At 61.8% G+C, this 56,096-nt stretch carries 54 protein-coding genes (1 of these 54 running past the window's edge); 32 read left to right on the top strand and 22 right to left on the bottom strand.

Annotated features, from left to right (window positions below; all coding sequences use genetic code 11):
• The 6 genes from ACFZPT_RS18635 to bioB form a co-directional block, all read right to left on the bottom strand.
• A protein-coding gene (locus ACFZPT_RS18635; RefSeq protein WP_034101107.1) for a hypothetical protein crosses the window boundary here: on the bottom strand, positions 1–173 show its 5' portion. It extends 109 nt beyond the left edge of the window; only the first 173 of its 282 coding nucleotides appear in the window; the start codon lies at positions 171–173; its stop codon lies beyond the left edge, outside the window.
• A 106-nt stretch (positions 174–279) separates the two neighbouring features.
• Positions 280–960: a dethiobiotin synthase gene (gene bioD, locus ACFZPT_RS18630; RefSeq protein ID WP_034101108.1), complete on the bottom strand. Its 681-nt coding sequence runs from the start codon at positions 958–960 to the stop codon at positions 280–282.
• Entirely contained in the window at positions 957–1,769 is an 813-nt protein-coding gene (bioC, locus tag ACFZPT_RS18625) for a malonyl-ACP O-methyltransferase BioC (RefSeq protein WP_034115295.1), read from the bottom strand. The genes bioD and bioC overlap by 4 nt, the downstream gene beginning before the upstream one ends.
• Positions 1,762–2,493, bottom strand: coding sequence for an alpha/beta fold hydrolase (locus tag ACFZPT_RS18620; protein ID WP_034101110.1), 732 nt, complete (start codon positions 2,491–2,493; stop codon positions 1,762–1,764). Before ACFZPT_RS18620 ends, bioC begins: the two co-directional genes overlap by 8 nt.
• Complete coding sequence (bioF, locus tag ACFZPT_RS18615; RefSeq protein ID WP_034101111.1) at positions 2,486–3,652, bottom strand: 8-amino-7-oxononanoate synthase; 1,167 nt, start codon at positions 3,650–3,652, stop codon at positions 2,486–2,488. Before bioF ends, ACFZPT_RS18620 begins: the two co-directional genes overlap by 8 nt.
• A gap of 143 nt (positions 3,653–3,795) precedes the next feature.
• Positions 3,796–4,851, bottom strand: a complete 1,056-nt coding sequence (gene bioB, locus ACFZPT_RS18610) for a biotin synthase BioB (RefSeq protein WP_034101112.1) — start codon at positions 4,849–4,851, stop codon at positions 3,796–3,798.
• Positions 4,852–4,942: 91 nt separating this feature from the next.
• Between bioB and ACFZPT_RS18605 the strand changes: the two genes are divergently transcribed.
• From ACFZPT_RS18605 to rarD, 5 genes are all read left to right on the top strand, one after another.
• Entirely contained in the window at positions 4,943–5,680 is a 738-nt protein-coding gene (locus ACFZPT_RS18605; protein ID WP_034115296.1) for a ComF family protein, read from the top strand.
• A 58-nt stretch (positions 5,681–5,738) separates the two neighbouring features.
• Positions 5,739–6,503: a TOBE domain-containing protein gene (locus ACFZPT_RS18600; RefSeq protein ID WP_034101114.1), complete on the top strand. Its 765-nt coding sequence runs from the start codon at positions 5,739–5,741 to the stop codon at positions 6,501–6,503.
• 81 nt (positions 6,504–6,584) lie between these two features.
• A complete protein-coding gene (locus ACFZPT_RS18595; protein WP_034101115.1) occupies positions 6,585–8,483 on the top strand; it encodes a PhoX family phosphatase in 1,899 nt (632 codons plus the stop codon).
• Between the two features lie 167 nt (positions 8,484–8,650).
• On the top strand, positions 8,651–9,625 hold the full coding sequence (locus ACFZPT_RS18590) for a serine/threonine protein kinase (RefSeq protein ID WP_034101116.1): 975 nt from the start codon (positions 8,651–8,653) through the stop codon (positions 9,623–9,625).
• 127 nt (positions 9,626–9,752) lie between these two features.
• Positions 9,753–10,637, top strand: coding sequence for an EamA family transporter RarD (rarD, locus tag ACFZPT_RS18585; protein WP_034101117.1), 885 nt, complete (start codon positions 9,753–9,755; stop codon positions 10,635–10,637).
• Between the two features lie 221 nt (positions 10,638–10,858).
• Here rarD and ACFZPT_RS18580 read toward each other — a convergent pair whose 3' ends face one another.
• Positions 10,859–11,371 (bottom strand): glycine cleavage system protein R, encoded by a 513-nt coding sequence (locus tag ACFZPT_RS18580; protein WP_034101118.1) that lies wholly within the window; start codon positions 11,369–11,371, stop codon positions 10,859–10,861.
• A gap of 267 nt (positions 11,372–11,638) precedes the next feature.
• On the opposite strand from ACFZPT_RS18580, the gene ACFZPT_RS18575 reads away from it, so the two are divergent.
• Positions 11,639–13,816: a malate synthase G gene (locus ACFZPT_RS18575; RefSeq protein WP_034115297.1), complete on the top strand. Its 2,178-nt coding sequence runs from the start codon at positions 11,639–11,641 to the stop codon at positions 13,814–13,816.
• A 111-nt stretch (positions 13,817–13,927) separates the two neighbouring features.
• Here ACFZPT_RS18575 and ACFZPT_RS18570 read toward each other — a convergent pair whose 3' ends face one another.
• Positions 13,928–14,374 carry a response regulator gene (locus ACFZPT_RS18570; protein WP_034115298.1) on the bottom strand — a complete coding sequence of 149 codons (447 nt, stop codon included), beginning with the start codon at positions 14,372–14,374 and terminating at the stop codon, positions 13,928–13,930.
• A gap of 244 nt (positions 14,375–14,618) precedes the next feature.
• Here ACFZPT_RS18570 and ACFZPT_RS18565 point away from each other — a divergent pair, with 244 nt between their 5' ends.
• The 8 genes from ACFZPT_RS18565 to ACFZPT_RS18530 all read left to right on the top strand — a co-directional run bounded on the left by ACFZPT_RS18565 (position 14,619) and on the right by ACFZPT_RS18530 (position 23,571).
• Positions 14,619–16,541, top strand: a complete 1,923-nt coding sequence (locus ACFZPT_RS18565; protein ID WP_034115388.1) for a putative nucleotidyltransferase substrate binding domain-containing protein — start codon at positions 14,619–14,621, stop codon at positions 16,539–16,541.
• A complete protein-coding gene (locus tag ACFZPT_RS18560; RefSeq protein ID WP_034115299.1) occupies positions 16,538–17,245 on the top strand; it encodes a PolC-type DNA polymerase III in 708 nt (235 codons plus the stop codon). The genes ACFZPT_RS18565 and ACFZPT_RS18560 overlap by 4 nt, the downstream gene beginning before the upstream one ends.
• Before the next feature lie 100 nt (positions 17,246–17,345).
• Complete coding sequence (locus ACFZPT_RS18555) at positions 17,346–17,864, top strand: RNA polymerase sigma factor (RefSeq protein ID WP_034101123.1); 519 nt, start codon at positions 17,346–17,348, stop codon at positions 17,862–17,864.
• Positions 17,861–18,829, top strand: a complete 969-nt coding sequence (locus tag ACFZPT_RS18550) for a FecR domain-containing protein (protein ID WP_034101125.1) — start codon at positions 17,861–17,863, stop codon at positions 18,827–18,829. Before ACFZPT_RS18555 ends, ACFZPT_RS18550 begins: the two co-directional genes overlap by 4 nt.
• A gap of 218 nt (positions 18,830–19,047) precedes the next feature.
• Positions 19,048–21,477 (top strand): TonB-dependent siderophore receptor, encoded by a 2,430-nt coding sequence (locus ACFZPT_RS18545; RefSeq protein ID WP_379555504.1) that lies wholly within the window; start codon positions 19,048–19,050, stop codon positions 21,475–21,477.
• 26 nt (positions 21,478–21,503) lie between these two features.
• Positions 21,504–22,607 carry a PepSY domain-containing protein gene (locus ACFZPT_RS18540; RefSeq protein ID WP_034115301.1) on the top strand — a complete coding sequence of 368 codons (1,104 nt, stop codon included), beginning with the start codon at positions 21,504–21,506 and terminating at the stop codon, positions 22,605–22,607.
• Positions 22,604–22,786, top strand: a complete 183-nt coding sequence (locus ACFZPT_RS18535) for a hypothetical protein (protein WP_034115302.1) — start codon at positions 22,604–22,606, stop codon at positions 22,784–22,786. The genes ACFZPT_RS18540 and ACFZPT_RS18535 overlap by 4 nt, the downstream gene beginning before the upstream one ends.
• 155 nt (positions 22,787–22,941) lie before the next feature.
• Positions 22,942–23,571: a glutathione S-transferase N-terminal domain-containing protein gene (locus ACFZPT_RS18530; protein ID WP_034101130.1), complete on the top strand. Its 630-nt coding sequence runs from the start codon at positions 22,942–22,944 to the stop codon at positions 23,569–23,571.
• Positions 23,572–23,757: 186 nt separating this feature from the next.
• Here the strand turns inward: ACFZPT_RS18530 and creD are convergent, their stop codons facing one another.
• Genes creD through ACFZPT_RS18510 form a run of 4 tightly spaced genes read right to left on the bottom strand, consistent with a single transcriptional unit; the run spans position 23,758 to position 27,800 of the window.
• Positions 23,758–25,131, bottom strand: a complete 1,374-nt coding sequence (gene creD, locus ACFZPT_RS18525) for a cell envelope integrity protein CreD (protein WP_034101132.1) — start codon at positions 25,129–25,131, stop codon at positions 23,758–23,760.
• 51 nt (positions 25,132–25,182) lie between these two features.
• Positions 25,183–26,622 carry a two-component system sensor histidine kinase CreC gene (gene creC, locus ACFZPT_RS18520; protein WP_034101134.1) on the bottom strand — a complete coding sequence of 480 codons (1,440 nt, stop codon included), beginning with the start codon at positions 26,620–26,622 and terminating at the stop codon, positions 25,183–25,185.
• Positions 26,622–27,290, bottom strand: coding sequence for a two-component system response regulator CreB (gene creB, locus ACFZPT_RS18515; protein WP_034101136.1), 669 nt, complete (start codon positions 27,288–27,290; stop codon positions 26,622–26,624). The genes creC and creB overlap by 1 nt, the downstream gene beginning before the upstream one ends.
• A 9-nt stretch (positions 27,291–27,299) precedes the next feature.
• A complete protein-coding gene (locus ACFZPT_RS18510; protein ID WP_034101138.1) occupies positions 27,300–27,800 on the bottom strand; it encodes an ATP-dependent zinc protease in 501 nt (166 codons plus the stop codon).
• A gap of 140 nt (positions 27,801–27,940) precedes the next feature.
• Between ACFZPT_RS18510 and ACFZPT_RS18505 the strand changes: the two genes are divergently transcribed.
• Complete coding sequence (locus ACFZPT_RS18505; protein ID WP_034115303.1) at positions 27,941–28,825, top strand: acyltransferase; 885 nt, start codon at positions 27,941–27,943, stop codon at positions 28,823–28,825.
• Here ACFZPT_RS18505 and ACFZPT_RS18500 read toward each other — a convergent pair whose 3' ends face one another.
• On the bottom strand, positions 28,826–29,398 hold the full coding sequence (locus ACFZPT_RS18500) for a DUF2780 domain-containing protein (RefSeq protein WP_379555500.1): 573 nt from the start codon (positions 29,396–29,398) through the stop codon (positions 28,826–28,828).
• Positions 29,399–29,533: 135 nt separating this feature from the next.
• Here ACFZPT_RS18500 and ACFZPT_RS18495 point away from each other — a divergent pair, with 135 nt between their 5' ends.
• On the top strand, positions 29,534–29,992 hold the full coding sequence (locus ACFZPT_RS18495) for an anti-sigma factor domain-containing protein (RefSeq protein ID WP_034115305.1): 459 nt from the start codon (positions 29,534–29,536) through the stop codon (positions 29,990–29,992).
• A gap of 133 nt (positions 29,993–30,125) precedes the next feature.
• Here ACFZPT_RS18495 and fdhA read toward each other — a convergent pair whose 3' ends face one another.
• The 8 genes from fdhA to ACFZPT_RS18455 all read right to left on the bottom strand — a co-directional run bounded on the left by fdhA (position 30,126) and on the right by ACFZPT_RS18455 (position 39,876).
• Positions 30,126–31,325 carry a formaldehyde dehydrogenase, glutathione-independent gene (gene fdhA / locus ACFZPT_RS18490; protein WP_379555498.1) on the bottom strand — a complete coding sequence of 400 codons (1,200 nt, stop codon included), beginning with the start codon at positions 31,323–31,325 and terminating at the stop codon, positions 30,126–30,128.
• A 186-nt stretch (positions 31,326–31,511) separates the two neighbouring features.
• Complete coding sequence (gene purU / locus ACFZPT_RS18485) at positions 31,512–32,369, bottom strand: formyltetrahydrofolate deformylase (RefSeq protein ID WP_034101145.1); 858 nt, start codon at positions 32,367–32,369, stop codon at positions 31,512–31,514.
• 10 nt (positions 32,370–32,379) lie between these two features.
• Positions 32,380–33,012: a sarcosine oxidase subunit gamma gene (locus ACFZPT_RS18480; RefSeq protein ID WP_024077781.1), complete on the bottom strand. Its 633-nt coding sequence runs from the start codon at positions 33,010–33,012 to the stop codon at positions 32,380–32,382.
• Between the two features lie 123 nt (positions 33,013–33,135).
• The gene (locus ACFZPT_RS18475; RefSeq protein WP_034115306.1) at positions 33,136–36,153 is read right to left on the bottom strand and encodes a sarcosine oxidase subunit alpha; all 3,018 of its coding nucleotides are present in this window, start codon (positions 36,151–36,153) and stop codon (positions 33,136–33,138) included.
• Positions 36,150–36,452: a sarcosine oxidase subunit delta gene (locus ACFZPT_RS18470; protein WP_003194855.1), complete on the bottom strand. Its 303-nt coding sequence runs from the start codon at positions 36,450–36,452 to the stop codon at positions 36,150–36,152. Before ACFZPT_RS18470 ends, ACFZPT_RS18475 begins: the two co-directional genes overlap by 4 nt.
• A 15-nt stretch (positions 36,453–36,467) precedes the next feature.
• Positions 36,468–37,718: a sarcosine oxidase subunit beta gene (locus ACFZPT_RS18465; protein WP_034115307.1), complete on the bottom strand. Its 1,251-nt coding sequence runs from the start codon at positions 37,716–37,718 to the stop codon at positions 36,468–36,470.
• Positions 37,719–37,740: 22 nt separating this feature from the next.
• The gene (glyA, locus tag ACFZPT_RS18460) at positions 37,741–38,994 is read right to left on the bottom strand and encodes a serine hydroxymethyltransferase (protein WP_034101149.1); all 1,254 of its coding nucleotides are present in this window, start codon (positions 38,992–38,994) and stop codon (positions 37,741–37,743) included.
• Between the two features lie 153 nt (positions 38,995–39,147).
• Complete coding sequence (locus ACFZPT_RS18455) at positions 39,148–39,876, bottom strand: TraX family protein (protein ID WP_034115308.1); 729 nt, start codon at positions 39,874–39,876, stop codon at positions 39,148–39,150.
• 90 nt (positions 39,877–39,966) lie between these two features.
• Here ACFZPT_RS18455 and ACFZPT_RS18450 point away from each other — a divergent pair, with 90 nt between their 5' ends.
• Together ACFZPT_RS18450 and ACFZPT_RS18445 are read left to right on the top strand one after the other, a co-directional pair.
• Complete coding sequence (locus ACFZPT_RS18450; RefSeq protein WP_034115309.1) at positions 39,967–41,007, top strand: low specificity L-threonine aldolase; 1,041 nt, start codon at positions 39,967–39,969, stop codon at positions 41,005–41,007.
• Between the two features lie 185 nt (positions 41,008–41,192).
• Positions 41,193–41,393, top strand: coding sequence for a hypothetical protein (locus tag ACFZPT_RS18445; RefSeq protein ID WP_034101153.1), 201 nt, complete (start codon positions 41,193–41,195; stop codon positions 41,391–41,393).
• A gap of 83 nt (positions 41,394–41,476) precedes the next feature.
• Here the strand turns inward: ACFZPT_RS18445 and gbcB are convergent, their stop codons facing one another.
• A complete protein-coding gene (gene gbcB, locus ACFZPT_RS18440) occupies positions 41,477–42,577 on the bottom strand; it encodes a glycine-betaine demethylase subunit GbcB (protein ID WP_379555496.1) in 1,101 nt (366 codons plus the stop codon).
• A gap of 281 nt (positions 42,578–42,858) precedes the next feature.
• Here gbcB and gbcA point away from each other — a divergent pair, with 281 nt between their 5' ends.
• From gbcA to ACFZPT_RS18370, 14 genes are all read left to right on the top strand, one after another.
• Entirely contained in the window at positions 42,859–44,154 is a 1,296-nt protein-coding gene (gene gbcA / locus ACFZPT_RS18435; protein ID WP_034101156.1) for a glycine-betaine demethylase subunit GbcA, read from the top strand.
• 620 nt (positions 44,155–44,774) lie between these two features.
• Entirely contained in the window at positions 44,775–45,269 is a 495-nt protein-coding gene (locus ACFZPT_RS18430) for a type II secretion system protein (RefSeq protein ID WP_034101157.1), read from the top strand.
• Positions 45,244–45,624 (top strand): type II secretion system protein, encoded by a 381-nt coding sequence (locus tag ACFZPT_RS18425; protein WP_034101158.1) that lies wholly within the window; start codon positions 45,244–45,246, stop codon positions 45,622–45,624. Before ACFZPT_RS18430 ends, ACFZPT_RS18425 begins: the two co-directional genes overlap by 26 nt.
• Positions 45,611–46,117 carry a type II secretion system protein gene (locus ACFZPT_RS18420; RefSeq protein ID WP_169868664.1) on the top strand — a complete coding sequence of 169 codons (507 nt, stop codon included), beginning with the start codon at positions 45,611–45,613 and terminating at the stop codon, positions 46,115–46,117. Before ACFZPT_RS18425 ends, ACFZPT_RS18420 begins: the two co-directional genes overlap by 14 nt.
• 74 nt (positions 46,118–46,191) lie before the next feature.
• Positions 46,192–47,718 (top strand): lytic polysaccharide monooxygenase, encoded by a 1,527-nt coding sequence (locus ACFZPT_RS18415; protein WP_080758798.1) that lies wholly within the window; start codon positions 46,192–46,194, stop codon positions 47,716–47,718.
• Between the two features lie 179 nt (positions 47,719–47,897).
• Positions 47,898–48,329: a type II secretion system major pseudopilin GspG gene (gene gspG, locus ACFZPT_RS18410; RefSeq protein WP_052229609.1), complete on the top strand. Its 432-nt coding sequence runs from the start codon at positions 47,898–47,900 to the stop codon at positions 48,327–48,329.
• A gap of 6 nt (positions 48,330–48,335) precedes the next feature.
• Positions 48,336–48,800 carry a transglycosylase SLT domain-containing protein gene (locus tag ACFZPT_RS18405; RefSeq protein ID WP_034115311.1) on the top strand — a complete coding sequence of 155 codons (465 nt, stop codon included), beginning with the start codon at positions 48,336–48,338 and terminating at the stop codon, positions 48,798–48,800.
• Entirely contained in the window at positions 48,797–49,981 is a 1,185-nt protein-coding gene (locus ACFZPT_RS18400) for a type II secretion system F family protein (protein WP_034101163.1), read from the top strand. Before ACFZPT_RS18405 ends, ACFZPT_RS18400 begins: the two co-directional genes overlap by 4 nt.
• Positions 49,982–49,985: 4 nt before the next feature.
• On the top strand, positions 49,986–51,623 hold the full coding sequence (locus ACFZPT_RS18395) for a GspE/PulE family protein (RefSeq protein WP_034115312.1): 1,638 nt from the start codon (positions 49,986–49,988) through the stop codon (positions 51,621–51,623).
• Positions 51,604–52,329 carry a hypothetical protein gene (locus ACFZPT_RS18390; RefSeq protein WP_236238679.1) on the top strand — a complete coding sequence of 242 codons (726 nt, stop codon included), beginning with the start codon at positions 51,604–51,606 and terminating at the stop codon, positions 52,327–52,329. Before ACFZPT_RS18395 ends, ACFZPT_RS18390 begins: the two co-directional genes overlap by 20 nt.
• On the top strand, positions 52,326–52,880 hold the full coding sequence (locus tag ACFZPT_RS18385; RefSeq protein ID WP_034115314.1) for a hypothetical protein: 555 nt from the start codon (positions 52,326–52,328) through the stop codon (positions 52,878–52,880). Before ACFZPT_RS18390 ends, ACFZPT_RS18385 begins: the two co-directional genes overlap by 4 nt.
• 6 nt (positions 52,881–52,886) lie before the next feature.
• Positions 52,887–53,423: a hypothetical protein gene (locus ACFZPT_RS18380; RefSeq protein ID WP_034115315.1), complete on the top strand. Its 537-nt coding sequence runs from the start codon at positions 52,887–52,889 to the stop codon at positions 53,421–53,423.
• Entirely contained in the window at positions 53,420–53,911 is a 492-nt protein-coding gene (locus ACFZPT_RS18375) for a hypothetical protein (RefSeq protein WP_034115316.1), read from the top strand. Before ACFZPT_RS18380 ends, ACFZPT_RS18375 begins: the two co-directional genes overlap by 4 nt.
• An 18-nt stretch (positions 53,912–53,929) precedes the next feature.
• The gene (locus tag ACFZPT_RS18370; protein WP_034115317.1) at positions 53,930–55,846 is read left to right on the top strand and encodes a secretin N-terminal domain-containing protein; all 1,917 of its coding nucleotides are present in this window, start codon (positions 53,930–53,932) and stop codon (positions 55,844–55,846) included.
• Positions 55,847–56,096 lie beyond the last annotated feature (250 nt).

The raw sequence follows: 56,096 nt of genomic DNA, 5'->3' as shown, positions 1-56,096 counted from the left end.
GCCGAGTTGGACGGCTGGGCCCGGTCGTTGGCGCGCAGCCGGTCAACCTGTGCATCCGAAGGCTGAGTCGTTGCGGCGCTGGCGATTTTACCGGCGGCCTGGTCGACGCGGTTCTGCCCCGTCTGAATGGTGCTCAGGCCCGAATAAAACGCACTGCTTCCTGAGATTTCCATGGCGTTAACCTGCCTTTAGAGAATCGTGAGCCCCGATTGAACCAGAGATCGTGGCAAAACACCCGTCAATAACACTAATGGCACAATGCCTTGCTGATAGCCAAAATCAGTCAAGCAGGTCCAATTGCAGGTAGTCGGCTACTGCCTCAGCCGTGGGCTGCTTGAGCTTGGGCACGCGCCCCAGGCATGGCGCGGGCAAGCGTTCGGCGAGGGTGGCAAGGTTTTCTTCCAGACGGGAGGTCTTGGGGTCGATGATATTGGCCACCCATCCCGCCAGCGGCAAACCGTCCCGCGCAATGGCTTCGGCGGTTAGCAAGGCATGGCTGATACAGCCCAGGCGCACGCCGACCACCAGGATCACCGGCAGCTTGAGCGCAATGGCCAGATCAGAAAGGTTGGCCTGGTCGGTCAATGGCACGCGCCAGCCGCCAGCCCCTTCGATCAAGGTGAAATCGGCCTGCCGCGCCAAAACCTGTTGCATGGGTTTGAGCAGCGATTGCACCGTCAGCGCAACGCCCGCCTCCCGCGCGGCCAGGTGCGGAGCGATGGCCGGTTCGAACGCCAGTGGGTTGACCTCGGCATAATTGAGCGGCACCGAGCACTCGGCCAATAGCGCCAACGCATCGGCATTGCGCAGGCCCTTGCTGGTCACGCTACACCCGGACGCCACCGGCTTGCCCGCCGCCGTGCTCTTGCCGGCCTGCCGGGCCGCGTGTAGCAGGCCGGCGGCGACGGTGGTCTTGCCGACATCGGTATCGGTGCCGGTAATGAAATAAGCGGCGCTCATAGAGGCTTCTCCAGTACGGCATACACCACTTGGTAAGTCGCCGGCAGGCCCTGGGCCTGACGGAACTGCTCATACGCCTGGATCAGTGCAGCAACGCGCGCGCGGCCCGTCAAGCCGCCAGGCCGACCGGGGTTCAGATTGTGCGCACCGAGCGCCTTGAGTTCATGGGTCAGGCTGCGCACGTCCGGGTAGTGCAGCACGTGAGGCTGGCGTTCCAGGCACCGCACACGCAAACCGCTGGCGTCGCACAGTTGCCGATACGCGTCGAAGGTGCGGAATCGATTGACGTGCACCAGACCATCGGCGGCGCGCCAGCTTTCGCGCAGTTCCTCCAAGGTCCCCACGCACAGACTGGCGAACGCCAGCACCCCGCCCGGCTGCAACACGCGGTGGGCCTCGCTGAGCACCGCATCGAAATGAGCACACCATTGCACCGCCAGGCTGGAAAAAATCAGCCCGCAGCTTTCATTCTTCAGCGGCAGCCGTTCAGCATCTCCGGCGATGAAATGCGCCGCGCCGCCCAATGGCCGCGCGTGATTGAGCATACCTTCGGCGATATCCAACGCCACGCCGTGGCTGTCGGGCAACCGCTCACCCAACGCTCGACTGAAATAACCGGTGCCGCAGCCCATATCCAGCCAGCGCGCTGGTGCGATACCGGCCGGCAAACGCGCCAGTAATTCGCCGCCCACCGCCCGTTGCAACTCGGCAACGCTGTCGTAGCTGGCCGCCGCGCGAGAGAAAGACGCCGCTACCTGGCGTTTGTCCGGCAAAGCGCCGGGCAGCGGGGGAAGGGATAAATCAGTCATCTACGCACTCATGCAAAAAAGCCTGGATGGCCGCCGCAACACCGTGGGGGTCTTCCAGAAGAAAAGCGTGGCCGGCCTGTTCAATCAGGCCGATTTCAACATCGGGCAGCAGGGCCAGCAGTTCGCTGGCGGCTTCGGCGGGCACCAACTCGTCCAGGCCGCCAAACAGGTGCAATTGCGGCCCGCGATAGGCCAGCAACGCATCGCGGGTGTCCAATTGCGCGAGCACTTCAAGGCCGGTCATCAATACGGTGGAAGGCGTAATCGGCGCACCACTGACCAACAAGCGCGCCAGACCGCGCGGGTCGTCGGCGCCCTTGGCACACAACAGGCCGAAGCGTTTGAGGGTGACCTGGGAGTCGGCGTGGCAACCGGCGAGGAAGGCATCGAACGTTTCGGCGGGCATCGCGCTGGGCCAGTGGTCATGGGCGACAAAACAAGGGTTGCTCGCCAGCGTCAGGAGCCCGCAGCAACGCGTGCCGCGCCGGGCGGCCAGCTCAGCGGCGAGCATTCCACCGAGGGACCAACCGCCCAGCCAGGCGTTGTCCGGCAGCGTGGCGTCGAGTTCGTCGAGCCACTCATTCAGGTCGCTGGAGTCCAGCGCAGGCAGCGGTTCGATATGCACCTGCAAGTGCTCATCCAAGCCACGCAAGGCAGCGGCCAACGGCTCCAGCGGTGAAACGCCTAGGCCCCAGCCCGGCAGCAAGATCAATCGATCACGCATGCTCGGGCTCCCGCAAACACGCTTCCAACGCCTCTAGCAATTGCTGCACCTGCGCCGCAGTGTGGGCGGCGGTTAGCGTCACACGCAAACGCGCGCTGCCGGCGGGCACGGTGGGCGGGCGGATCGCGGTGACCATCAGGCCGCGCTCGCGCAGCATCCGGGACAAGCGCATCGCCTTGGCGCTGTCGCCGATCAGGATCGGCTGGATCGGCGTAAAGCTGGGCATCAAGTCCAAACCTAGCTGCTCGGCCCCCGCACGGAATTGACGGATCAGCGCGTCAAGGTACTCGCGGCGCCAGTGTTCGGTGCGCAGCAGCTCCAGGCTTTTCAACGTGGCGCAGGCCAGCGCGGGCGGTTGGCTGGTGGTGTAGATGTACGGCCGGGCGAACTGGATCAGGCTCTCGATCAGGTCATCACTGCCCGCCACAAACGCACCGGCGGTGCCGAACGCTTTGCCCAGGGTGCCGACCAGTACCGGCACATCGTCCTGGCTCAGGCCGAAATGCTCGACAATCCCGCCGCCGTTGGCGCCCAGTGGGCCGAAGCCGTGGGCGTCATCCACCATCAGCCAGGCGCCTTTGGCTTTGGCGGCGCGGGCCAGTGCGGGCAGGTCCGCGAGATCGCCGTCCATGCTGAACACGCCGTCGGTCACCACCAGGGTGTTGCCGGTGGCTTTTTCCAGGCGCGTGGCCAGGCTGGAGGCGTCGTTATGCAGGTAACGATTGAACCGCGCCCCGGACAACAGCCCCGCATCCAGCAACGACGCATGGTTGAGGCGGTCTTCAAGCACGGTATCGCCCTGCCCCACCAGCGCCGTAACCGCGCCGAGGTTGGCCATGTAGCCGGTGGTAAACAGCAGCGCCCGTGGGCGACCGGTCAGGTCGGCCAGGGCCTCTTCCAGTTCATGGTGCGGCGTGGCATGGCCGACCACCAAGTGCGAAGCGCCACCGCCTACGCCCCAGCGTGCTGCACCAGCGCGCCAGGCTTCGATCACCTGCGGGTGATTGGCCAGGCCCAGGTAATCGTTGTTACAGAACGCAAGCAAGGGTTGGCCGTCGACCACCACCTGCGGGCCCTGAGGGCTGTCGAGCAGAGGCCGGTGGCGATAAAGGTGTTGGGCACGGCGGGCAGCGAGGCGCGCGGCGAGATCGAAAGACATGCTGGCCTCGGTTTGGCAGGTTTAACTCGGTCAAAATGTGGGAGGGCGCTTGCTCCCGATGAGGGTGTGTCAGCCAGTGCATGTAATGACTGATCCACCGCTATCGGGGGCAAGCCCCCTTCCACATTTGGATCGCACTTCAATTAAACAACGGCGTTGTAGAACTGCTCGCTGCTTTTCTGCTCCACCAATGCCTGTTCGATCGCCGCCTGATGCACCTCATCGGCATGCTCTTCGCGGGCTTCCGGCTGGATGCCCAGGCGCGCGAACAGTTGCATGTCCTTGTCGGCCTGCGGGTTGGCGGTGGTCAGCAGTTTGTCGCCGTAGAAGATCGAGTTGGCGCCGGCGAAAAACGCCAGGGCCTGCATCTGCTCGTTCATGGCTTCGCGGCCGGCCGACAAGCGCACATGGGATGTAGGCATCAGGATGCGCGCCACTGCCAGCATGCGAATAAAGTCGAACGGGTCGATGTCATCGGCGTTTTCCAGCGGCGTACCGGCCACCTTCACCAGCATGTTGATCGGCACCGACTCGGGATGCTCCGGCAGGTTGGCCAGTTGGATCAGCAGGTTGGCGCGGTCGTCGAGGGACTCGCCCATGCCGAGGATGCCGCCGGAACAGATCTTCATCCCCGACTCGCGCACGTAGGCCAGGGTCTGCAGACGCTCGCTGTAGGTGCGGGTGGTGATGATCGAGCCGTAGAACTCTGGCGAGGTGTCGAGGTTGTGGTTGTAATAGTCGAGGCCCGCCTCGGCCAACGCGGCGGTCTGGTCCTGATCGAGACGACCGAGGGTCATGCAGGTCTCCAGGCCCATGGCCTTGACGCCTTTGACCATCTGCAGCACGTAGGGCATGTCTTTGGCCGACGGGTGCTTCCACGCGGCGCCCATGCAGAACCGGGTCGAGCCGATGGCCTTGGCGCGCGCGGCCTCTTCGAGGACCTTCTGCACTTCCATCAGCTTTTCTTTTTCCAGGCCGGTGTTGTAGTGGCCCGACTGCGGACAATATTTGCAATCTTCCGGGCAGGCGCCGGTTTTGATCGACAGCAGGGTCGACACTTGCACGCGGTTGGCGTCGAAATGCGCGCGGTGCACGGTCTGCGCCTGGAACAACAGGTCATTGAAGGGCTGCACGAATAGCGCTTTGACTTCGGCTAACGACCAGTCGTGACGCAAGTGGGCAGTGGTGCTGGCGCTCATGGGCGGTTCCTTGATTATGCTTTGGCAAACGCTGTGGGCAGGCAATACCCACAGGCACGACACGGATGCTCGGCATATTTAAGGAAGATTCATGCACTGTCAACTTGGATACAAACACCAGGTTTACAACTGGTTAAAAAACGAACACAGCTGTTTAATCTGCGATGAAACCACCGAATCAGCGCTTTGTGTGTGCAACGTCTGCGAAACCGAATTGCCGTGGCTGCTGGACCAGTGCGATGTCTGCGCCCTGCCCTTGCCGATGGAAGGGCTGACCTGCGGTCAATGCCAGAAAAAGCCGCCTGCGTTTAAACAGGTGATCGCGCCCTGGTCCTACAGCTTTCCGGTCGACAGCCTGATCAGCCGCTTCAAGCACCAGGCACGCTGGCCGTTGGGGCACATGCTCGCACGACTGCTCGCGCAGCATGTGCAGCACCGCTTCGACAACACTGACCTGGCGCGCCCCGACTGCCTGCTGCCGGTGCCCCTGGCCCGCAAGCGCCTGCGCGAACGGGGCTACAACCAGGCATTGATGCTTGCGCGCTGGCTCAGCCAAGACCTGGGCATCGCCCACGATGAACAGCTGTTGCTACGCCCCTATGAAACCCTTGCGCAACAGGCCCTCGACGCCAAAACCCGCCAGCGCAATCTGCGCGGCGCCTTCGCCCTTTGCGCCAATGCCCAGGTGCAGGGCCGCCATTTTGCCCTGGTGGACGACGTGCTCACCACCGGCGCGACGGCCCATAGCCTGAGCCGCCTATTGATCAGTGCCGGCGCCCGCCAGGTCGATGTGTATTGCCTGGCCCGCACGCCCAAGCCCGGCGGCTGACTTGACGGCGCTCGGTCTTGCCCGCAACGTTCGGTCGATCCCACTCAAGCGTATTGCCATGCCTTTGCCGACGCCCCTCAGCCAGCACATCATCCGCCGCCCCCAACGCATCGCGTTGCTGGCCCATATTGCCGAACAAGGCTCGATCACCCGCGCCGCCAAAAGCGCCGGCCTGAGCTACAAGGCCGCGTGGGACGCCATCGATGAACTGAACAACCTCGCGCAAAAGCCCTTGGTTGAACGCAATGTCGGCGGCAAAGGCGGTGGCGGCGCCAAGCTGACCATGGAGGGCGAGCGGGTGTTGCGCCTATATCAGCGCCTGCAAGCGCTACAGGCCCAAGTGCTGGCCTCGGACGAAGCCGCCAGTGACTTCAACCTGCTCGGCCGCCTGATGCTGCGCACCAGCGCGCGCAACCAGTTGCATGGCCGCGTGGACGCCATTGAGGCCCAGGGGCGCAATGACCTGATCCACCTGCGTCTGGCCGGCGGTGTGACAGTGAAAGCGCAAATCACCCACGACAGCACGCAACGGCTGGAACTGGAACCGGGCGTGGAAACCGTCGCCTTGATCAAGGCCGGCTGGCTGGAACTGCTTGCGGTCGATCAACCCGCAACACCTGGAAACAATTGCCTGAGTGGCTTGATCGACACCGTTCTCGACGCCGACGACGGCCCCAGCGAAGTGCGCATCAGCCTGCCCAATGGCCTGGTGCTCTGCGCTTTAGCGCAGACCAACGCACTTGCCGCATTGGGCGCGACGGTCGGCCAACCGATCCAGGTGCAATTCGCGCCGAGCCAGGTGTTGCTGGGGACGCCGGTGTAAGCGGCAGCTTTCTTCAAACTGCAACAATTTCGTCACGGCGGCTGCTTAAGGTGTTGGCAAAAAGCACTCAAGGAGCCCGAGATGAGCCTGTTAGAAGAGAACCAAGCCACCGACCTCGAACAGATGGTCGGCCTGACCCGCCGCCGCTTTATCGGGGCCGGCGCCCTGTGCGGCGCCGCGATGTTCCTGGGCGGCAACCTGCTCAGCCGTAGCGCCCTGGCGGTCAATGCCGCCAACGCCAGCCCACTGCTGGGGTTCGACAGCATCGCCGCCGCCACCAGCGACACCATCAGCCTGCCGCCAGGCTACAGCGCCTCGGTGCTGATCAGTTGGGGCCAGCCGCTGCACAAGAATGCGCCGGCCTTCGACCCGTCCGGCAACGGCACAGCGGTGGCGCAGGAGCAGCAGTTCGGCGACCACAACGACGGCATGAGCCTGTTCCCGTTCCCCGGCGACAACAACCGCGCGCTGATGGCGATCAATAACGAATACACCAACTATCGCTACCTCTACGCCCACGGCGGCGCGCCGCAATCGGCCGAAGAGGTGCGCAAGGCCCAGGCCAGCGAAGGCGTGTCGGTGATCGAAATTCGGCGCAAGGGCGACACCTGGCAGTTCGTTCAGGACTCACGCTACAACCGCCGCATCCACGGCAACACGCCGATCCGCCTGAGCGGCCCCGCCGCCGGCCATGAGTGGTTGAAGACCAGCGCCGACAAGTCCGGCAAGAAAGCCCTCGGCACCTTCCAAAACTGCGCCAACGGCATGACCCCCTGGGGTACCTACCTGACCTGTGAAGAAAACTTCACCGATTGCTTCGGTAGCAGCAACCCGCAGCAAGCCTTCGACGCCGGGCAGAAGCGCTACGGCGTGGTGGCGGCCAGCAAGGACATCAACTGGCACCTGCACGACCCGCGCTTCGACATGGCCAAGAACCCCAACGAACTCAATCGCCATGGGTGGGTGGTGGAAATCGACCCCTTCGACCCGCAATCCACCCCGGCCAAACGCACCGCCCTCGGCCGCTTCAAGCACGAGAACGCGGCGCTGGCGCAGACCCGCGACGGTCGTGCTGTGGTGTACATGGGCGACGACGAGCGCGGTGAATTCATCTACAAGTTCATCAGCCGCGACAAGATCAATCACAAGAACCCCAAGGCCAACAAGGACTTGCTCGACCACGGCACGCTGTACGTGGCGATCTTCGACGCGGGCGACGGCAACGCCGATCATCCTCGCGGCAAGGGCCAGTGGGTCGAGTTGACCCACGGCAAAAACGGCATCGACGCCAGCAGCGGTTTTGCCAGCCAGGCCGAAGTGCTGATCCACGCGCGCCTGGCCGCCAGCGTGGTCAAAGCTACGCGTATGGACCGTCCGGAATGGATCGTGGTCAGCCCCACCGACGGCCAGGTCTATTGCACCCTGACCAACAACGCCAAACGCGGTGAGGACGGCCAGCCGGTGGGCGGGCCTAACCCGCGCGAGAAAAACGTCTACGGCCAGATCCTGCGCTGGAAGGCCAATGCCGACGACCACGGCGCCGACGACTTCAGTTGGGACCTGTTCGTGGTGGCCGGTAACCCAGCGGTACACGCCGGCGCACCCAAGGGCGGCTCGTCGAATATCAACCCGCAGAACATGTTCAACAGCCCCGACGGCCTGGGCTTCGATAAAGCTGGACGTCTGTGGATTCTCACCGACGGCGACTACAGCAACAGCGGCGACTTCGCCGGCATGGGCAACAACCAGATGCTCTGTGCCGATCCAAACACTGGGGAAATTCGTCGTTTCATGGTGGGGCCGGTGGCGTGTGAAGTGACCGGCATCAGCTTCGCGCCGGACCAGAAAACCCTGTTCGTGGGCATTCAGCATCCGGGCGAAACCGGTGGCTCGACCTGGCCGGAGCACTTGCCCAACGGTAAGCCGCGTTCGTCGGTGCTGGCCATTCGGCGCGATGACGGCGGGATCGTCGGCGCCTGACACGGCCTTATCGGGGGCAAGCCCCCTCCCACATTTTGACAGGTGACTGCCTTCAAAGATGGGAGGGGCGTGCGCCCGATGACAATGGCACAGTCGCCCCCTATCTCCAGCCGCGTGCGTTACCATACCCGGCCGGACGCGGCGCCCTGCTGCGCGCAGGAGTTCGCATGGCCCACCCGTTTGAAACACTCACCCCCGATCTGGTGCTCGACGCCGTCGAAAGCATCGGTTTCCTCAGCGACGCCCGCGTGCTGGCACTCAACAGCTACGAAAACCGCGTCTATCAAGTGGGCATCGAAGACTCCGAGCCACTGATCGCCAAGTTCTACCGGCCCCAGCGCTGGACCAACGAAGCGATTCTTGAAGAACACCGTTTCACCTTTGAATTGGCCGAGTGCGACGTGCCGGTGGTGGCGCCGCTGATCCATAACGGCGAGAGCCTGTTCGAACACGCGGGGTTCCGCTTTACCTTGTTCCCCCGTCGTGGCGGCCGTGCGCCGGAGCCGGGCAATCTGGATCAACTCTATCGGCTGGGGCAGTTGCTGGGGCGTTTGCATGCCGTGGGCTCCACGCGACCGTTCGAACACCGCGAAGCGCTGGGAGTGAAGAACTTCGGGCACGATTCGCTGACCACACTGCTTGAGGGCAACTTCATTCCCAAGAGCCTGTTGCCGGCCTACGAGTCAGTAGCGCGCGACCTGCTCAAACGGGTGGAGGAGGTATACAAGGCCACCCCGCACAAGAACATCCGCATGCACGGCGATTGCCACCCCGGCAACATGATGTGCCGCGACGAGATGTTCCACATCGTCGACCTGGACGATTGCCGCATGGGCCCAGCGGTGCAGGACCTATGGATGATGCTCGCTGGCGATCGTCAGGAATGCCTGGGGCAACTGTCGGAATTGATGGACGGCTATCAGGAATTCCACGACTTCGACCCGCGCGAACTGGCTCTGATCGAACCCCTGCGCGCCTTGCGCCTGATGCACTACAGCGCCTGGCTGGCACGGCGCTGGGACGACCCGGCGTTCCCCCACAGTTTCCCGTGGTTCGGCACCGAGCGGTATTGGGGCGATCAGGTCCTGGCCCTGCGTGAGCAACTCTCGGCCCTCAACGAAGAGCCGCTGAAACTCTTCTGAGTGCTTTTAATGTGGGAGAGGGCCTGCCCCCTCCCACACAAAGCAAACCTCATGACCAAGCCAGTCCCATTGGTTGACAAATATCCTTACAATCGCGCTTTGTTAGCTGCCTAAGCAAGGATTTCGCATGCACGCCGCCAACCCCCGCAAAGGGTACATTCTGGGCCTGAGCGCCTATGTCATCTGGGGCCTGTTCCCGCTCTACTTCAAAGCCATCGCCAGCGTGCCCGCCGCCGAGATCATCGTGCACCGGGTGCTGTGGTCGGCGCTGTTCGGGGGCTTGCTGCTGATGGTATGGAAGCACCCTGGCTGGTTCCGCGAGCTGCGCGACAACCCCAAGCGCCTGGCGATTCTGGCACTGAGCGGTTCGCTGATTGCGGCCAATTGGCTGACCTATGTGTGGTCGGTCAACAGCGGGCGCATGCTCGAAGCGAGCTTGGGTTACTACATCAACCCGCTGGTGAACGTGCTGCTGGGTATGCTGTTGCTGGGCGAACGTCTGCGCCGCTTACAGTGGGTCGCCGTGATATTGGCCGCCGTGGGCGTGGCGCAACAGGTGTGGCAGGTGGGCAGCTTGCCGTGGGTGTCGTTGGCGCTGGCGTTGACCTTCGGTTTCTACGGGCTGATCCGCAAACAGGCGCCGGTCAAAGCATTGCCGGGGCTGGTGGTGGAAACCTGGATGCTGGTACCGATTGCAGTGGCGTGGCTGCTGTTCAACCCCAGCGCACATAGCGCGCAACTGGCATTCTGGAGCACGTCCGAAGCCTGGTGGCTGGTGGCCGCAGGCCCGGTGACGCTGATCCCGCTGGTGTGTTTCAACGCCGCCGCGCGGCATTTGCCTTACACCGCATTGGGCTTTTTGCAGTACGTCGCGCCCACATTAGTGTTGCTGGAAGCGGTGCTGCTGTTCGGCGAACACTTGGCGCCGAGCACGCTGCTGGCATTCGCTTTTATCTGGGCCGGCCTGGTGGTGTACAGCGTGGATGCCTGGCTGAGCGTGCGCAAACGCTGATCAAATAACGTACAAAACTCTGCAAGCCACAGCCTGTGTGGCTTGCAGCCATTCACCCCAAGGTTATCCACAACCTGGTCCCCGCCATTTGTGCACAAGCCATTGAAACTGCTCGTTTTTTGCTCAGCTGAGCAAGAGCCACGGCGGGCGTGGCCTGGCGAGGGGTCTCTACAGGTTATCCACAGGCCCATGCAAGATTTCCATGGATAACCCTGTGGCGATTACTCCTCGTGATGCAGCTCGACCATCAGGTCGTCGGCCAAGGTTTCCAGGGAGGCTTGCAACGTCTCAAGGGGCAAGCTCGAAGGCACCTGCAACAACGCTTCGGCGTTGAATAACAGGTCTCCGCTCATCGGTGCTGGAGTTACGCCGGTACTCAGGCTTTCCAGGTTGACCCCCTGGCGGCTCAACAACGCCGTGATCTCACGCACGATCCCTGCGCGATCATTGCCCACCAACGTCATCACGATGGGTTTGGACGCCGGCGCTGGCGCGGTGCTGCCCTCGCCCACCAGCACGCGGATGCCGTGTGTGGATAAGTCCTCCAACGCCCCCACCAACGCCTGACGATTGTCTGCCGGCACACTTACCCGCAGGATCCCGGCGAACTGCCCGGCCATATGGGCCATGCGGCTGTCCAGCCAGTTGCCGCCCTGGGCGGCGATGGTCTGCGCGATACGTTCAACCAGGCCGGGTTTGTCGGCGGCGATAATTGTGAGTACAAGATGGTCCATGGCGAAGCCCTCTGGAAGTCAGCCTACAAGGTGGACCCAGGGTGCCGCGAAAACAAATCGTGTACCATTTTTATATTTATCTGGAACAATCCTGTAACTTTTTGAGAACATACCGTTCTCCGCTGTGACCGTACGACCAAAGTGGGTCGCTAAACGACGTATTTAGTCTAATTTTCACAACCGCAAGTCATCATGTAGTATGCCCAACCGAGCACTACATAATGAAAATCCGAAACAGCGCATAAGCTCCGCAGAGTGAGGCAAGCAATGACTGAACACGTTCAAGTCGGTGGCCTGCAGGTCGCCAAAGTCCTGTTCGACTTCGTGAACAACGAAGCCATTCCCGGCACCGGCATCACTGCCGATCAGTTCTGGGCCGGTGCCGATAAGGTCATCCACGACCTGGCGCCGAAGAACAAAGCCCTACTCGCCAAACGCGATGATTTCCAAGCACGGATCGATACCTGGCACCAGACCCATGCCGGCCAGGCCCACGACCCGGTGGCCTACAAAGCCTTCCTGCAAGACATCGGATACCTGCTGCCAGAAGCCGCAGACTTCCAAGCCTCGACCCAAAACGTCGATGACGAAATCGCGCGCATGGCCGGCCCACAGTTGGTGGTGCCGGTAATGAATGCCCGCTTCGCCCTCAACGCATCCAACGCCCGTTGGGGTTCGCTGTACGACGCGCTGTACGGCACCGACGCCATCAGCGAAGCCGACGGCGCCGAGAAGGGCAAAGGCTACAACAAGGTGCGCGGCGACAAGGTCATCGCCTTCGCCCGCGCCTTCCTCGACGAAGCCGCGCCGCTCAGCGCCGGCAGCCATGTCGAGTCCACCGGCTACAAGATTGTCGACGGCAAGCTGATCGTCAGCCTTAAAGGTGGCAGCAACAGCGGCCTGCGCGACGACAGCCAATTGATCGGCTTCCAGGGCGACAGCGCCCAACCGATTGCGATCCTGCTCAAGCACAACGGCCTGCACTTCGAAATCCAAATCGACGCCAGCACCCCGGTCGGCCAGACCGATGCCGCCGGTGTCAAAGACGTGCTGATGGAAGCCGCGCTGACCACCATCATGGACTGCGAAGACTCCGTCGCCGCTGTGGATGCCGACGACAAAGTGGTGATCTACCGCAACTGGCTCGGCCTGATGAAGGGCGACCTGGCCGAAGAAGTGGCCAAGGGCGGCAAGACCTTCACCCGCACCATGAACCCCGATCGCGTTTACACCGGCGTGAATGGCCAGGACGTGACCCTGCACGGTCGTTCGCTGCTGTTCGTGCGTAACGTTGGCCACTTGATGACCATCGACGCGATCCTGGATAAAGACGGCAACGAAGTGCCGGAAGGCATTCTCGACGGCCTGATCACCAGCCTGGCGGCGATCCACAGCCTCAACGGCAATACCAGCCGCAAGAACAGCCGCACCGGTTCGGTGTACATCGTTAAACCGAAAATGCACGGCCCGGAAGAAGCGGCATTCACCAACGAGCTGTTCGGCCGCGTCGAAGACGTGCTGAACCTGCCGCGCAATACCCTCAAAGTCGGGATCATGGACGAGGAGCGCCGCACCACGGTCAACCTCAAAGCCTGCATCAAGGCCGCCAGTGAGCGCGTGGTGTTTATCAACACCGGTTTCCTTGACCGCACCGGCGACGAAATCCACACCTCCATGGAAGCCGGCGCGATGGTGCGCAAGGCGGCGATGAAGTCGGAAAAGTGGATTGCAGCGTATGAAAACTGGAACGTCGATATCGGCTTGAGCACCGGCCTGCAAGGTCGTGCGCAGATCGGTAAAGGCATGTGGGCGATGCCCGACCTGATGGCGGCGATGTTGGAACAGAAAATCGCTCACCCGCTGGCCGGCGCCAACACCGCGTGGGTACCTTCGCCAACGGCCGCCGCGTTGCACGCACTGCACTACCACAAGGTCGACGTGTTCGCGCGTCAGGCCGAACTGGCCAAGCGCGAACGCGCCTCGGTGGACGATATCCTGACCATTCCCCTGGCCAGCAATACCGACTGGTCCGAAGAGGAAATCCGCAACGAGCTGGACAACAACGCCCAGGGCATCCTCGGCTATGTAGTGCGCTGGATCGACCAGGGCGTCGGCTGCTCGAAGGTGCCGGACATCAACGACGTCGGCCTGATGGAAGACCGCGCGACCCTGCGCATCTCCAGCCAGCACATCGCCAACTGGCTGCGCCACGGCATCGTCAATCAAGCGCAAGTGATGGAAAGCCTCAAGCGCATGGCGCCGGTGGTGGACCGTCAAAATGCCGGGGATGCGTTGTATCGCCCGCTGGCACCGGACTTCGACAGCAACATCGCCTTCCAGGCGGCGGTGGAACTGGTGATTGAAGGGACCAAACAGCCTAACGGGTATACCGAGCCGGTGTTGCATCGCCGGCGTCGGGAATTCAAGGCTAAGAACGGCCTGTAAATAGAAAAGCCCTGATCGAGAGATCAGGGCTTTTTGTTTGAGGCTTGGGCTGACCGCAATGGCGCCATCGGGAGCAAGCGCCCTCCCAGCGTGGTCGGATGTAAGGTGAAATCAGGAAGCCATCCCCAACTCCCGCTTCACCAACCTCGCCAGTTTCACGCTATCAATCGGCTTGAGCAAAAAATCCACCACGCTCAAATGCATCGCATCAATGACATCCGGCGCTTCGGCGTCCCCGGACATGATGATGATCGGCAGCGCCGCGCGTGTGGATTCGCGCACTTGCTTGATCAGTTCCAGCCCGTTGCTGGGTTGCATGCGCAGGTCGGTAATCAACAAGCCGATGGAGCTGCTGGATTTCAACAAGTCCCACGCGCGCTCGCCACTGTCGGCGGTCATGCAGCGAATACCGTCCAGGCCCAGGATTTCCGCCAGCAACTCGCGCGCGTCCTTGTCGTCGTCGACAATCAACACGCGTTGTGGCGGCAGATCGGGCTCCAGCATCACGGCGCTGAGCGCCTCGCGCTCGGCATCACTCAAAATATCGTGGTCGGACATACGGTTCTCAGCGGTTCTAATCAATCTCCCAGCACTCGTCAGACATCTGCGGAAGGGCGAACAATGTGCACTTCGTCGGAAAGTTTGCCTAGTGGGCGTTCTACGGGGTTCGGACGATAAACATGTAGGGTTTTTCCCTAGCTCAGCGTCTTTTACACCGACCTAGACTTACGTCCAATGGGCACCCGCCGCGCAGGAGTCGACCATGCAGCTCGATAACGACAAAAAAACTGCGGTCACTGTTATGAGTAAAGCTGATGCCTTCGCCCAGGCGGGGAAAACTGCCGTGCTGCAAAATATCCAAGGCACGCTGCAGTTTCTACAACGCTTCCCGCCCTTCAACCAGATGGAAAACGCGCACCTGGCGTTTCTGGTGGAACAATGCCAATTACGTTTTTATGCCCCCGGTGACAGCATCCTCAAACCGTCGGGCGGGCCGGTCGAGCATTTCTACATCGTCAAACAAGGCCGCGTGATCGGCGAACGACCGGACACCACCGAGACCACCTTCGAAATCACCACCGGCGAATGCTTCCCTCTGGCCGCGCTGCTGGGCGAACGCGCCACGCGCACCGAGCACAAGGCCGCCGAAGACACGTTCTGCCTGCAACTGAACAAACCGGCCTTTATCAAGTTGTTCGCCCTTTCCAGCCCGTTCCGCGACTTCGCCCTGCGCGGCGTCAGCAGCCTCTTGGATCAGGTCAACCAGCAGGTGCAGCAAAAGGCCGTGGAAACCCTCGGCACCCAATACTCCCTCAACACGCGCCTGGGTGAATTGGCCATGCGCCATCCGGTCACCTGCAGCCCGCATACGCCCTTGCGCGAAGCAGTCACGCTGATGCACGAGCAGCAAGTGGGCAGCATTGTCATCGTCGACGACAACAAGGCGCCCCTGGGGATTTTTACCCTGCGCGACTTACGCCATGTGGTGGCCGGCGGCGTCAGCGATTTCAGCCAGGCCATCGACGTGCACATGACCCAGGCACCGTTCTTTTTGACGCCGGACCACAGCGCCTTCGACGCCGCCATCGCCATGACCGAGCGGCATATCGCCCATGTGTGCCTGGTCAAGGACCAGCGCCTGTGCGGCGTGGTGTCCGAGCGCGATCTGTTTTCCCTGCAACGGGTGGACCTGGTGCACCTGGCCCGGACCATTCGCAACGCCCCGCGCATCGACAACCTGGTGGCGATTCGCGGCGAGATCGGTCAGTTGGTCGAGCGCATGCTGGCCCACGGCGCGTCGTCCACCCAGATCACCCACATCATCACCCTGCTCAACGATCACACTGTGTGCCGGGTGATCGAGCTGAGCCTCGCCGAAAAAGGTGACCCTGGCGTGCCATTCAGTTGGCTGTGCTTCGGTAGCGAAGGCCGTCGCGAGCAGACGCTGTACACCGATCAGGACAACGGCATTCTGTTCGAGGCCAAGGACGCCGCCGAGGCCGCCGCGATCCGCGGCCGTCTATTGCCCCTGGCCCAACACATCAACCAGAGCCTGGCGCTATGCGGTTTCAGCCTGTGCAAAGGCAATATCATGGCCGGCAACCCGGAGCTGTGCCTGTCGCGGGCCGAATGGGCGCGGCGTTTTGCGGCGTTCATCCGCGAGGCGACGCCGGAGAACCTGTTGGGTTCGAGTATTTATTTTGACTTGCGCGTGGTGTGGGGCGACGAGCAAGGCTGCGAGGTATTGCGCCAGGGCATTCTCGATCAGGTCGCGGATAACCGTCTGTTCCAACGCATGCTGGCCGAGAATGCGCTGCGCCAGCGCCCCCCGGTTGGGCGTTTCCGTGACTTTGTGCTGACCCGCAAAGGTGGCGAAAAAGCCACGCTGGATCTCAAGGTGCAGGGTCTCACGCCTTTCGTCGACGGCGCGCGCCTGCTGGCCCTGGCCAACGGCATTCACGCTAACAACACCCTGGAGCGTCTGCGCCAACTGGTGGTCAAGGAGGTTATCGAACCGCTGGACGGCGCGGCGTATGAGGAGGCCTATCACTTTATCCAGCAGACCCGCATGCAGCAGCACCAACTGCAAAGTCGCGAAAACCAGCCGTATTCCAACCGCGTCGATCCCGACAGCCTCAACCACCTGGACCGGCGCATCCTGCGCGAATCCCTGCGCCAGGCCCAGCGCCTGCAAAGCAGCCTGACCCTGCGGTATCAACTGTGAGCCTGTTCGCCTGGCTGCGCGCGGCCAAACCCCAGCTCGATGCAACCCAACAACGGCGCTTGGCGCAACTGCCCAAACCCGCGCCGCTGAGTGAAGGCGCCTTGCGCAGCCAACGCTGGGTGGTGGTGGACCTGGAAACCAGCGGCCTGAACCTCAACCGCGACCAGGTGCTGTCCATCGGCGCGGTGGTGATCGAGGATGGCGCGGTGGACTTCTCCCAGTTGTTCGAGCGCACCCTGCAACGCCCCGAAACCAAACTCAGCCCCAGTGTGCTGATCCACGGCCTGGGGCCCAGCGCCATTGCCGCCGGCAGCGATCCGGTGGAAGCCTTGTTGGACTTTATGGAGTACGTCGGCGACAGCCCACTGCTCGCGTTCCACGCGCCGTTCGATCAACACATGCTGAGCCGCGCGCTCAAGGACAGCCTGGGTTATCGCCTGACCCACCCGTTTCTGGATGTGGCCGACATCGCCCCCCTGCTGTGCCCCGAGGCGCCAATCCGTGAGGCAGGGCTGGACGATTGGATCAAGCACTTCCACCTGGAAGTCGGCGAACGCCATCACGCCAGCGCCGACGCCTTGGCCACGGCGGAGCTGATGCTGATTTTGTTCAGCCGCGCGCGCCAGCAGTCAATCGATACACCGCTCGCGCTGCACACGCGGTTGAGCCAATGGAAACGCCGGCAACAGGCGCCATCGTTTTAATCTCATCTCCCGACAGACGCCAATTGCGCCTACCCCACGCCTCTGACACAATCGCGAATAATTCTCGTTAGTTTAAACCTCTTGTTTATTCGGTGATGCCTTGTCGTCGGTCCAGAACCCACACAGTGAGCGGGTTGGTGCGTTGTATCGAGACCATCGCGGCTGGCTGCTGGCCTGGCTGCGACGCAACGTGGCGTGCCCGAGCCGGGCCGAAGACCTGAGCCAGGACACGTTCATGCGCCTGTTGGGGCGCGACACGTTGCCGGAACCGCGCGAGCCAAGGGCATTTCTGGTGGCCATCGCCAAGGGCCTGTTGTTCGACTATTTCCGGCGCGCGGCACTGGAGCAGGCTTACCTGGCCGAATTGATGCTGATCCCGGAAAGCGAACACCCGTCCCCCGAAGCCCAGCAACTGATCCTCGAAGACCTCAAAGCCATCGACCGATTGCTCGGCACGTTGTCGAGCAAGGCCCGCGCGGCGTTTCTCTACAGTCGTCTCGACGGCCTGGGCCACGCGCAGATCGCCCAACGCCTCGGCGTATCGGTGCCCCGCGTGCGCCAGTACCTGGCCCAGGGCATTCGCCAGTGCTATATCGCACTGTATGGCGAGCCGACATGAGTGCAGTCGGCGCCAAACCGGTCTCGGCCCGCGTGCTGGATGCGGCGATTGCCTGGCAGTTGTCCCTGGATTCTGGCGACGGCAGTGCGGTCGAGCGTGAAGAGTTCAGCAAATGGCTGGCCAGCGATGAGGAACACGCCCGCGCCTGGCGCCAGTTGGGCATGCTCGACCAACGTTTCAGCATCGCCTCGGGCCCGGCGCGCGCCGCGTTGTTGCAGTCGCGTCAGGCCATCCGTCAACGGGTACGCAAGCTCGGCAGCGGCCTGGCGAGCATTGCGCTTATCTGCGGCCTGGGGTTATTTGCAGGCGAACGCTATGTGCCGATCCACTATTGGCTGGCCGACCAACGCACCGCCACCGGCGAGCAGCGCACGCTGAAACTGGCGGACGGTACCCAGATCAATCTCAACACCCACAGCGCCATCGACGTGCGCTTCGATGAAAAGCGCCGGCTGATCGTGCTGCAGGACGGTGAAATCCTCGTCGAAACCGGCCATAACGATGCGCGCCCGTTCTACGTGCAGACCCGCGACGGCCGCCTGCGGGCGCTAGGTACGCGGTTTATCGTCAAGCGCGAAGACGACGCCACGCGCCTGAGCGTGCTGCAGTCCGCCGTTGCAGCGCAGCCGGAGGCGCTGCCTCAGGAACAGGTGTTCAAAGCAGGCCAGCAAGTGCTGATGCGCAGCGACGGCCTCGGCCCGTCCCTGGCCGTCACCCCCGCCACGGATGCCTGGACGCGCGGCATGCTGGTGGTGGACAACGCGCGCCTGGGCGACGTGGTCGAGGAATTGAGTCGCTACCGCCCAGGCTATCTAGGCGTGGATAAAGACGTGGCCGACTTGCGCATCACCGGCAGTTTCCCGCTGCACGACACCACGCTGGCGCTCAATGCGCTGCTGCCGACGTTGCCGGTGCAAATCAGGCAGCACACGCCGTGGTGGGTGACGGTGGGTGCCAAGCGTTAGGCATCAGTGAGGCCTGGGTTGAGGCTATCGGGGGCAAGCCCCCTCCCACATTGACCTGAACAATATCCGATCAACTGTGGGAGGGGGCTTGCCCCCGATAGGCCTGCAAACACACCGAAAAATCCCCGGCAAAAAATATTTTCATCCAGCCCTATCACTTTTCGAATCTCGCTCGGCACATAGGCAATTGCGAATTACTTCCATTCAGGAGCCGCCCTATGTCCCGCACACTAGACACCCTGCTGCGCCCCAGTCTGTTGGCCGTGGCCATTGCCCTCGGCACACCGCTGATCACGCCTCAGCTATTGGCGGCCGAACAGGCCTCCAGCGTGCGTGCCTACAACTTGCCGGCGGCGCCTCTGGCCAGCACGCTCAACCAGATCGCTAGCCAGGCCGGCCTGGCGCTGACCCTCGATCCGGCCCTGGCCGCCGGTAAAACCTCCGCTCCTGTAAACGGCCAGTTCGATGCCCAGAGCGCGCTGCGCCAAGCACTGCGCGGCACGGGGTTGCAGCTGGAACAGAGCAGCGCCGGAACCTTCACCTTGGTGGCGATTCCGGACGGCGTAGTGGCGTTGCCGGAAACCAACATCACCGGGCAAGGCAGTTATGAAAGCGCATGGGGCCCGGCCCAAGGCTACCTGGCGACACGCACCGCCGCCGGCACCAAGACCGACACCGCCCTGGTGGAAGCGCCGCGCTCGATCTCCGTCGCCACCCGCCAGCAGATGCAGGATCGTAGCGTTCACACCCTCGACGACGCGGTGAAATACATGCCCGGCATCGTGTCCGCCAGCTACGGCAGCGACACGCGCTACGACTGGATGCGCGTACGCGGCTTTGAGCCGACGCAGTTTCTCGACGGCCTGCCACTGCCGCGTGGCGTGTATGCCAACCCGAAAGCCGAGACCTGGAACCTCGATCGCCTGGCCCTGCTGCGCGGACCGGCCTCGTCGGTGTATGGCCAGACTCCACCGGGTGGCCTGCTGGACATGGTCAGCAGCCGTCCCAGCGAGCAGGCCAGCCATGCGGTGCAAGTGCAGTACGGCAGCGACAATCACCGCCAGATCAACTTCGCCAGCACCGGCAAGATCGACGACGACGGCCAGTTTCTCTATGGCCTGAGCGGCGTGGTGCGCGACTCCGGCACCCAGGTCGATCACATCGACAACAAGCGCTACAACATCGCCCCCAGCCTGACCTGGAACATCGACCCCGACACCCGGCTGACCTTGCTGTCGCAGTTCACCCGCGACGATACCGGCACCACCAGCCAGTTCCTGCCGATCCAGGGCACCAAGATCAAATCGCCGCTGGGGGAGGTGTCCCACCACAAGAACCTCGGCGATCCGGACTATGAGTTCTACGACCGCACCTACTACGCCCTGGGCTACGCCTTCGAGCATCGCCTCAACGATACCTGGCAATTCAAGCAGAACCTGCGTTACACCAAGTCCGAGCTGTCGTTCCAGCAACTGACCGTGGGCTCCTACGCCTTCTCGCCGGCCGACGCGGCGGGCAATATCAGCCGGTCCACCACCAATGTGGACGAGAACATCGGCCAGTTCGCCGTGGACAACAACTTCCAGGCCGACTTTGCCACGGGGGACATCACCCACACCCTGCTGCTGGGCCTGGATCATCAGCGTACCGACACGTCCTATCTGTCGATCTTCGGTCTGGCCTCGGGCACCAATATTTTCAACCCGAGCTACGGGGGCCCGACCGTCCGTCCTGCGCGCTCCACAGCGTTCTATGACTACAACCAGAAAACCGTGCAAACCGGGCTTTACGTCCAGGACCAGATGGCGTTGGACAACTGGCGCCTGACCTTGGGCGGCCGTGAAGACTGGGTGCACCAGGGCACCACCTACTTCAACAAGAACGACGCGACCAACACTGACCGCAGCAAGAACTTCAGCGGCAACGCGGCCTTGAGCTACGTGTTCGACTCCGGTTTCGTGCCGTACTTGTCCTACGCCGAGTCGTTCCAGCCGGCGAGCAACGCCAGCGTCGATCCTGTGAAGTCGTACAAACCCACCGAAGGCAAGCAATGGGAACTGGGGGTCAAATACCACCCGCCCGGCTCCAACACCCTGCTGAGCGCGGCGGTCTATGACCTGACCCAAAAGAACGTGCTGGTGACCAGCTTCCAGGCCGGCGGCGTTTCAGTCACCGACCAGACCGGCGAAGTGAAGGTCAAGGGCCTGGAATTGGAAGCGGTGTCTGACGTAACCGATAACCTCAAGGTGATCGCCGCCTACACCCTGGCCAAATCCGAGGTGCAAAAAGGCCAATACAAAGGCAACCGCCTGCAACTGATGCCCAACCAGCAAGCGTCGCTGTGGACCGACTACACCTGGCACACCGGCGTGCTCGATGGCTTCGGCATCGGCTTTGGCGCGCGTTACACCGGCAACACCTACGGCGACCAGGCCAACACCTGGCTGGGTAAGGCCAACGCCTACACCGTGTTCGATGGCGCGGTGCATTACGACCTCGGTCGCCTGGACAACAGCCTCAAAGGCGCGTCGCTGAAGGTGAACGCCACCAACCTGTTCAACAAGGACTACCTGTCCACCTGCGATGGCAACTACTGCTACTTCGGCGACCAACGCAGCGTCGTCGCCAGCGCCACGTACCAATGGTGATCGGCGCAGAGGCTGCAGGCTGAAACATGAAAAGCACAACCATCCGCCGCTGGTCCTTCGTCCACACCTGGACCAGCCTGATCTGCACGGTGTTCCTGCTGCTGCTCGCCCTCACCGGCCTGCCGCTGGTGTTTCACCACGAGATCGACCATCTGCTGGGCAACGAACCCCAGCTCCAGCCGATGCCGGCCGATACGCCGCGATTGAACCTGGAACAACTGGTGAACAAGGCCCTGGCCCATCGCCCCGGAGAGGCCCTGCAATACCTGGCCTGGGATGAAGACGACCCGAACGGTGTGATCGCGATCATGGCCGCCACCGCCGGCACGGAGCCGAACGCGTCCCACACCTTCATGCTCGATGCGCGCAACGGCGACGCGCTGGAGATGCCCTCGGCCAATGGCGGTTTCACCTTGTTTTTGCTGCGCCTGCATGTGGATATGTTCGCCGGTCTGCCGGGCAAGCTGCTGCTGGCGTTTATGGGTGTGCTGTTTGTGTTGGCGATCATTTCCGGCACGGTGCTGTACCTGCCGTTCATGCGTCGTCTGAAATTCGCCAGCGTGCGCCGGGACAAAACCACCCGCCTGCGCTGGCTCGACCTGCACAACCTGATCGGCGTGGTTACGCTGACCTGGGCCCTGGTGGTGGGCGTGACCGGCGTCATCAGCGCCTGCGCCGACCTGCTCATCGCCGCCTGGCGCCAGGACAGCCTCACGGCCCTGATCGAACCGTACAAGGATGCGCCGCCGCTGACCTTACGCGCCCCGGCCAGCGAGTTGCTGAGCATCGCCGCACGCGCCGCACCCGGTATGCAGCCGGACTTTATCGCCTTCCCCGGCACGCGGTTCTCCAGCGAGCACCACTATGCGGTGTTTATGAAGGGCAGCACGCACCTGACTTCGCACCTGCTCACCCCGGTGCTGATCGACGCCAGCACCCTGCAGGTCACGGCGATCGCCGAACGGCCGTGGTACATGGACGCCATGGGCATGTCCCAGCCGCTGCACTTTGGCGACTATGGCGGCATGCCGATGAAGATCCTGTGGGCGCTGCTGGATGGGCTGACCATCGTCGTGCTGATCAGCGGGATTTACCTGTGGATCGCCAAACGCAGGGCGGGCAAGGCATGAGGCCGCGCCAGTCGAGTTTCTGGAAGGTGTTCGGTCTTCCGTTGGGAATCGGCCTGCTCAGCGCCGCCGGGCTGTTTGCGGCGTTATTGGGAGATGGTGGGTGGGATGCGTTGAGTTGGGTGGGGTTGGGTATACCAGCGGCCATTGGTAGTTGGGGGTTGTTCAAGGGGCGTGGCTGAGGACCTCATCGGGGGCTCGCCCCCTCCCACATTTTTGATTTGTTAACACATTCAAAGTGTGGGAGGGGGCTTGCCCCCGATGAGCCCTCAACCTGCCCCTCGCCAGCCACCGCGCGACCCTCTAGGCTAGCCACAATCAATCCAGAGGAATGCCCATGTCCACGCCCAGCATGACCTTGTTCCACAACCCTGCATCACCGTTCGTACGCAAAGTCCGCGTGCTGCTGCTCGAAACCGGCCAGCAGGACCGCGTGGCCCTGCACGCCTGCATGCCGACCCCGGTCAACCCCGATGCGCAGTTGGTCGACGGCAACCCGGTGGGCAAGATCCCGGCGTTGCGTCTGGCTGACGGCTCGGTGCTGCACGACAGCCGGGTGATCCTCGATTACTTCGACCACCAGCACGTCGGCAACCCGCTGATCCCCCGCGACGGCTCGGCACGCTGGCGCCGCCTCACATTGGCCTCGATGGCCGACGGCATCATGGATGCCGCCGTGCTGGTGCGCTACGAAACAGCCCTGCGCCCGGTGGAGAAGCACTGGGATCAGTGGCTCGACGAGCAGCGCAACAAAATCCGCCGCACCCTCGCCGAGCTGGAACAGAATGCCATCGCCGAACTGGCCAGCCACTTCGACGTTGCCGCGATCAGCGTGGCCTGTGCCCTGGGTTATCTGGATTTTCGCCATCCGGATATGCAATGGCGCGTGGACAACCCACAGCTTGCCGCCTGGTACGCCGACGTCAGCCAGCGGCCTTCGATGCAGCAGACCCAGCCACCGGCCTGACCTGCACACCGACCCAATGTGGGAGCGGGCTTGCCCGCGACTGCGGTATGTCATCCAGCACATCGGTTTCTGACCCCCCGCTATCGCGGGCAAGCCCACTGCCACAGTGGGCAGTGGTGACAGCAAGGAATGTGGCGATCCTTGTGGCTAACTGCGCCCCTACTTGTCGATCTTCGCGCAAGCCGATCATTGCACCGCCTCCAGATCAAACTGCAGCGGCTCGCTCGCCTTGCGCTTGCCCACCCCGTACCAGTCCAATTTGCGCGTGAGCACCATCACCGTGCCCAGCAGGCCGAACAACAACAGCGAACCCATCAGCAGCGCGTAATCCTCCGCACTCAACAACCCGTACAACAAGCCATACAACGCCGCGAGCCCCGCTGAGAACCCCAGGCCGTGGGCGACGCTGCGCAGCACATGGCACACATAGAAACCGATCAACACCACGCACGCACTCGCCGAGATCAGATACGCCAGGGCAAACCCCAGGTGCTCGGACAGCGACAACAACAGCAGATAAAAGAACGCCAGCGCCACGCCCACCAGGGCGTATTGAATCGGGTGCACCGCCAGGCTCTTGAGCACTTCGAACAGAAAGAAACCGGCAAAGGTCAGGGCGATAAACAGCAGCGCGTATTTGATCGCGCGATCGCTCTTGAGGTACTGGTCCACCGGATCGATGAAGTTCACGCCGAAGCTGCGGTTGTTGAAGTCGTCACAGCCTTCGCGGTCCAGGCAGGTTTGCAGGGCCTGTTCGAGGTTGGTGGAAAAGAATGAGGTCTGCCAGTTGGCGGTGAAGCCTTTGTCGGTGATGTCACGCTGGGCCGGCAGGAAGTTGCCGATAAAGCTGGGGTGCGGCCAGTTGGACGCCAGCGATACCTGACTGGTCTTGCCCACCGGCACCACTTGCAGTTGTTCGGTGCCTTGCAGGCGCAGGTCGAAGGCGAAGTCCACCACCGCCGGTTTTTTACTGTCCTGCTCCGGCAGCGTGACATGGACGCCCTCCCCCAGCCAATCCACTTGGGTGCCCGGCGAAAACTCCAGGCGTTGGCTGCCCAGCTCCAGCTTCAGGGCGTTTTCGATGCCACGGATATCGCTGATGCCCACCGCCAGAAACGCCGGTTCGAAGCGGTAGTCCGCGAAATTTTCGTTGATGCCCAACTGCGCGGGCAGCTCGAAGCGCCCACTGATGCGGCTATCGGCATGGAACAGCCGTGCCTGGTAAATCCCCCGGGCGCGCAGCTCGGTCTGCACCTGGCCGTCGAGTTCAAAACGGTCCGGCAGGAAATACAGGCGCCCGCGTTCTTCACGGGTTTCCTCGTAGCGCTTGTTGAGTTTTTCGTTGAGTTTCCATTCACGCACGGTCTTGCGATATGGCACCACCATGACCGGGCCGGTCAGGCGCTGGGCGAAGCTGGAACTGCGGGCGATGTCCATCACGACACCGTCGCGCAGTTGCTGGCGGTCACTGATGATGCCGTTGATCATCAACAACGGAATCAGTAACAGCAGGATCAGTAGCGCAATGGCGCCAAGTTTGAAAAGCAGGCTGCGGTTCATGGGGCTCTCCCTGTTTTGATGGGCAGAGCGTGAGCCGCACGCGTGGGGGTTTTATGTGGGTACTGTGGAGACTGTGTGGAGATGCAGCACCACCTGCACTCCACCCGGCACATTGCCGATCTGCAACGCACCGCCGTGTAGCTTCATCACTTCTTCAACGAAGTTCAAACCCAGGCCCGTGCTCTTGCGCCCACTGGCCGGACGCGGCAATGAATAGAACCGCTCACTCAAACGCGGCAAGGCATAGTCGGGAATCGGCGCGGCCTGGTTGAACAGGCTCACCTGCACATCGTTGTGCTGGCGGCTCGCACTGAAGCGCAACGTGCCACCCGGCGGGGTGAAATCCAACGCGTTATCCAGCAAGTTGCCCAGCGCCTGACGCAACAGGAACGGCTCGCCAAACACGTTCACATCCGCCGCAATCGCTTGCTCGACGTGTAACCCAGCGCCTTCGATGCGCGCACACTGGGCATTGAGCACATCGCTCACCAGGGCCGCCAGCGGGATGCTCACCTGCTCTTCCAGGCCCTGGCGTTGTTCGACCTGCGCCAGGTTCAACAGGCGTTCGATCAACTGCTGCAAGCGTGCGCTTTCGCTGTCGATATTGCCGACAAAACGCTGCTGTTGTTCGCGGGTCATGTCGCCCTGCAACAGCTCCGCCGCGCCGCGAATGGCCGCCAGCGGGCTTTTCAGTTCGTGGGTCAGGGTGTGTACGTAGTGTTCGACGTAGGCTTTGCCTTCCAGCTGTGTGCGCATGTGCTCCACAGCAGTGGAGAGTTGCTTGAGTTCGCCGCCCCGGTAGTGCGGCAGCTCGGCGCGGCGGCCCTCGCTGACGGCTTCGGCATAGGCGGTCAGACGGCGCAGGGCGGCGCTCACCCACCACGACAACAGCGCGCCGAGCAGCAACCCGAGGATGACCAGCCCGGCGCCGTACCAAAGCAGGCGCCGCTCGGTACGGTCGACATAGGGCTGCAACGAGCTGTTGGGCTTGGCCACGGTGACCACGCCGATGATCTGGCCGTTATCGCGGATCGGCGCGCCCACGTGCATCACCGACGAGGTGGCGTCCTCCGGGTTACTGCGGGTGGAACGCGCGCCGTATTCGCCGCGCAGGGTCAGGTAAACGTCGTTCCACTTCGAATAGTCCTGGCCCACCGCCACGCCGCTGGAGTCGAGCAACACGGTGCCGTTGGCGTCGGTGACGTAAATTCGATGGTTAACCTGGTTTTTCGGTAGCCCCCAGATGGTCGCGCCCGGCTGACGATTGCCGTAAGCCTTGAGCAGCGCGGGCCAGTGGCTCTGGCCGAGGGTGCCGTTTTTGACGTCATCGCGCAGGATCTCGGCCAGCAGGTTGGCGGTGTCCACCAGGGTTTCTTCGGTGGACTGGCGCACGCCGGGGCGGATTTCCTTCATCACGGTGCTGAGCACGAAATAGCCGGTCAGGCCGATAAACAGCGCGTACACCAGGAACATCCGCAGCCCCAGGCGCATCAGCTGTGGCTCGGGCTGTAGCTGTAGCCGAGGCCGCGGTGGGTCTGGATCGGTTCGGCTTGGGCGGCAATGCCGCGCAATTTGCTGCGCAGGCTTTTGATATGGCTGTCGATGTTGCGCTCGTAGCCGGCATCGGCAGGCACGCCCACGGCGTCGAGCAACTGTTCGCGGCTGAACACCCGCTCCGGTTGTTCCAACAGGCTTTGCAGCAGACGAAACTCATGGCGCGTCAGGCTCAAGGGCTGGCCGCGATAGGCGATCTGCATGCGCTCCAGATCCACCTGAAACAGCGCCGGCGCCACACCGGGGCCGACGCGTTTGAGGATCGCCTTGACCCGCGCCGCCACTTCCCTTGGGCTGAACGGCTTGACCACGTAATCGTCGGCGCCGATCTCCAGCCCCACGACCCGGTCGATCTCACCGTCGCGGGCACTGAGGAACATCACCGGCACTTCGCTGAAGCGGCGCAATTGCTTGCAGGTTTCAAAACCACTGATGTCCGGTAGGCCGATGTCGAGGATGATCAGGTCGGCCGGGGTCTTGCGCTGATGCTCCAGCGCCGCCTGGCCCAGGCTCAGCCAGGTGGTGCCGAAGCCCTCGCCTTGCAGGGCGAATATCAGCGTGTCGGCAATCGCCGCTTCGTCTTCGACAATCAGGATGTGGGGCATGGCAGTCCGTCAGCAGTCCGGTTTGTCGGCAGTGTACCGACGGGCCGGGTTCACCGCAGCGCCGAATTCACGCAGGGCCTTGGCACCGATCAGCAACGGGTAGTTGAAGCTGCTGCGGTCGGTGAGGTTGACCTCGACGGTGCGCTTGACGTTGCCCAGGCACATTTCCAGATCGATCACTGGGCGCTTGGCCACGCTGGCTTCATCTTTTTCGTCGTCTTCGTCGGCGCGGCTCTTGATCTTGCTGATGCGCGAGACTTTGTGTTCGAAGACCTTATCGGACGCGTCCTTGCCGCCCAGGCGGAAACGTACCCAGTCGTCGCCATCGCGGGTGAAGGTTTCGATGTCGCGGGCCGACAGCGAGGCAGTCAGCGCGCCGGTGTCCATCTTGGCCTTGAAGGTTTCGCCGATCTCCGGCAACTGGATGTATTCGTAGCGACCGTAGAGGGTCGGTTCGGCGGCCATGACCGGCAGGGCAACCAGGGCGAGGGAGGCAAGGAGCAGTTTCACGAAGTGATTCCTCGGAAAAGAAGTAGGCGGATTCTAGACCGCATAAGCGCTACTTAGTTAGATCACCCGGCGTTTTGTGATTTGGCCTCTAGACTCAAGCTGCTTATCATGGCCCGCCCACACAATTCCAAGAGTTGCTTATGCGCCGCCTGCTCACCGGCTGTTTGGTTACATTGCTGCTGTTACTCAATACGCTGGTCCTGATCGGACCGCTGATGGTGTTCGCCCTGCTCAAACTGGTGGCGCCTGGCCGCTCTCGGGACTACATGTCCTGGGCGGTAATGTGGATCGCCGAGACCTGGGCCGAGATCGACAAACTGATCTTCGCCCTGTGCATTCCGACCCAGTGGGATATCCGCGGCGGCGATGAGCTGCGCCGTGACACGTCGTACCTGGTCATCAGCAACCATCAATCGTGGGTGGATATTCCCGCGCTGATCCAGGCCCTCAACCGGCGCACGCCGTTCTTCAAGTTCTTCCTGAAAAAAGAGCTGATCTGGGTGCCCTTCCTTGGCCTGGCCTGGTGGGCGCTGGATTACCCGTTCATGAAGCGCTACACCAAAGCCTTCCTGGCCAAACACCCGGAATTGGCGGGCCAGGATTTGAAAATCACCAAACAGGCGTGCGAGCTGTTCAAGCGCCAGCCGGTGACGGTGGTCAATTACCTGGAAGGCACGCGCTTCAGCCAGGCCAAACATGCGCAGCAGACTTCACCGTTCAAGCGGCTGCTCAAGCCCAAGGCGGGCGGTGTGGCGTTTGTGCTGGCGGCAATGGGCGAACAGCTGGATGCGATTCTCGACGTGACCGTGGTGTACCCGTCGCAGAAGATCCCGGGGTTCTGGGACTTGATCAGCGGCGCGGTGCCGAAGGTGATCATCGATATCCAGACCCGCGAGCTGGACCCGGCGTTGTGGCAGGGGGATTACGAGAACGATCCGGCCTTTCGCCAGACCGTCCAGAGCTGGGTGAACCAGCTCTGGGAGGAAAAAGACGCGCGCATCGAGCACCTGCGCGCGCAGGGATAATCAGCTGCGGGTGCCCCAGGCTTGAGCCAGCTTACCCAGCACCGAACTGTTGGCGCCCTGGCTGCCCAGAAATTGCAGAATCACCGGGGCAAACTGGCCGACCATGCCACTGTCCATGCCCAAGGCGCTGAAGGCGGTGTTGAGGTCGTTGGTGTTTTTTACATTGCCGAGCAGGCCGTCCAGGCCGCTGGTCTTGCTGCCGCCGGTCTGGCTAAGCATGCCGCTCAAGGCTCCAAGGCTGCCGAGGGCATTGTTGCCCGACAACTGGTCAAGCCCTGGCACGCTCTGGCCCAACTGCGAATAATCTTTGCCGCTCAACTGATTGCGCGCCAGGCCGAGCATGGCGCCGGTGCCGCCGATGGCTTGCTCCGGGGTAACGTTCAACTGCGAGGTCAGGGTGCTCAGCAGGTCGGCCGTCTGGGACGACGGTGCGGCAGCAGCGGCTTTGTTGTTACCACCCTGCATACCCGCAATGGCATTGGCCGCGTCGCCCAGGCTGAAGCCTGCGGCCAGTGCGGGCCCGGCGGCCAGCGTCATCAGGCAGGACAGGGCGAAACCGCGTGAAATCTTCATGGATACAACCTCAGGATGTAGGGGCGAAAGCAGGGTTTTGACTGGGTAACCGGTCGGTTGTTCCGAGCCAGGGAGGAACCGATCCGGCCTAAGCGAGTCCATGAACTGACTACAAAATTTGTCAGGAAGAGACTTATGACTGCGATCCAACCCCAAGTGATTGAGCACAAGCCTCCATTCTGGAGCCGCCCTCGCCTGTTCCTCGGTGCCTGTGTCGTGGTGGTTGCCGGTATCGGCGGCGCGATCTACACCCAGGACAGCGTCAAATCCGCCGCCACCCTGGTGACCACCACCCAGCAGCCGGCCGCGCAGATCATGGCGCACAAAGACTACCTGGAAGTGCAACCCATCGCCGCTGCCGCCGCAGAGCCGGACAAGAGCCTGGAATTGTGGGCGATTCCCAAAGACGGCACGCCGATCTCCCTGGGCCTGTTGCCGGAGGACGGCAAAGGCATTATCGGCCTGAACCCACGCCAGCAAGCGTCCATCAGCAAACCGGTGGAGTTGATGGTGAGTTCGGAAACCAAAGGCGGCTCGGTGAGCAAACAACCGACCGGGCCCACTGTCTATCAGGGCGCACTGGCCAACCGCTGATATCCCAATACCACAAGCCAATGTGAGAGGGGGCTCGCCCCCGATGGCGTCGATTCAGTCACCTGTTTACTGACTGAATCAATACCACCGGGGGCGAGCCCCCTCCCACATTTGGCCCTTCGTGTGCCTGGGTTTACGCCGCGCTGAACAACTTGTGCGGATCAATCACAAACTTCTTCGGCACGCCCGCATCGAACTCGCCGTAGCCCCGTGGTGCGTCGTCCAGGCTGATCACCTGCACGCCGACGATCTCGGCGATGTTGATGCGGTCCCACATGATCGCCTGCATCAGCTGGCGGTTGTACTTCATCACCGGGGTCTGGCCGGTGTGGAAGCTGTGGGATTTGGCCCAACCCAGGCCGAAACGGATGCTCAGGCTGCCCATTTTCGCGGCGGCGTCGACGGCACCCGGATCTTCGGTGACGTACAGGCCCGGGATACCGATCTTGCCCGCTACGCGCACTACACCCATCAGCGAGTTGAGTACGGTGGCAGGGGCCTCTGCCTTGACGCCATCGTGGCCATGGCCGCGCGCTTCAAAGCCCACGCAGTCGACCGCGCAGTCCACTTCCGGCTCGCCCAGCAACGCGGCGATCTGTTCGTGCAGCGGCGTATCGGTGGACAGGACTACTACCTCAAAACCCTGGGCCTTGGCGTGGGCCAGGCGGATGGAGTTGACGTCACCGACGATCACCACTGCCGCACCCAGCAGACGCGCCGACGCAGCAGCGGCCAGGCCAACCGGGCCGGCACCAGCGATGTACACGGTGCTGCCTGGGCCAACGCCCGCCGTCACCGCGCCGTGGTAGCCCGTCGGCAGAATGTCGGAGAGGCAGGTCAGGTCGCGGATTTTCTCCATGGCCTTGTCGCGGTCCGGCAGTTTGAGCAGGTTGAAGTCGGCGTACGGCACCAGCACGTACTCGGCCTGGCCGCCGGTCCAGTCGCCCATGTCGACGTAGCCATAGGCACCACCGGCACGGGCCGGGTTGACGGTCAGGCACACGCCGGTGTGTTGCTCTTTGCAGGAACGGCAGCGCCCGCAAGCCACGTTGAAGGGGACGGAAACCAAGTCGCCGATTTTCAGGTTTTCGACGTCGCTGCCCTTCTCGATCACTTCACCGGTGATTTCGTGACCGAGCACCAGGCCGGTCTGGGCAGTGGTACGGCCGCGCACCATGTGTTGGTCGGAGCCGCAGATATTGGTGGAGACCACGCGCAGGATGACGCCGTGCTCGATCTTCCTGCCACGGGGGTCCTGCATTTTGGGATAGTCGATTTTCTGTACTTCGACCTTGCCGTTGCCGAGATACACGACACCACGATTACCAGACATGCTTTCACCTCGCTGTTGTTTTTATGGAACTGCGTTGCCGTCAAATGGGCAGCGCGTTAAGTGCTCGGGTACAGATGCTGTTGCTTGTGTTGTTTGTCAGGGCCTCATCGGGGGCAAGCCCCCTCCCACAGTTGAATGCGTGCACAAATCAAAATGTGGGAGGGGGCTTGCCCCCGATAGCGGCAGTCATAGCACCACTGTCCTATTGGCATTCAAGAACACCCGCCGCTCAATGTGATACCCAACCGCCCGGGCCAATGTCAGCCCTTCGATATCGCGCCCCTTGGCAATCAAATCCTCGGGATAGTGGCTGTGATCCACCACCTCCACGCCCTGGGCGATGATCGGGCCTTCGTCCAGGTCGTTGTTGATGTAATGCGCAGTGGCGCCCACCAGTTTCACGCCCTTGTTGTACGCCTGGTGATACGGCTTGGCGCCCTTGAACCCCGGCAGCAATGAGTGGTGAATGTTGATGGCCTTGCCATCGAGCTTGCGGCACAGCTCCGGCGACAGCACTTGCATATAGCGCGCAAGAATCACCAGTTCGGCACCGGTGTCTTCCACCACTTGCCACACCTGACGCTCCTGGGACGGTTTGTCGTTGGGGTCGAGGGGGAAATGGTAGTAGGGAATCTGATGCCAGTCGGCCAATGGCTTGAGATCGGGGTGGTTTGATACCACCGCCACCACGTCCATCGACAATTGGCCGATACGCTGGCGGTACAGCAGATCGTTCAGGCAGTGATCGGCCTTGGACACCATGATCACCACTTTTGGCCGGTAGTTCGGTGCCGTCAGCTCGAAGATCATGCCAAACGCCTCGCCCCGCGCAGCCAGGCCATCGCGAAAGGCTTGCTCGTCGAACCCGTCAGGCTGGCGGAATTCCACGCGAATGAAAAACCGGCCCGAGAGGCGGTCATCGAACGAATGGTGCTCGGTGACGTAGCAGCCCTGCTCGAACAGGTAGCGGGTGACCGCGTCCACCGTGCCGAGCACGCTGGGGCAGTCGGCGGTCAAAATCCATGTATCGGGTGCGCGGCTCATGGGTTATTCCTCAGGCTTGGACACTCAGGCCGAATTCCGCCGAGGCATCCTGCAACCACAGCCACCAGTAATCCGAGAAGCTGCGACGGATCACCAGTTCCCAGGTGTCTTCGGCGGTATGGCGGATCACCAGTTGCGACTTGGCGAACACCGTGCCTACCGCTTTGCCCACTGGGAAATTATTGGGGTGCACGTCGTAGCTGGTGGATTTCATCAGCACATCGCGCACGTTCGGGCCGCTGAGTTCGAGGATCTGCTGGCCGCCGCTGACGTTGACCACCTGAATATGCAGGTCGCCCAGCGCGGCACGCAGGTTCTGCTCTGCGGCGAACTCCTCACCGCTCGGCACCACCAACAGCCACTCATCCGGGCCGAGCCATTGCAGGCTGGTTTCGCCTTTGACGATAACTTGCAGGGCGCCGGGCAATTCGATGCCCAGGGCCTTGTGCACACCGGCGGCGAACGCGGCATCATGACCATCGCCACGAATGGTCAGGTGGCCGAGCAGTTTCTTTTCGCGCACGGTCACACCGGCGTTCTTGCGGCCCTTACCGACCAGACTGGCGAGGTCGGCATGGTGCAGCGACGACTCGGCCTTGGCGCCGGTAGTGGGGCGTTGTTGGTACACATTGGCTGCTGTCATAAAGCACCTGTTCTGAATTCTGTTGTGTGGCTACTGGCGTCATCGGGAGCAAGCCCCCTCCCACAGGGGAATGCATTCCAAATGTGGGAGGGGGCTTGCTCCCGATGGCCGCGCCTCGGTCTATCAAATGTTCTGGCGATCCCCTTTCGGGTCGAAGAACACCGAAGACACAATCTCAGCCTCGATCACGCTGCCATCGGCCTGGGGCGAGAACACCCGTTCGCCGATGCGCTTCAAGCCGCCTTTCACCACGCCCATGGCAAACGAATAGCCCAGGGAGTTGTGCGCGTAGCTGGAGGTGACGTGACCAACCATCTTCATCGGGATCGACTGCTTCGGATCGAGCACCAGTTGCGCGCCCTCCGGCAGCCACACCTTAGGATCAATCGGCTTGAGGCCCACCAGTTGCTTGCGCTCTTCGCGCACGCAGTCTTCACGGTTCATGCCGCGCCAGCCGATCCACGAGAACGGTTTGGTACGACCGACGCACCAGCCCATGTTGAGGTCGTCCGGGGTCATCGAGCCGTCGGTATCCTGGCCGACGATGATGAAGCCCTTCTCGGCCCGCAGTACGTGCATGGTTTCGGTGCCGTACGGAGTCAGGTTGTACTTCTTGCCGGCGGCGACAATCTGTTCCAGCACGCCCATGGCGTAGTCGGCCTGCACGTTGACTTCGTACGACAGCTCACCGGTAAACGAAATGCGGAACACCCGCGCCGGCACACCGCCCACCAAACCTTCTTTCCAGGTCATGAACGGGAAACCGTCCTTGTCCAGGTCGATGTCGGTGACTTCCGCCAGCAGCTTGCGGCTGTTGGGGCCGGACAGGGTCATGGTAGCCCAGTGGTCGGTGACCGAGGTGAAGTACACCTTGAGGTCCGGCCATTCGGTTTGCTGATAGATTTCCAGCCACTGCAGCACGCGGGCGGCGCCGCCGGTGGTGGTGGTCATCAGGAAGTGGTTGTCGGCCAGGCACGCGGTCACGCCGTCGTCGAAGACCATGCCGTCTTCCTTACACATCAGGCCGTAGCGCGCCTTGCCCACGTCGAGCTTGGTCCAGGCGTTGGTGTAGATGCGGTTGAGGAACTCACGGGCGTCCGGGCCCTGGATGTCGATCTTGCCGAGGGTGGACGCATCCAACAGGCCGACGCTGTCGCGCACGGCCAGGCATTCGCGTTTCACCGCGGCGTGCAGGTCTTCACCGTTGCGCGGGAAGTACCAAGGACGTTTCCACTGGCCGACGTCTTCGAACTCGGCGCCATTCTTGACGTGCCACGCGTGCAGCGCGGTGTAGCGCACGGGTTCGAAAATATGCCCACAGTGCCGGCCCGCTACGGCGCCGAAGGTGACCGGCGTGTAGTTGGGACGGAACATGGTGGTGCCCATCTGCGGGATGGTCACGTTCAGCGAGCGCGCAGCGATAGCCAGGCCGTTGACGTTGCCCAACTTGCCCTGGTCAGTGCCGAAGCCCAGCGCGGTGTAGCGCTTGACGTGCTCGACCGACTCGAAGCCTTCGCGGGTGGCCAGTTCGATGGCGGCAGCGGTAACGTCGTTCTGCAGGTCGACGAATTGCTTCGGCGCCCGTGCGGTCGCTTTGTCGTGCGGCACCTGGTAGATCGCCAGGGTAGGTTCTTCCAGACGGCTCAGGGCCTTTGGCAGAGTGCCTTCCACCGGCGCGAAACCGGCTTCGCTGGCGGCGCGCACGCCCCCTTCAAAACCATCGGCCAGGGAATCGCCGAGGCCGTAGACGCCGTTGATACCACCGACGCACACACGTTTCTGCGGCGCCTCGCCGGGGACGAAACCAAGAATGTCTTCACGCCAGATCGGCTTGCCGCCCAGGTGCGAAGCCAGGTGAACCACCGGGCTGTAGCCGCCGGAGCTGGCTACCAGGTCGCAGTCCAGCCACTCGCCGGGGCTGGTGACTTTATGGGCCTTGACGTCAATCGCGGCGACACGCGCAGCGGTCACGCGCTTGGTGCCACGGGCTTCGACCACGGCGCTGCTGGTGAGGATGCGGATACCTTTGGCGCGGGCTTCTTCCACCAGTGCACCGCGTGGGTTGTGGCGCACATCGGCGACGGCTACCACGGCCAGGCCGGCGTCGAACCAGTCCAAGGCCACGCGATAGGCGTGATCGTTGTTGGTCGACAGCACCAATTTTTTACCCGGTGCCACGCCGTAACGGCGCACATATGTGGAGACCGCACCGGCCAGCATGTTGCCCGGCACGTCGTTGTTGCCGTACACCAATGGACGCTCGCACGCACCGGTGGCCAACACCACGCGTTTGGCACGCACACGGTGAATGCGCTGGCGCACCACGCCGATCGGCGCACGGTCGCCGAGGTGATCGGTAAGGCGCTCGTGAATGGTCAGGAAGTTATGGTCGTGGTAGCCGTTGACCGTGGCGCGGGGCAGCAGCACCACGTCCGGCAGGCTTTTCAACTCGGCGATCACACTGGCGACCCACTCGCTGGCGGGCTTGCCGTCCAGGCTTTCGCGGGAGTCGAGCAACGAACCACCGAACTCTTCCTGCTCATCGGCAAGGATCACCCGGGCGCCGCTGCGCGCAGCCGCCAGTGCCGCCGCCAGCCCGGCAGGGCCTGCGCCCACCACCAGCACGTCGCAGTGACGGTTGAAGTTGTCGTAGGTGTCCGGATCGTTCTCGGTCGGCGAGCGGCCCAGGCCGGCGGCCTTGCGGATGTACTTCTCGTAGGTCATCCAGAACGATTGCGGGTACATGAAGGTTTTGTAGTAGAAACCCGGCGGCATCAGCTTGCCGCCGACCTTGCCGAGAATGCCCATCATGTCGTTGTTGACGCTCGGCCAGCCGTTGGTGCTGGTGGCGACCAAACCTTGATACAGCGCCTGTTGTGTGGCGCGTACGTTAGGAATCTGGGTGGCTTCGGTCGCGCCGATCTGCAGCACTGCGTTCGGCTCTTCGGCACCGGCGGCAAAGATGCCGCGAGGGCGCGAGTACTTGAAGCTGCGGCCAATGATATCGACGCCGTTGGCCAGCAACGCGGCGGCCAGGGTGTCGCCTTCGAAGCCTTTGTAGGTCTGGCCGTTGAAGCTGAAGGTCAGGACCTTGTTACGGTCGATCCGGCCACCGTTGGACAGGCGATTGATCTGGCTCATACCTTCTCTCCAGAAGCCTTGGCGGTGAATTGCGGCTTCTCGCCAATCTTGTAGGTTTCAAGAATTTCGTAGGTCACGGTGTCGCGGGTCGCGTTGAAATACTGGCGGCACCCGGCGGCGTGAATCCACAACTCGTGGTGCAGGCCACGGGGGTTGTCGCGGAAGAACATGTAGTCGCCCCACTGCTCGTCGGTGCAGGCGTTCGGGTCTAGCGGGCGCGGGATGTGCGCTTGGCCGGACGCGTGGAATTCCTCTTCGGAGCGCAGTTCGCCACAGTGAGGACAGAAGATATGCAACATAGGGAATTTCTCCTGTTAGTGGGCGACGGCGGCAGCGCCGTGTTCGTCGATCAACGCACCGTTGTGGAAACGGTCGATGGAAAAAGGTGCCGCCAATGGGTGCATTTCACCCTTGGCGAGGCTGGCGGCAAACACGTTGCCTGAGCCCGGCGTGGCCTTGAAGCCACCGGTGCCCCAACCGCAGTTGAAGAACATGTTCGGCACCGGGGTCTTGGAGATGATCGGGCACGCATCCGGGGTGGTGTCGACGATGCCGCCCCACTGGCGGTTCATGCGTACGCGCGACAGCACTGGGAACATCTCAACGATGGCCTGGATGGTGTGCTCGATCACCGGGTACGAACCGCGCTGGCCGTAGCCGTTGTAACCGTCGATACCGGCACCGATCACTAGGTCGCCCTTGTCGGACTGGCTGATGTAACCGTGTACGGCGTTGGACATGATCACGCTGTCGATAATTGGCTTGATCGGCTCCGACACCAGCGCTTGCAGCGGGTGGGATTCGATTGGCAGGCGGAAACCGGCGAGCGAAGCCATGTGACCGGAGTTACCGGCAGTGACCACACCAACGCGCTTGGCGCCGATAAAGCCCTTGGTGGTTTCCACACCGATGCACACGCCGTTTTCCTTGCGGAAGCCGATCACTTCGGTTTGCTGGATCAAGTCCACACCGAGGGCGTCGGCGGCGCGGGCGAAGCCCCAGGCCACGGCATCGTGACGGGCCACGCCGCCACGCCGTTGCACGGTGGCGCCGAGCACCGGGTAGCGGGTGTTTTTCGAGCAGTCCAGGTACGGAATCTCGTCGGCTACTTGCTTGGCATTCAGCAGCTCGCCATCCACGCCATTGAGGCGGTTGGCGCTGACGCGGCGCTCGGAGTCACGGATGTCCTGCAGGGTGTGGCACAGGTTATAGACGCCACGCTGGGAGAACATCACGTTGTAGTTCAGGTCCTGAGACAGGCCTTCCCACAGTTTCATCGCGTGTTCGTACAGGTGCGCCGACTCGTCCCACAGGTAGTTGGAACGCACGATGGTGGTGTTGCGCGCGGTGTTACCGCCGCCCAGCCAGCCTTTCTCGACCACGGCCACGTTGGTGATGCCGTGTTCCTTGGCCAAGTAGTAAGCGGTCGCCAGACCATGCCCGCCGCCGCCGACGATGACCACGTCGTACACCTTTTTAGGGGTCGGCGTGCGCCACATCTTCTGCCAGTTTTCGTGATGGCTGAGTGAGTGCTTGAAGAGGCCGAAGCCCGAGTAGCGTTGCATAGTCATTACTCCAATACCGCGCTCAGCGATAAACCGGGAAATCAGCGCACAGGGCAGACACGTGCTTGGCCACGTTAGCCTCGACATCGGCGTCGCCGAGGTTGTCGAGGATGTCGCAGATCCAGCCAGCCAACTCGATGCACTGCGGCACTTTGAAACCACGCGTGGTCACCGCCGGGGTGCCGATACGCAGGCCCGACGTCACGAACGGCGACTGCGGGTCATTCGGCACGGCGTTCTTGTTGACGGTGATATGGGCGCGACCGAGGGCGGCATCCGCCTCTTTGCCGGTCAGGCCCTGACGGATCAGGCTGACCAGGAACAGGTGGTTATCGGTGCCGCCGGACACTACATCGTAGCCGCGTTTGATAAACACGCTGGCCATGGCCTGGGCGTTATCGATCACTTGTTGCTGGTAAGCCTTGAAACCCGGCTCCAGCGCTTCCTTGAAGCACACCGCCTTGCCGGCGATCACATGCATCAGCGGGCCGCCCTGGGCGCCAGGGAACACGGCGGCGTTGAGCTTCTTCTCGATCTCTTCGTTGGCCTTGGCCAGGATCAAGCCGCCACGCGGACCGCGCAGGGTTTTGTGAGTCGTGGTGGTGACCACATCGGCGTAAGGCAGCGGGTTCGGGTACAGACCGGCGGCAACCAGGCCGGCGACGTGGGCCATATCGACGAACAGCAGCGCGCCCACCTTGTCGGCGATCTGACGGAAACGGGGGAAATCCAGAGTCTTGGAGTAGGCGGAGAAACCGGCCACCACCATCTTCGGCTTGTGCTCCACCGCCAGGCGCTCGACTTCGTCGTAGTCGATCAGGCCGGTGTCGGTGTTGATGCCGTATTGCACCGCGTTGTACAGCTTGCCCGAGGACGACACTTTAGCGCCGTGGGTCAGGTGACCGCCGTGGGCCAGGCTCATGCCGAGGATGGTGTCGCCGGCATTGATCAGCGCCAAGTACACCGCGCTGTTGGCGGACGAACCGGAGTGCGGCTGCACGTTGGCGTAATCGGCACCGAACAGTTGCTTGGCGCGCTCGATGGCCAGGGCCTCGACTTTATCCACATGCTCGCAGCCACCGTAGTAGCGCTTGCCTGGGTAGCCTTCGGCGTATTTGTTGGTGAGGCCGCTGCCTTGGGCTTCCATCACCCGCTTGCTGGTGTAGTTCTCTGACGCGATCAGCTCGATATGATCTTCCTGGCGCTGCTCCTCGGCATTCATCGCCGCCAGCAGTGCGTCGTCATATCCCTGAATCTGGTCTTGTTTGCTGAACATCGCGTCTCTCCCAGCCTTTCGTATTGTTAAGGCCCTCGCAGGGCCCTTTGATGCGATGGTAGGGCTGGCGTAGACAGGTCAAATGCCTGCGCACGCCACGCAAAGGTGCGTTTACGACATTACCGAATCAACACCAAATAAATGTGGGAGCGGTTAGGCAATGATGTGGCGCAGGAGTAGCAGCAGGAGGAAGTGCATGGGATACAGGGCGTAGGCCCAGCGGCGCATTGCTGGCGGCGAGGTGCTGTGGGCATGTCGCAATAAGACCAACCCCGCCCATGGCGCAATCAGGCACGCGACCAGCCCCAACAGCGCCACCGGCGTGCCGCTATTGAGCAGGATCTGCCATTGATTGGCGGCCACGCAGACCAACCCTGGCAACACACTGAAATACCAAGGCCGGCGAAATACCAGCAACATCGCCAGGGGCAGCAATACACCAAACAATCCGAACATTAAGTGCGCTGAAAATACCGCCGCTATCGTGACCGCGATTAACGCCAATCCTCGATCAATAAACGTCTTCTGCTGCCATCCTCGGGCAACCAGCAGGCCCAGCGCGAGGGTCGGCAACACGTTCAACGTATCGGCATCCTCGATAAACAAGCGATACGGTACTTCGCTGATTACGCTGAACAGCAGCAACCAGCCCAGGTAGCGCCATTGACCCGTTACCGGGGCGTTGCGAACCCGGTGCAGGTTCGCCGCAATCGCCAGGCAAAACCACGGGAACGCCAGCCGCCCCGGCACGTACAGGCCGTCCAGGCTCAAACCGACATAACGCAGGTGATCCAGCACCATACTGAGCAGCGCCAGCCACTTGAGCAGGTCCAGAGCGCCGTCTCGGACGGGTCCGACAGGCAAGGTGTGAGCGCTGTGCATAATTCCCCAGTGACTTTGCATTTACAGTGCGTGCGCACGCCCAACAATCTTGGTTACAGTGCGCACCAATATCGACCACAGGAACGGGCCATGACCGACAAGAGCCAACAATTCGCCAGTGACAACTATTCGGGCATCTGCCCGGAAGCCTGGGCCGCCATGGAACAAGCCAACCACGGCCATCAGCGCGCCTACGGCGACGATGAATGGACCCACCGCGCCGCCGACGGTTTCCGCAACCTGTTCGAAACCGACTGCGAAGTGTTTTTCGCCTTCAACGGCACCGCGGCCAACTCCCTGGCGCTGTCGTCTCTGTGCCAGAGCTACCATAGCGTGATTTGCTCGGAAACCGCCCACGTCGAAACCGACGAATGCGGCGCGCCGGAGTTTTTCTCCAACGGCTCCAAGCTGCTCACCGCCCGCACCGAAAACGGCAAACTGACCCCCGAGTCGATCCGCGAGATCGCCCTCAAGCGCCAGGACATCCACTACCCCAAACCCCGCGTAGTCACCCTGACCCAAGCCACCGAAGTCGGTAGCGTGTACACCCCCGAGGAAATCCGCGCCATCAGCGCCACCTGCAAAGAGCTGGGCCTGAACCTGCACATGGACGGCGCGCGCTTCTCCAACGCCTGTGCGTTCCTTGGCTGCTCGCCGGCCGACCTTACCTGGAAAGCCGGGGTGGACGTGCTGTGCTTTGGCGGCACCAAAAACGGCATGGCCGTGGGCGAGGCGATCCTGTTCTTCAACCACAAGCTGGCCGAAGACTTCGACTATCGCTGCAAACAGGCCGGCCAACTGGCCTCGAAGATGCGCTTCCTCTCCGCACCTTGGGTAGGCCTGCTGGAAAACGACGCCTGGCTCAAGCACGCCCGCCACGCCAACCACTGCGCGCAGTTGCTGAGCAGCCTGGTGGCGGATATTCCCGGCGTGGAGCTGATGTTCCCGGTGCAGGCCAACGGCGTGTTCCTGCAACTGTCGGAACCGGCCATCGCCGCGCTGACAGCCAAGGGCTGGCGCTTCTACACCTTCATCGGCAAAGGTGGGGCGCGCTTCATGTGCGCGTGGGATACCGAAGAAGAACGCGTAAGGGAACTGGCCGCGGATATCCGCGAAGTGATGAACGCCTGAGACGGGCGAATAGTGGCGCTGTGCCGAGACTGTTATTTGTTATTTCCGACAGCAACGCAGCGAGCTTTCATTGACTAACCTCTTGGAACCCGCAAGGAAATCGCCGCTGCAGCGGCTGCCCTCGCGGGTACTACCACCCGCCGAACAATCGGCTGGAAACGGAAATCCAGAAGAGGTTTTTAATCATGGAATATCAAAGCACCGGCAATACCCTAAAAAGCGACGGCACTGTCACCACCACCGTTATCGACTGGGACGAGTTCAGAAAAACCGCCCAAATCGGCGACACTATCCGCGAGCCGTCGAGGACGCTGCGGATCTATGACAAAGTCTATGAATTGACAGCTTCAGGCCAGCACTTCGTCGTACACATCTACGCTCAATAACCGTTAACCTTCGCGCACTCCCACGCACTGCGTGGGGATGCCGGGGCTGCGAGCTGGCTGGCCAGGCACGTTCATTCGAGCGATCAGTACTCGATACGCACATCGCCCTTCGGCACACTGCAGCACGACAGGATGTAGCCTTCGGCTTCATCATCCTCGGTGATCCCACCGTTGTGCTCCATCTCCACTTCCCCACCCAGCTTCAGCACCTTGCACGTGCCGCAGATGCCCATGCCGCAGGCTTTGGGGATCATCAGGCCAAGCTTGGCGGCGGCGGCGTGTACGGTTTCGCCCGGCGCCACGCGGATGCTCTTGCCCGAGGTAATGAACTCCACCTGGTGCAGGTCCGCCAGGTCGACTTCCGGCGCGTCGGCGGCTTGTTCGGCTTGCTCCACCGCATCGGCGCGGGCTTCGGGCGGCGTGGCGCCGAAGGATTCCTCGTGGTAGCGCGTCATGTCGAAACCGGCGGCTTCCAGCAGGCGCTTCACGGCGGTCATGTAGGGCGTTGGGCCGCAGCAGAACACTTCGCGCTCCAGCAAGTCGGGCACCATCAGTTCGAGCATCTTGTGGTTCAGGTAACCGCGGTAACCGGCCCATGGTTCGCCCAGGCCATGTTTTTCGCAGATCAAGTGCAGGCTGAAGTTATCGATCCGCGACGCCATGTGCTCCAGCTCGCGGTGGTAGATGATGTCTTTAGGCGAGCGGGCACTGTGGACAAAGGTCATGTCGACATTGGCATTGGTGTCGTAGAACCAGCGCGCCATCGACATCACTGGCGTAATCCCCACGCCGCCGCTGAGGTACAGCACTTTCGGACTGGGGAAGTCGATGGCGTTGAACAGCCCCACCGGTCCGTGCACCGCCAGCTCCTGGCCTTCATGCAAAGTGTCGTGCAACCAGTTGGACACCTTGCCGCCAGGCACGCGCTTGATGGTCACCGAGAAGCTGTAGGGCACCGATGGCGAGCTGGAAATGGTGTAGGAGCGCATGATCGGCTGCCCGTCGATTTCCAGCTCCAGAGTCACGAATTGCCCTGGTTTGAAAAAGAACAGGATCGGCTGGTCGGCCATAAAGCAAAAGGTGCGCACATCCCAGGTTTCCTGGATGACTTTGACGCAACGGACGATGTGCCGACCATTGGCCCAGGTCTGGGTGGTTACCGGATTCAGGAAATTATTGGACATGTTGTTCTCCACCGCCGAGGTCGGCCTTATGGTGGCGATTCTGCGTAACGCGAGAACCGCCCACTTACCTATCTGCGACATTCACATACTTATCGCGACCAGCCCCCATACCACGGGGCTTGCGCGTCGGGATCAGAGTGGGCCATGTCGCTCATGGATAAGGTTCGCCGCATCAGCAGCCCCACACTCGCTCCCAACAACGACGCTTTCTTTACGCCTTGCTGCACACCTGATCAGCCACTATTCGCCGGCCACACAGAATGGCCATGAGGACCTACACGATGGACGTCACCGCAACCTTAAGCTTGGGCGATCCGCTGGAACCCGCACGCAAGGCCACCGCGCAAATGCTGCAAGAGCGCGAGCGCACCTTTTCGCTGCCGCAGCCGTTCTACTGCGATGAGCGTTTGTTCGATATCGACATGCAGGAGATCTTCCAGAAAGAGTGGTTGATCGCCGGCATGACCTGCGAGATTCCGACCAAGGGCAACTACCTGACCCTGCAAGTGGGCAAGAACCCGATCATCGTGATCCGTGGCGCCGAGGGCGTGGTGCATGCGTTCCACAACGTGTGCCGTCACCGTGGCTCGCGCCTGTGCACCAGCGACAAGGGCAAGGTGGCCAAACTGGTCTGCCATTATCACCAGTGGACCTACGAACTGGACGGCCGCCTGCTGTTCGCCGGCACCGAGATGGGCGCCGACTTCGACATGAATCAATACGGCCTCAAGCCGGTCAACGTGAAGACCGCCGGCGGCTATATCTTCATCAGCCTGGCCGAAAACCCGCCGGCCATCGATGACTTCCTGTCGACCCTGAACCACTACATGGAACCCTACGACATGGAGAACACCAAGGTGGCGGTGCAAACCACCTTGATGGAAAAGGCCAACTGGAAACTGGTGCTGGAGAACAACCGCGAGTGCTACCACTGCGGCGGTTCGCACCCGGAGCTGCTCAAAACCCTGCTGGAATGGGACGACGTCACCGACCCACGCGCCGACCAGGCATTCAAGGACCACGTCGCCGCCTCGGCCGCTGCCTGGGACGCCGAGAAGATCCCGTACGCCCACGCCAGCTTCGGCCTGCGTAACCGCATCGTGCGGATGCCGCTGCTCAAGGGCACCGTGTCGATGACCCTCGATGGCAAACAAGGTTGCGCCAAGCTGATGGGCCGCATCAAGAATCCGGACCTGGGCTCGATGCGCATCCTGCACCTGCCACACTCGTGGAACCACTGCATGGGCGACCACATCATTGTGTTCACGGTGTGGCCGATCAGCGCGCAGGAAACTATGGTCACTACCAAGTGGCTGGTACACAAGGATGCGGTCGAAGGCGTGGACTATGACGTGGAGCGCATGCGCCAGGTCTGGGACGCCACCAACGACCAGGACCGTCGCCTGGCAGAAGAAAACCAGCGCGGCATCAACTCCACGGCCTATCAACCGGGCCCGTACTCCAAGACTTATGAGTTCGGCGTGGTGAATTTCGTGGACTGGTACAGCGAGCGCATGCTGAGCAACCTGGGCGCAGCACCGGCGCCTTACCTCAAAGGCGTGGCGGCACACGAATAAACGCTCCTAATCGTTGGAACTGTGGGGGGGGCCTGGCCCCCTCCCACAATCGAACCTCGCACTGCTTACTATTTGATCAGATCTCTCCCAGCCCCCTACCCGCCTGCCTTCCAGCCTTTGCCCAACAACTTATCCACAGAGCCACCCACAGCAATTGTGGGCAACTGCGCCAATTACCCAGAAATAAGTGAAGAAAATCCGTGACTTATTCAAGTTACGGGTTTGGGTGTGCATTTGATCATTTTTCGATCAATACGCTACAAGCCAATAAAATCGTGGCTTGCAGCACTACGTGAACACCTTATCCACAGAAGCGCCAACAGACTTTGGGGGCAAGTATAAATACCCCACCACGCTTATCCACACGCAAAACGCTTAAAAAACCGGGGCTTAGCCTGGTTGTTTTTCATACAGCAGGCTGCAGCCCTTAATTTACCTGAGCTACAGGCACCCACGAACACCTTATCCACAGCCAGACACACAGCGATTGTGGGTAACGTCCTAGGTGGTATTCGTCTGTACAAAAAATACTCCGCATCTACACTCACCTTTGCAGTTAATTTCACCAGCCTGGGTTAGTGCGGAAGTCCTTGGCGGGATAAACGGGAGGACCAACAGTGATGTGGCAGGGCATACCCAGCCATCACTGCGCCAAAGGTTTTACGCTGATTGAATTACTACTGACGCTGGCCTTGCTGGCCACGCTGGCGACAGTGGCTTATCCGCTGACAGCATTGATGGGCAAACGCGACCGAGAACTCGACTTGCAACGTTCGTTGCGAGAGATACGCCGCGCTATTGATTCCTACAAAGAAGCCAGCGACGACGGGCGCATCGAAAAGAGCGTCACTGCCAGTGGTTACCCGCCCTCTTTGCAGACATTGGTCGATGGCGTCACCGACCAGACCAACTTGCAAGGTCAAAAACTCTATTTTCTGCGACGCATTCCTCGCGATCCTCTCTGCGAATGTCCCGAACTGGCAGCGGAAAAAACCTGGCAATTGCGCAGTTACAAGAGCAGCGCCGATAACCCACAAGAGGGAGAAGATGTATTTGACGTTTCATCCCGCAGCACTCGGGAGAGTTTGAATGGAACGTTGTACAGCCAGTGGTGAACGCGGTTTTACCCTGATCGAATTGCTGGTGGTGATGGCCATCATCGCCACACTCATGACGCTGGTCACCCCCCAGTATTTTCGCCAGCACGCCAAGGCCCAGGAAACCGTGCTGCGCCACAACCTCTCCACCATTCGCCAGGCGCTGGATCAATACCGCGAAGACCACGGCGAGAACCCCGACTCCTTGCAAGCCCTGGTGGACCGCCGCTACCTGCGCGAAATCCCTCTGGACCCGCTGACCGGCAAGCGCGACACCTGGCAACTGCAACCCTCCGACGAACAAGGCCTGGGCGACGTACGCAGCGGCGCACCGGGCACCGCTAACGATGGGACGGCCTATGCAGACTGGTAAGCAGCGCCAGCACGGCTCGGTGTTCATGGGCATGCTGGTGACGGTGGCCGTCGTGGCCGTGATGTTAATGGAGACGGGCACGCTGTGGTCCAGCGTGTTGCAGCGCGAACGCGAACTGGAACTGCTGGCGCGCGGCAACGAAATTCGCCGGGCCATCGGCTTGTACTACAAGGCCGGCAATGCCTTTCCCAAGGCCCTCGAAGACCTGGTGCTTGACCGGCGCCAACCGACCGTCAAGCGCTACCTGCGCCGGGTCTACGCCGACCCGCTGACCGGCACCACCGAGTGGGGCGTCGTGCCAGGGCCGGGCGACACCATCATGGGCGTGTTCAGCCAGGCCAAGGGCACGCCGTTCAAGCAAGGCAACTTTGCGGTCATCAATCAAAGTTTTACAGGGCAAGGCAGTTATCAAGGGTGGGTGTTTCTGTATGGCTCTGTACAGAGTAACCCTGCAACCCGCGTCACTCCTCTGGGAGATCAGCTGACTCGATGATTTCAACGATATGAACACACTGATCGTTCCAGCAGTTCGGAACTTGTTTATCTGGATTGAAGGTGGACTAGAGCATGAATAAGTACATGAAGAGTTTTATCAAATGGACAGTGCCTGCTTTGTGTTTGGTACCGACCTTGAGTTGGGCACATGGTGCTCTGGATATCCCGGCATCACGTGCGGTGAATTGCCAGGCTACCGGAGGCTACTGGCAATCAGAGGATGGGTCCTCCATTGTGGATAAAGGTTGCCGAGAATCAGCCACGCTATTTGGTACCCCTGCCCAAAAAGTATTCGCCGCGCAACAATGGCATGAGGTTTCACACATCCCAGGGATTAATAATCCATCGATGGATCAGATTAAAGCCATTATCAAAGACGGCCAGATCTGTGCTGCAAATGACCCCAGAAAAGCCAGCCTGGATTACCCAACGCCCTACTGGACCAAGACTGACGTGACGTCCGGACAGCCGCTGACCCTCCGACTTATTGGCACCGCCCCCCACGTACCCAGCAAGTTCTATACATTTGCCAGCAAACCAGGCTTCAATTCGGCCACGGACAAATTGAAGTGGAGCGATCTGGTGCAGTTGGGCCAGGAAGAGATATTTGAAGTTGCGAAAACAAACTGGCAAACGCCACCCAGACTACCCGGTGCATCGGGCTACTTCGAAACAGTAAGAACTATCCCGAATGGGCTTTCGGGCAATGGGTTGATTGTCGGCATCTGGGTACGGGACGACCCGAATGGAGAGTTTTTCATTTCGTGCTCGGACGTGAACTTCACAGGTGGAGGTGTGCCTGAGAAACTTCACAATATCGGCACGTTTATCAATGGCGACATGAGTACGCTCAAACCTGGCGACTCCGTGCACTATCGGATTTTTGGTAACGATGGGGCAAAAAAAGAACTGGTCGATATCATTCATAAAATCAGCGCAGCAAATCTGCCGCCTGTTCAATGGGGCAAAGAAATAGCCGACCAAGTCAATCCCTCCATCGCCAAAATCGGCGAGCTAGAGGGCTCGATCGTTACTTACAACGTGCAAAACCCTTTAAGCAACTCGACTTATGCCACTCAACAAGGTTACAGCCAGGCGATGTCGATCATTGCAGGTGAAGGCCCAGGCCCTGTTAATCCGGCGCCACCTATAGCACGGATCACAGGTCCCACTGCATTGAAGTCGGGCGAGACCTTCACATTCAGTGGCACTACGTCAACGGGGAGCAATGGCCCGTTGTTGTATCAATGGGCCGTCCCCGGGATGACGGGCGCACAGAATGGCGCGACCATCAGCGGCAAGGCCTACCAAGTCCCAGAAGTAACCACGTTTGAAGCACGATTGATCGTTCGGGACCAGCAAAACGGTAAAACCGATCCGGCGAAGCTCTCCTTTACCGTAGAACCTGCAAGCGGAGACACGGATTACCCTCAGTGGAAACCGAATGGCGGCTATAACAGCGGCTCACAAGTATCCAATTATGGAGTGAAGTACCGGTGCAAACAGGGATCGGCAGGCGCATGGTGCGGGCAGAATGAAAATGAACCCGGCAAACCCGGTTCCACTTTCTGGCAGCGCGCATGGGATGTTGTTCCTTGAGCCACTGGCATATGCACTGACTTGATAACAGCAAGTGCCAAACGTTATAGGGCGCCTTACGGCGCCTTATATCGCGCAACGCTACAATTGGAAGCAGTACTGGTTATAACGCAGTCCTACCGGCGGTGCCCGCTTCCCCAGCGGGCCGGAAGAGTTGATCACAACCGCCGAGTATCGCCATGCGCACACGCATACTTATCACCCCCTTCCAACGCGCCTTTACGCTGCTGGAACTGCTGGTCGTCCTGCTGATCATCGCCCTGCTCGCCGGCTATGTCGGACCCAAGATGTTCGACCGCCTGGAGCTGGCCAAGGTGCAAACCGCCCAAGGCCAGATGAAGTCCATCGCCGATGCGTTGAACCAGTACCGCCTGGACAACGGCAACTACCCCGACGAAGCCCTCGGCCTGAATGCGCTGACTACGCGGCCCGCCAATGCGGGCAATTGGCAGGGGCCTTACTTGAAGACGTTGCCGCCTGACCCCTGGGGCAACCCATATTTCTACAAAAACCCGGGCACCCCGCCCAACGACGCCGAGATCATCTCCCTGGGCCGCGACGGCAAGGCTGGCGGCGTTAACACCTACGCCGACATTGTCTACGGGCTGTAACGGCTCATGTGCGCGCTGCGGATTGTTCTGACGCTTCTGTGCCTTACGGGCACCGCCCAGGCCAATTGCTGGCAACTGGCGGCCAGTCGTTATCACGTTGATCCGCTCTTGCTGTACGCCATCGCCAGGGTCGAGTCCGGCCTCAACCCCCGTGCGCGCAATATCAATGCCGACGGCAGCCAGGACATCGGCCTGATGCAGATCAACAGCCGCCACTTACCGGCATTGGCGCGGTTCGGCATCACCGAACAGCACCTGATCACTCAGCCTTGCACCAGCGTGATGGTCGGCGCGTGGATCCTGGCCGGTTTTATCCGCGAAAACGGCTACGGCTGGCAGGCCGTAGGCGCCTACAACGCCGGGCCCAAGCCGGACCGCGAGGCGCGCCGTACGCGTTACGCCCTGGCGGTGTGGCGTTACTACGGCGAGTTGCTGCAACAGCGCCGGCAACTGGCGAGGCAAACGCCATGATCGAAATAGACGCCCGCATCATCCGCGACGGTCATTTGCAGTCCCTGCACCTGCAAGCCGTTGACCTGGCCCAGGCGCGCCAGCAATTGCAGGCCGACGGCGCCCAGGTCATCTCGCTCAAAGCCCGTCGCCAACTCAAACTGCCGAGCCGGCGCTCCAAGTTCGCCCTCGGCTTGTTCATCCAGGAATTGGTGGTGCTGCTGGACGCCGGCCTGGTGCTGGTAGAAGCGGTGGAAACCCTGCGCGACAAAGCACCGCCGGGGATAAATCGGCAGGTCATGAGCGAGCTACTGGCCTCGATGTATGAGGGTAACTCGCTGTCCAGGGCAATGCAGCTCAAGCCGCAGACGTTTCCTTCATTGCTGATCGCCACCGTAGCGTCCTCCGAACACAGCGGCCAATTGGCCGTAGCCCTGCGCCGCTACCATCACTTTGAAGCGCATTTGGAAACCGTGAAAAAACGCGTCAGCGGTGCCCTGATGTACCCCCTGGTAGTGCTTAGCGTGGGTGCGTTGATCCTGTTGTTTTTGCTGTTCTTCGTGATCCCGCGTTTCGCCTCGGTGTTCGACGCCGTCGCCGACTTACCCGCCACCGCGCGCTTCATGGTGTGGTGGGGCGCGCTGGTAGACGCACGCGGCATGGAGTTGCTGATCGGCCTGGCGCTGGCGGTAGGTGCGCTGGTGCTGCTGTTTCGCAGCGCCGGGTTCAAGCGTCGCGTGGCCGAGCTGTTCTGGAAGATTCCGAGCCTGGGCGCCCAGCGCACGCTGTTCATCCTGGCGCGTTTCTACCGCACCGCGGGCATGTTGCTGATGGGCGGGATGCCGGTGGTTACGGCGGTAGAGCTCTCCGGTGCCTTGCTGCCGGTGGAACGCCAAGCGGCCCTGCGCCAGGCCATGACCGATATCCAGGCCGGTCAGCCATTGTCCACCTCCCTGGCCCGCCACCAACTGACCACCGCCGTCGCCGAACGCCTGTTGCGGGTAGGCGAGCAAAGCGGCGAATTGGCAGCGATGTGCGAGCGCATCGCGCAGTTTCACGATGAAGCCTTGGAGCGCGCCATCGAGCTGTTCAGCAAGGTCTTCGAGCCCTTGTTGATGCTGGTGGTGGGCGGGCTGATCGGCCTGATTGTGTTCATGTTGTACATGCCGATTTTTGAACTGGCAGGCTCCATCCAAGGGTGACGCAATGAGCGAGAACACGCACAAGTGGCAGGCCTTGGCGAGCCAACGGGGCATCACATTGGCGGCATACCTGACCGAATTGCTGACCACCGCCCCTGACCAACTGCACACAGTCGCCGAGCCGTTGGGGCTGCTCCCCATCGGGCCTGAGCAGCTGGGCGAAGACTGGCGTTTCGACCTGTTGCCCCTGCCCCAGGCACTGCTGCATAACGTGCTGCCCCTGGATCACCTGGGCCAACCCTGCCTGGTGCTGGGCGACCCCTTTACCCTGGCCAGCCGACACTGGTTGCAGTCTTCCAGTACCCTGCGCCAACTGCCTCTGGCCATGAGCCTGCCCGGTGCGGTCAACGCCCAGTTGACCAAAGCCGAAGCCAGCCAGCGGGTGATGCAACCCTTCGGCGAAGACGACCCTGACGCACCGATCGGCCAGGCCGCCCAGGAAATCTCCTTGAGCAGCATCGCCCGCGACGACAATCTGGTGGTGCGCCTGGTCAACTCCATGCTGTTCGATGCGCTACAAAGCCGCGCCAGTGACATCCATGTGGAAACCACTCCCGGCGGCCTGGTGATCAAGTACCGCATCGACGGCGTGTTGCAGCAGATGGGCCAGGCCAGCGGCATGGACATGGCCGAGCAGGCGCTGTCGCGGATCAAGGTGTTGTCGGAGCTGGATATCGGTGAGCGACGCGTGCCCCAGGACGGGCGTTTCAAGATGAAGATCCAGGGGCGCGAAGTGGATTTTCGCGTGTCGATCATGCCCAGCATCCACGGCGAAGACGCGGTGCTGCGCATCCTCGACAAATCCCAGCGCGGCGAATCCCTGAGCCTGGAGGCCCTGGGCCTGGCCGCCGACACCATCGCCCGCATCCGCGCCCTGGCCAGCGAGCCCTACGGCATGCTGCTGGTCACCGGCCCCACCGGCAGCGGCAAATCCACAACCCTGTATGCCGCGTTGTCGGAGACCAACACCGGCGAGAAAAAAATCATCACCATCGAGGACCCGGTGGAATACGAACTGCCCGGCGTGCTGCAAATTCCGGTCAACGACAAGAAGGGCCTGACCTTTGCCCGTGGCCTGCGCTCGATCCTGCGCCACGACCCGGACACGATCCTGGTGGGCGAAATCCGCGATGGCGAAACCGCGGGCATCGCAGTGCAGGCGGCGCTGACCGGGCACTTGGTGATGTCGTCGGTACACGCCAATAGCGCATTCAGCGTACTCGAACGTTTCACCTATATGGATGTGGACCCGGCGAGTTTCGTCGAAGCCCTCAACGGCGTGGTCGCCCAACGCCTGGTGCGGCGCATCTGCGCAGATTGCGCGGTGGAGGCCGAACCCGACCCGGACATTGCCCGCCTCGCCCAGTTGCCCGAGGCCCAGTTGAAACAAGGTCACTACCGCGTGGGCAAGGGCTGCGACGCTTGCCGCCACACGGGTTATCGCGGCCGGCTGGCCCTGGCGGAGGTTCTGAGCATGAACGACACCATCAAGGAGGGTCTGCTGGCGCGCAGCTCAGCGTCCATTCTGCGGGAGCTGGCCCGTGGAGCCGGCCATGTGTTTATTCGCGACATTGCCCTGGCCCACGCCGCCCAGGGCGACACCACGCTCAAGGAGATCCACCGTGTCATTTCCCTTTATTGAGCACGTGGTGTGGCTGCATCGCGACGCTGCCGAGTGGGCCGCACGCGCGCGCTGGCGTGGCGCACCTGTCTGGCACGCGCAATGCCAAGGTACGCCGCTGGCCGCCTGCGCCGAACTGTTGGAGCAGGCGCCGCGCGGACGCGTGAAGTTCCTTGACCGGGCCACGGTGCTGCTGGGTTATCCCCATGTGCATTACCTGCTACTGCCGTGGCAACCCGAGGTGTACAGCGCCCAGGACTGGCAAGGTTTCGCCGAGGGGATGTTCAGCCAGCAGGCCAATATCGATGCCGAGCACTGGCAAGTGCAGGTCGCCGATAGCCCGTTCGGTCAACCGCGCCTGGCGGTCGCCACACCACGAGAATTACTGCTGGACCTGCGCGAACTGTTCAAGCTCAACCGCTTGCCGCTGGTGACCTGCACCCCCGTGCTGACGGCGGTCGCCCAACAGTACTGGCGGCACCTGCCTGACGATTGCGTGGTGGCCGTGCCCGAGGCCGGCAGCCTCAGTTGCCTGTATCGACACTTGGGCATCATCGATCAGGTATGCGTGATCCCCACCCAACCCGGCAGCACCTTGAGCGACAACTTGTTTACCGCCGACCTGCTGGTCGAGCGGCATGCCCCGGCCACGCTCGTGGTCAGCAACGCGCCGGCGGAGCATCGCTTGGGGCCCGTGCACCCGTGGCTGGAGGAGGCGCCATCATGAAAGCCAGGCTCGCCGGTGTCTGGCAACAGTTGCGCGCGCCCAGCGCACCGCGTGTCGATTTCCAGCGCCCCGCCCCCACCCACCGCGCCCTGGTGGCCGCGCTGTGGTTGATGACGAGCCTGTTACTGGTGAGCACTTGGCATCACTGGCAACGCATGGTGCACCAGCAGCAACAGACCGATGTGCTGGAGCAGCAATTTATCCAACTGACCCGCCGTCAGGAGCAGTTGATTCAGGCGGCCATCCGCTTGTCGCCCCAGCAAAGACAACAACTGGCGAGCTTCGCCCAGCAAAAGGCCACACCGTTTGCCTTGATGGATGGCGTGGCCCAGGCCTGGTCCAAGGAGATCGCCCTGACCCGCGTAGAGGTCAACACCCAGGCTCAAGTGCTGCACCTGGATCTGGAGGTGAAACAACTGGGCGATGCCTTTCGCTTCGTGGACCGGCTCCAGGCCCAGCCTGGGGTGCAAGTGAACCTGCAACAAAGCGCACTGAAGAGCAACGACCCGCAGCATCCAGTGCAGGTCAAACTCACCGTTGGCGCAGGGTAGCCGGCCATGGACACCCTCGTTCGCCACCTGCCGCGCCTGCGCTGGCACCTGATGCAGTGGCGCCAGCGCCTGGGCTTCTGGGGCCTGTTGGCCGTGGGCGTAATGGCGGCGGTGCTGTTGATCGAAGTCGTGCTGATTCAACCGGCCAGCAGCGCCGACAGCCAGCGACGCCAGGCGCTGCAAGCGGGTATCGACGAGCAGCCCCAAGACGTTCAAGTGACGGAACCGGCAGTAGTGGAAGCCCTGCCCACGGCACAAGACTTTGCCCCGCGCCTGGAAAAACTGCTGGGCCTGCTGAGCCAACGCGGTTTCATCATTGAGCAAACCACTCTGGCCTACTCCACGCCGGGGGAGACCGGGCTGCAACGTCTGGATGCGCAGATCCCCCTCTCCGGCCCTTACTTCCTGCTGCGCGAGGCCTTGACCGACATCGCCAAAGAGCCAGCGGTACGCATCGAAAACCTCACCCTGGAGCGCAAGGAAATCACCAGCGGCCTGCTCACCATCGACCTCAAAATCAGCGTGCTGGGGGTGGTGGAATGAAACTTCCGTTGTACCTGCGCATCCTGCTGGTGCTGACGTTGATCGGTTGCGGCTGGCTGTTCTGGCAAGACCAGCCCGAGCCCCTCGACAGCGCATCGGCCCCCGTTACCACCAAGCCAGCGCCGAGCGAGCCGGCCGCGCCCACACCCACCGCCGAACCCGCGGAGACGATCGTCGACCTGTTTCCCATACAGACCTGGACCCCGCCGCCACCGCCCCCACCAGTGGACAACGCACCGCGCAGGCCGCCAGCGCTGCCCTTCAAGGTCAGCGCGCAATGGCGCTACGAGAACCAGGCGAAAATCGTCGTGCTCAGCGGCAACGGCGCCCAATACACCTTATGCAACCGCTGCTCGGTGCCGGGGCACATCGTGCCCGGCAAGATGCTGGACGCCCATTACCGCTTGGACAAACTCACCGACACCGCCGTGGTGCTGACTTACATGCCGTTGAAGCATGTCAGCACCCTGCGCCTGGACAAGCACTGACCCGGGAGGGGCACGATCATGCGGCTTAGATGGATTCCCTTGGGCCTGGCGCTGTGCGCAGTGAGTGCGTGTGAAACCCAGCGGGCGATCAAGCAAAGCGATGAGTTGCGCCAACAGGGCGATATCGTGCGTTCGGTCGAGGTGCTGCAAGCCGAGGCCAAGGAAGACCCCGACGATATACAGCTGCGCACCGCGCAGTTCAGCAAGCTGGAGTTGCTGGTGGCCCAGTACAGCCGTGAAGCCAACGCCGCCATGGTGCGTGGTGATGACTCCGCCGCTATCCGCGCCCTGGAGACCATCCTCAAGTACGACCCCAGCAACCTGGGCGCACGCCAGCAAATCCAGAGCATCCAGGCGATGAAACAACTGCGCCCGCAACTGGCGCGGGCCTATGAGATGAAACGCTCCAACCCGGTGGAAGCGCTTAACCTGGTGCGCCAGATCATCGCGCAAAAGCCCAACTACCGAGAGGCCCTGGACCTGCGCAACGCCTTGACCCGCGAGCTGGTGAGTGCCGACCACCTCAGCGCCGACCTCTCCGAGGCCATGCGCAAGCCTTTGAGCCTGGAGTTCAGTTCCCAAAGCCTGACCACGATTTTCGAGACCATCGCACGGTTATCGGGGGTCAATTTCGTCATCGACAAAGACGTCAACCCCAGCGCGTCGGCCAGCATGACCGCCAGCCGCACCACCGCCGAAGACGCGCTGAACCTGTTGCTAACCACCCAGGGCCTGGACAAGAGGATCCTCAACAACAACACAGTGCTGATTTACCCAAAGCGCCCGGACAAAGAACGTGAATACCGCGAGCTGGCGGTGCGCACCTTCTACCTCAGCCATGGCGATGCCAAGGTCGTGGCCGCTGAGATCAAGCAAGTGCTCAAGCCCAAGGAAGTGCTGGTGGACGAGCGCCTCAACGCCGTGCTGGTGCGCGATGGTCTGGACACCCTGAGTGCCGTGGAGAAACTGGTGGAGGCCATCGATATCGCGCAGTCGGAAGTGACCATCGATATCCAGGTGCTGGAAGTCAGCCTCAGCGACGAACTGAACCTGGGTATCCAGTACCCCGGCAGCATCGGCGTGTCCGTTGGCAACCTGAGCAACGTGCCGGCCGGGCTGGCGGGCATCCCGATCAGCGCCCTGCGCGGCATCAACGGCGACAATATTCTGCTGGATGCCAACAGCACCGAGGCGCGGATCAATATGCTGCAACGCAGCGGCAATACGGTGACCCTGGCCAACCCCAGGGTACGGGTGCGCAACCGTGAAGAAGCGCAGGTGAACATCGGCGATAAAATCCCGGTGGTGACCACTACCACGGCCAACCAGATCACCACCTCATCGGTGTCTTACCAGGATGTGGGGTTGCAGATCACCGTCAAGCCGATCATCAGCCTGAGCGATGAAGTGAACCTGGAACTGAACGTGGAGATGAGCCATATCACCAAGCGCATCCCCAGCTCGGACAACGTACCGGCCACCTTTGAACTGGGCTCGCGCGCCACCAAAACCCTGCTCACCGCCCGCAACAATGAGACCCAGGTGGTTTCAGGCCTGATCCGCACTGCCGACGTCGACGAGGGTTCTGGCCTGCCCTGGTTGAGCAAAATCCCGTGGATCGGCAAAAAACTGTTTGGCACCAATGTGAATACCCAGCAGAAAACCGAAATCATCCTGCTGCTGACGCCCCGGATCGAACGCAACTTGGACTTGCCGATTTCCCAGATCAGCACCTTTCACAGCGGCACCGAAGCGCGCAGTTCGACGCAGGGCATGATCCTGCGCGACACCACGGAAAAGATGATCCTCAAACCCACCGGAGGCGACCCGACGCCCGCGCTGCCGCCACCGATGCAGCAACCGGACGCCAACTGGCAGCCCTTGCCGCCGCCGTTACCGGATCTGGTGCCGAAGCCCGAGCCAGCCGCCCTTTAATCTCAGACCTTGAAGAAGATCAAACTGTGGGCCGGAGCTTGCCCCCGATAGCGGTGGTTCAGTTAAAAATACTCAGGCTGACACACAGCAATCGGGGGCAAGCCCCCTCCCACATTGATCACCTTGAGCCGCTTGGGCCGGGGTTACCGGACCTGGCGCCGAATCCCGAGCCCGCCGCCCTTTAATCTCAGACCTTGAAGAAGAACAAACTGTGGGAGGGGGCTTGCCCCCGATAGCGGTGGTTCAGTTA

It is taken from the genome of Pseudomonas sp. MD330_10, from assembly GCF_042610415.1.
GTDB lineage: Bacteria > Pseudomonadota > Gammaproteobacteria > Pseudomonadales > Pseudomonadaceae > Aquipseudomonas > Aquipseudomonas rhodesiae.
This window is presented reverse-complemented; position numbering and strand designations above follow the sequence as displayed.

What these genes read in the sequence shown, in the direction of transcription:
- bioD (WP_034101108.1), bottom strand. Translation starts at nt 960, where the DNA reads ATGAGCGCCGCTTATTTCATTACCGGCACCGATACCGATGTCGGCAAG.
- bioB (WP_034101112.1), bottom strand. Translation starts at nt 4,851, where the DNA reads ATGAGCGCCAGCACCACTGCCCACTTGCGTCACGACTGGTCGTTAGCC.
- ACFZPT_RS18455 (WP_034115308.1), bottom strand. Translation starts at nt 39,876, where the DNA reads ATGCACAGCGCTCACACCTTGCCTGTCGGACCCGTCCGAGACGGCGCT.
- ACFZPT_RS18535 (WP_034115302.1), top strand. Translation starts at nt 22,604, where the DNA reads ATGAGGCCGCGCCAGTCGAGTTTCTGGAAGGTGTTCGGTCTTCCGTTG.
- ACFZPT_RS18475 (WP_034115306.1), bottom strand. Translation starts at nt 36,153, where the DNA reads ATGAGCCAGATCAATCGCCTGTCCAACGGTGGCCGGATCGACCGTAAC.
- ACFZPT_RS18375 (WP_034115316.1), top strand. Translation starts at nt 53,420, where the DNA reads ATGAAACTTCCGTTGTACCTGCGCATCCTGCTGGTGCTGACGTTGATC.
- ACFZPT_RS18465 (WP_034115307.1), bottom strand. Translation starts at nt 37,718, where the DNA reads ATGCAACGCTACTCGGGCTTCGGCCTCTTCAAGCACTCACTCAGCCAT.
- ACFZPT_RS18595 (WP_034101115.1), top strand. Translation starts at nt 6,585, where the DNA reads ATGAGCCTGTTAGAAGAGAACCAAGCCACCGACCTCGAACAGATGGTC.
- ACFZPT_RS18380 (WP_034115315.1), top strand. Translation starts at nt 52,887, where the DNA reads ATGGACACCCTCGTTCGCCACCTGCCGCGCCTGCGCTGGCACCTGATG.
- bioC (WP_034115295.1), bottom strand. Translation starts at nt 1,769, where the DNA reads ATGACTGATTTATCCCTTCCCCCGCTGCCCGGCGCTTTGCCGGACAAA.
- creD (WP_034101132.1), bottom strand. Translation starts at nt 25,131, where the DNA reads ATGAACCGCAGCCTGCTTTTCAAACTTGGCGCCATTGCGCTACTGATC.
- ACFZPT_RS18480 (WP_024077781.1), bottom strand. Translation starts at nt 33,012, where the DNA reads ATGACAGCAGCCAATGTGTACCAACAACGCCCCACTACCGGCGCCAAG.
- ACFZPT_RS18620 (WP_034101110.1), bottom strand. Translation starts at nt 2,493, where the DNA reads ATGCGTGATCGATTGATCTTGCTGCCGGGCTGGGGCCTAGGCGTTTCA.
- ACFZPT_RS18420 (WP_169868664.1), top strand. Translation starts at nt 45,611, where the DNA reads ATGCAGACTGGTAAGCAGCGCCAGCACGGCTCGGTGTTCATGGGCATG.
- ACFZPT_RS18500 (WP_379555500.1), bottom strand. Translation starts at nt 29,398, where the DNA reads ATGAAGATTTCACGCGGTTTCGCCCTGTCCTGCCTGATGACGCTGGCC.
- ACFZPT_RS18400 (WP_034101163.1), top strand. Translation starts at nt 48,797, where the DNA reads ATGATCGAAATAGACGCCCGCATCATCCGCGACGGTCATTTGCAGTCC.
- ACFZPT_RS18385 (WP_034115314.1), top strand. Translation starts at nt 52,326, where the DNA reads ATGAAAGCCAGGCTCGCCGGTGTCTGGCAACAGTTGCGCGCGCCCAGC.
- gspG (WP_052229609.1), top strand. Translation starts at nt 47,898, where the DNA reads ATGCGCACACGCATACTTATCACCCCCTTCCAACGCGCCTTTACGCTG.
- ACFZPT_RS18590 (WP_034101116.1), top strand. Translation starts at nt 8,651, where the DNA reads ATGGCCCACCCGTTTGAAACACTCACCCCCGATCTGGTGCTCGACGCC.
- glyA (WP_034101149.1), bottom strand. Translation starts at nt 38,994, where the DNA reads ATGTTCAGCAAACAAGACCAGATTCAGGGATATGACGACGCACTGCTG.
- ACFZPT_RS18575 (WP_034115297.1), top strand. Translation starts at nt 11,639, where the DNA reads ATGACTGAACACGTTCAAGTCGGTGGCCTGCAGGTCGCCAAAGTCCTG.
- ACFZPT_RS18530 (WP_034101130.1), top strand. Translation starts at nt 22,942, where the DNA reads ATGTCCACGCCCAGCATGACCTTGTTCCACAACCCTGCATCACCGTTC.
- ACFZPT_RS18370 (WP_034115317.1), top strand. Translation starts at nt 53,930, where the DNA reads ATGCGGCTTAGATGGATTCCCTTGGGCCTGGCGCTGTGCGCAGTGAGT.
- ACFZPT_RS18600 (WP_034101114.1), top strand. Translation starts at nt 5,739, where the DNA reads ATGCCTTTGCCGACGCCCCTCAGCCAGCACATCATCCGCCGCCCCCAA.
- gbcB (WP_379555496.1), bottom strand. Translation starts at nt 42,577, where the DNA reads ATGTCCAATAATTTCCTGAATCCGGTAACCACCCAGACCTGGGCCAAT.
- ACFZPT_RS18540 (WP_034115301.1), top strand. Translation starts at nt 21,504, where the DNA reads ATGAAAAGCACAACCATCCGCCGCTGGTCCTTCGTCCACACCTGGACC.
- ACFZPT_RS18470 (WP_003194855.1), bottom strand. Translation starts at nt 36,452, where the DNA reads ATGTTGCATATCTTCTGTCCTCACTGTGGCGAACTGCGCTCCGAAGAG.
- bioF (WP_034101111.1), bottom strand. Translation starts at nt 3,652, where the DNA reads ATGTCTTTCGATCTCGCCGCGCGCCTCGCTGCCCGCCGTGCCCAACAC.
- gbcA (WP_034101156.1), top strand. Translation starts at nt 42,859, where the DNA reads ATGGACGTCACCGCAACCTTAAGCTTGGGCGATCCGCTGGAACCCGCA.
- ACFZPT_RS18580 (WP_034101118.1), bottom strand. Translation starts at nt 11,371, where the DNA reads ATGGACCATCTTGTACTCACAATTATCGCCGCCGACAAACCCGGCCTG.
- ACFZPT_RS18545 (WP_379555504.1), top strand. Translation starts at nt 19,048, where the DNA reads ATGTCCCGCACACTAGACACCCTGCTGCGCCCCAGTCTGTTGGCCGTG.
- ACFZPT_RS18430 (WP_034101157.1), top strand. Translation starts at nt 44,775, where the DNA reads ATGTGGCAGGGCATACCCAGCCATCACTGCGCCAAAGGTTTTACGCTG.
- creB (WP_034101136.1), bottom strand. Translation starts at nt 27,290, where the DNA reads ATGCCCCACATCCTGATTGTCGAAGACGAAGCGGCGATTGCCGACACG.
- ACFZPT_RS18395 (WP_034115312.1), top strand. Translation starts at nt 49,986, where the DNA reads ATGAGCGAGAACACGCACAAGTGGCAGGCCTTGGCGAGCCAACGGGGC.
- ACFZPT_RS18565 (WP_034115388.1), top strand. Translation starts at nt 14,619, where the DNA reads ATGAGTAAAGCTGATGCCTTCGCCCAGGCGGGGAAAACTGCCGTGCTG.
- ACFZPT_RS18605 (WP_034115296.1), top strand. Translation starts at nt 4,943, where the DNA reads ATGCACTGTCAACTTGGATACAAACACCAGGTTTACAACTGGTTAAAA.
- fdhA (WP_379555498.1), bottom strand. Translation starts at nt 31,325, where the DNA reads ATGTCTGGTAATCGTGGTGTCGTGTATCTCGGCAACGGCAAGGTCGAA.
- ACFZPT_RS18445 (WP_034101153.1), top strand. Translation starts at nt 41,193, where the DNA reads ATGGAATATCAAAGCACCGGCAATACCCTAAAAAGCGACGGCACTGTC.
- purU (WP_034101145.1), bottom strand. Translation starts at nt 32,369, where the DNA reads ATGAGCCGCGCACCCGATACATGGATTTTGACCGCCGACTGCCCCAGC.
- ACFZPT_RS18495 (WP_034115305.1), top strand. Translation starts at nt 29,534, where the DNA reads ATGACTGCGATCCAACCCCAAGTGATTGAGCACAAGCCTCCATTCTGG.
- ACFZPT_RS18450 (WP_034115309.1), top strand. Translation starts at nt 39,967, where the DNA reads ATGACCGACAAGAGCCAACAATTCGCCAGTGACAACTATTCGGGCATC.
- ACFZPT_RS18550 (WP_034101125.1), top strand. Translation starts at nt 17,861, where the DNA reads ATGAGTGCAGTCGGCGCCAAACCGGTCTCGGCCCGCGTGCTGGATGCG.
- rarD (WP_034101117.1), top strand. Translation starts at nt 9,753, where the DNA reads ATGCACGCCGCCAACCCCCGCAAAGGGTACATTCTGGGCCTGAGCGCC.
- ACFZPT_RS18405 (WP_034115311.1), top strand. Translation starts at nt 48,336, where the DNA reads ATGTGCGCGCTGCGGATTGTTCTGACGCTTCTGTGCCTTACGGGCACC.
- ACFZPT_RS18425 (WP_034101158.1), top strand. Translation starts at nt 45,244, where the DNA reads ATGGAACGTTGTACAGCCAGTGGTGAACGCGGTTTTACCCTGATCGAA.
- ACFZPT_RS18415 (WP_080758798.1), top strand. Translation starts at nt 46,192, where the DNA reads ATGAATAAGTACATGAAGAGTTTTATCAAATGGACAGTGCCTGCTTTG.
- ACFZPT_RS18570 (WP_034115298.1), bottom strand. Translation starts at nt 14,374, where the DNA reads ATGTCCGACCACGATATTTTGAGTGATGCCGAGCGCGAGGCGCTCAGC.
- ACFZPT_RS18505 (WP_034115303.1), top strand. Translation starts at nt 27,941, where the DNA reads ATGCGCCGCCTGCTCACCGGCTGTTTGGTTACATTGCTGCTGTTACTC.
- creC (WP_034101134.1), bottom strand. Translation starts at nt 26,622, where the DNA reads ATGCGCCTGGGGCTGCGGATGTTCCTGGTGTACGCGCTGTTTATCGGC.